This window comes from Sphingopyxis sp., assembly GCF_050725615.1.
Classification (GTDB): Bacteria; Pseudomonadota; Alphaproteobacteria; order Sphingomonadales; family Sphingomonadaceae; genus Sphingopyxis.
In genome coordinates this window covers 1-57276 of sequence record NZ_JBOHHU010000002.1, presented here as the reverse complement: position 1 = coordinate 57276, position 57276 = coordinate 1, and the positions used below count along the sequence as shown (strand labels likewise).

The following is a 57276-nucleotide window of genomic DNA, read 5'->3' as shown; positions in this document are numbered from 1 at the left end:
CTATCGCGGACGGCAGCGGCGATCCAGCATTTGTTGGCGATCGGACGTCAGCGCGTCTTCACCAACATCAGCGTCCCCATGTCGATCGCCGGCCGCCCGTCGAAGGTCACGCTGTTGCGTGTGTCGGTGATGAACATCAGCTTGCCCGACGCGTCGGTGATCCGCGCCGACACCGCATAGCTGTGGCGCGGGTCGAGCCGGCGCTCGTCGACGGTCAGCGAAAAGGCGAAGGGCACCTGCCGCCCGTCGGCGGTGAAGCTCTGCTGCGCGATCGTGCGCGACGGCGCATCGGCGAGGCTGACGTCGGCGAGCTGCACCTCCACCTGCGCGGTCGGGGGCAGCGCGATGCGTTCGCGATAGGTGATGCTGCCGCTGACGGTGACCGGCTTTTCGCCCGGCATCATCGTGGCGCAGCCGGTGAGCAGCGGCGCGGCGGCGAGGCCGAGGGTCAGGGCGCGGGCGAAACGGACCATGGGGGTTCTCCTCTTCGATGGTGGACGGCCTGCTAGCCCCGCCCATCTGAACCTGCGCTGTCCCGGCCGCATGTCGGCCGTCATCCCTCCAGCTCGACGTCCCAATAGAGCCAGTCGATCCAGCTCGTGTGCAGATAACCCGGCGGGAAGCAGCGGCCATTGTCCTGCAACTGCCATGACGTCGGGCGCCAGGGCTGGCGGTGGATCGGCATATGCGCCTGTTGCGGCGTGCGGCCGCCCTTCTTCAAATTGCACGGCGCGCAGGCGGTGGTGACATTCTCCCACGTCGTGCGCCCGCCCAGCCGGCGCGGCACGACATGGTCGAAGGTCAGATCCTTGCCCGACCCGCAATATTGGCACGAAAAGCGATCGCGCAGGAACAGGTTGAAACGTGTGAAGGCCGGATATTGCGACGGCTTCACATATTGCCGCAGCGCGATCACGCTCGGGATCGGCATCGTGCGCGTCGGCGAATGGATTTCGCGCTCGTAATTTTCGACGATGGTGACGCGGTCGAGGAACACCGCCTTGACCGCGGTCTGCCAAGGCCACAGGCTGAGCGGGTAATAGCTGAGCGGCGTATAGTCGGCGTTCAAAACCAGCGCGGGGCAACTATCGGGATGCCGGGCAAGATCGGGATGGAACATGGCTTGGTAACGCTGCCCCCTTTTCTGTCCGGGTTGGCGCGCCACTGCCTTCCCCAAGTGACACTGGCATTACATGACGCATCAGAATCTGACGTCAAGGGGGCATCTGCCGCAAGATATGGGAAGATTCGGCTTAAACGCCCACATGATATGGAATATCCCGCCGCGCCATGCTGACCCGTTTCGCTCCCAGCCCGACCGGCGAACTCCACCTCGGCCACGCCTATAGCGCGCTGCTTGGCTTTGACGCGGCGTGCGCGGTCGGCGGCGCTTTCCGCCTCCGCATCGACGATATCGACGGCAGCCGCTCGCGCGAAGCCTATGTCGCGGCCGCGCTCGCCGACCTTGCCTGGCTCGGGGTCGCATGGGACGGCGAACCGCTGCGCCAGTCCGAACGGCTCGCCGCCTATCAGGCCGCGCTCGACGATCTGCGCGCGCGCGATCTTGTCTACCCGTGTTTCTGCACCCGCGCCGATATCGCCGCCAGCCTCGCCGCGCCGCATGGCTCATCGGGTGCGCTCTATCCCGGCACCTGCCGCCATCTGGACGAGGCGACACGCGAACACCGCCTCGCCGCCGAACCGCATTGCTGGCGCCTCGACATGGAGAAAGCCGCAGATGTCGCGGGCGACCTTCCTTGGGAAGAGCAGGGGAAAGGAGTCCGGCTCGCCGATCCGCGCGCGCATGGCGATGTCGTGCTTGCGCGCAAGGACGCCCCCGCCAGCTATCATCTTGCCAGCACCGTCGATGACGCAGCCATGGGGGTCACCCATATCATCCGCGGTGCCGACCTGATCGCTTCGACCGACGTCCACCGCCTGCTCCAGGCCCTGCTCGGCCTGCGGACCCCGCTCTATCGTCACCACGCGCTCGTCTGCGGCGCGGACGGCAAAAGGCTGGCGAAGCGCGACGCCGCCGCGTCGCTCGCGGCGCTGCGCGACAGCGGCGTCGACGGGCGCGCGCTTGCCGCCGATCTGCTCGGCGGGCGGCTTCCCACTGGCTATTCGCTGCAAAAGGCCTAGAATAGGGGGCATGAACATCCTCCTCATCCTCGGCGTCGTCGTGGCGGCTGGTTTCGTCCTCTTCTCGCTCGCGCGCGGACTCTTCTATTTCTCGCAGGGGCACCGCGCCGCGATGGAGGGAACGGTGCATGAAAATCAGGTGATGCAGAACAAGATGATGATGGCGCGCGTGAAGTGGCAGGCGATCACCATCATCCTGCTCGTGCTGATCGGTTTCTTCGCCGCCGGAAGCTAATTCTTACGGCGCGGAAACCCGGATAATATGGTCAAGCTCAACAAAATCTACACGCGCACCGGCGACGACGGCACCACCGGGCTCGTCGATGGCTCGCGCATCGCCAAGTCCGACGCGCTGATGGCGGCGATCGGCGATGTCGACGAAGCGAACAGCGCGATCGGCGTCGCCGCAGCGGCGCTGGCGTCCGACAGCGACGCGGCGGCAATGCTGTCGCGGATCCAGAACGAAATGTTCGACCTCGGCGCCGATCTAGCCACCCCCGCCGATATCCAGTTCGGTTTCGGCCCGCACCAGATGGCACTGCGCATCGTGCCCACGCAAATCGCCCGGCTGGAGGATGAGATCGACGGCATGAACGACGGGCTCGACGCGCTCAAAAGCTTCATCCTGCCCGGCGGCACCGAGGCGGCGGCGCGGCTCCACCTTGCCCGCGCCATCGCGCGCCGCGCCGAACGCGCGGCTGTTGCGGCGGGCGCGACGCGCGACCTCAATCCGCTCGCGCTCACCTATCTCAACCGGCTGTCGGACCATCTTTTCGTGCTGACGCGCTACCTCAATGCGGCGGCGGGCGGCGACATCTTGTGGAAACCCGGCGCGACGCGCTGACGTCCCTTTTCACGCGGAGGCGCGGAGAAGAAGAAAGCGTGTTTCACGCAGAGACCACAGAGAAAGCAGAGCGCGCGGAGGCGTCGGGCAATGTTTGAAGGTCGTACGGACCATCGGGATTTTCCGGGCGGCTTTGCCGCCAATCATTCTTCTCTGCGGCCTCTGCTTCCTCTGCGTTCTCTGCGTGAAACATTCCTTCCTTTTTCGCCGCGTCTTCGCGTCCCCGCCCTTTTGTTCCCTAAATGTTCTAGGCATTTCGCCGCCGCGTAACCATAATCGGTGGCCCGACGAAACCGAATCACCACTCGGGGGATTGTCTCATCATGGCCAGCCGCACCGACATGTCACCCAAGCTAAGCGCTGAAGATTGCGCGGCAAATCTGGCGCAACGCTTCGCCGCGACCCGCCGCCTGTCGCTCGACCTCGTTGCGACGCTGTCCGACGCCGACGCCAGCGCGCAGTCGATGCCCGACGCCTCGCCCGCCAAATGGCATCTCGCGCATACCACCTGGTTCTTCGAAACCTTCGTGCTGCGCGACCATGTCCCGGGCTATCACCTGTTCGACGCGCGCTATCCCTTCCTCTTCAACAGCTATTATGACGCCGAAGGGCCGCGCCACGCCCGCCCGCAGCGCGGGTTGCTGACGCGGCCGTCGCTCGACGAGGTGCGTATCTGGCGCGCCCATGTCGATACGGCGGTGCAGAGCGCCTTGCCGGACCTGCCGCGCGCGGCGCTGGCGTTGGTCACCCTCGGCCTCCACCACGAGCAACAGCATCAGGAACTGCTGCTCACCGATTTGAAACATCTCTTCGCGCAAAATCCGCTCGGCCCGGCGGTGTGGGAAAAAAGTGCGATCCAGTGTGAAGTTGCGCCGTTTTCCGCGCCTTCGCCGTCCGCAGGCGAAGCGGGCGCGATCCGCTGGGCGAAAGGCGCCGAGGGCGTGGTCAGCGTCGGTCACGCCAGCCCGGATTTTGCATTTGACTGTGAACTTCCGCAGTTTTCGGCGCTTCTCACCCCGCACGCGCTGGCGAGCCGCCCGGTCACCAACGGCGAATGGCAGCAATTCATCGCCGACGGCGGCTATCACACCCCGTCGCTCTGGCTCAGCGACGGCTGGGCCTGGGTGCAGGGCGAGGATGTGAACGCCCCCGCCTATTGGCGCGAGGGGCGGCATTTCACCCTGTCGGGCTGGCAGGATATCGACCCGGCGGCCCCGGTGACGCATATCAGCTTTTTCGAGGCCGACGCCTTCGCCAGCTGGGCCGGCGCGCGGCTGCCGACCGAAATCGAGTGGGAGGCGGCGGCGGCCACGCTCGATCCGGCCTCGGGCGACCAGCTCGACGCCGCCGGACCCGTCCAGCCCGCCGCCGTGCCCGCCGACGGCGACACCGATTTGCAACAGATGTTCGGCAGCGTGTGGGAATGGACCGGCAGCGCCTATCGTCCCTATCCCGGCTTCCGCCCCGCGCCCGGCGCGGTCGGCGAATATAATGGCAAGTTTATGAGCGGGCAGTTCGTCCTGCGCGGCGGCAGCGTCGCGACCCCGCGCGGCCACTGCCGGGCCTCCTACCGCAATTTCTTCTACCCCCACCAGCGCTGGCAATTTACCGGCGTGCGCCTCGCCAAGGATCTTTGATATGGCCGTCGTTCGCAACCTGCGTCAGGTCGACGCCGACGATGCCGGGGTCGATATCGCCTTTCGCGCCGACGTCCATGCCGGACTGTCTCAGGCGCAAAAGGCGGTGCCCGCGCGCTGGTTCTATGACGCGACGGGGTCGGCGCTGTTCGAGGATATCACGGCGCTCCCCGAATATTATCCGACGCGCAGCGAAACCGACCTGCTCAAGCGCCACGCCGGCCAGATGGCGGCGGCGATCGGCCCGGGCCGCGCCGTGGTCGAGCTCGGATCGGGCAGCTCGACCAAGACCCCGCTGCTGCTCGATGCGATCGCGCCCGCCGCTTATGTGCCGGTCGATATTTCGGGCGATTTCCTCCGCGACAGCGCCGCCGCGCTCGCGGCGCGTTTTCCGGGTCTCGCCATCTATCCGGTCGAGGCCGATTTCACCCAGCGCGTCGCCCTGCCGCGCGAAATCTGCCCTTTGCCCAAGCTCGGTTTCTTTCCCGGCTCGACGATCGGCAACATGGTCGCACGCACCGCGATCGACCTGCTGCGCAATTGGCGCGAGGCGCTCGGCGATGGCTCGCTGCTGCTGATCGGCATCGACCGGATCAAGGATATCGCGGTGCTCGAACGCGCCTATGACGATCCGGCGGGGGTCACCGCGGCGTTCAACCTCAACCTGCTCACGCGCATCAACCGCGAGCTCGGCGGCACCATCCCCGTCGATAATTTCGAGCATCGCGCGGTGTGGGACGATGTCCATGCACGGATCGAAATGCATCTTGTCGCCGCCTGCGCCATGAGTTTCACCGTCGACGGCCGCACCTATCATATGGCGAAGGGGGAGACGATCCACAGCGAGAACAGCCATAAATATGGCCCGCGCGACGCGAATCTGCTGCTCCGCGCCAGCGGCTGGACCCCCGTTGCGACCTGGGACGATGCCGACCCCGCCTTCGCGCTGATCCTCGCCGAGGCGACCGCCTTCCGCTCGGCGCCCTGATGCGGGGCCGCGATGCGGCCCCTTGACGCGCGGGCCCGAAGCCGTAGGGGCACGGCATATTTTCAGCGAAAGGGACAGCAATGATCGTCGGCGTCATCGGGGCAGGGCAAATGGGCGCGGGCATCGCGCAGGTCTCGGCGGGCGCGGGCCATGACGTGCTGCTGTCCGACATCGACCTCGCGCGCGCCGAAGCGGGCAAGGCGGGCATCGCCAAGGGCCTCGCCCGCCTCGTGACCAAGGAAAAGATGACGCAGGGTGACGCCGACGCGCTGCTCGCCCGCATCACCCCCGTCGCCGACCACAGCGCCTTCGCCCCCGCCGACCTCGTCATCGAAGCCGCGACCGAGCGCGAGGAAATCAAGCGCGCGATCTTCGCCAGCGTCGGCCCGCATCTCTCGGCCACCGCGATCCTCGCCAGCAACACCAGCTCGATCCCGATCACCCGGCTGGCGCAGGCCGCGCCCGACCCGGCGCGCTTCATCGGGGTGCATTTCTTCAACCCCGTGCCGGTGATGGGCCTCATCGAACTGATCCGCGGCCTCGCGACCAGCGACGACACATTGGCGACCGTGGAGGCCTATGGCCGGGGCCTCGGCAAGGAAATCGTCCACGCCAACGACGCGCCGGGCTTCATCGTCAACCGCGTGCTGATGCCGCTGATCAATGAGGCGATCTTCGCCCTCGGCGAAGGCGTCGCGACGATGCAGGACATCGATGCCGGTTGCCGCCTCGGCCTCAACCATCCGATGGGCCCGATCACGCTCGCCGACTTCATCGGGCTCGACACCTGCCTCGAAATCATCCGCGTGCTGCAGTCGGGCACCGGCGATCCCAAATTCCGTCCCGCGCCTTTGCTTGTCCAATATGTCGAGGCGGGCTGGGTCGGCAAAAAGGCCGGGCGTGGTTTCTACGACTGGACCGGCGAGGCGCCGGTCCCGACGCGGTGACGGTGACGGGGGGCGTAGCGAACGGAAATAGCACGAGAAAAATCGGGATGGCGGGAGCATATTCGACGTCCGCGCGTTAACGAAGCAAAGCGCGATGTCCGCCACAAAGGGAGTTTCGATCATGGTTCGCCTTTGCTTGTCTTCGCTGACCGCTCTCGCGCTGGCCACGGCCGCCCCCGCCGCGCACGCCCAGAAAGGTGCGCCCGAGGAATCGACGATCAAGGACACCGCCAATTCGGTGACCGAACCCTTCGACGGCAAGGAAGTCCCCGCCAAATTGCTGGCGATCCAGGACGATCCCTATTCGCTTGCGGGCCTCGGCAAATGCGCCGCGATCATCCGCGAAATCACCGAACTCGACGCGGTGCTGGGGCCCGACGTGAACGCCCAGGCCGACAAGAGCCGCGGCAAGAAACGCGAGGAAACTGCGGGACGCGTCGCCGGGAACGTCGCGGGGTCGTTCATCCCCTTCGGCGGACTGATCGGCGAGGTCACCGGCGCCAATGCCGAACGCCGCCGCTATGCGATGGCGATCTATGCCGGGACGGTGCGACGCGGGTTCCTGAAAGGCGTCGGGCTCGAACGCGGCTGCAAGGCGCCCGCGCGGCCATAAATCACGGCGGACAAACAGGGGAACGGGACATCATGCAGGTTGGCACTATTCGCTCCTTCACCATCGACGTGCCGCAGACGGCGCTCGATGACCTCAAGGCGCGGCTCGCCGCGACGCGCTGGCCCGAAAAGGAAACGGTCGACGACTGGGATCAGGGGGTGCCGCTGGCCTATGCGCAGGACCTCGCGGCCTATTGGCGCGACCAGTATGACTGGCGCAAGATCGAGGCCCGGCTCAACGCCTGGCCCAATTATCTGGTCGAGATCGACGGGCTCGACATCCATTTCCTCCATATCCGCTCGCATAATCTCGCCGCGCGCCCCTTGGTGCTGACGCATGGCTGGCCGGGATCGGTGATCGAGTTCCTCGATGTCATCGAACCGCTGTCGGCCGACTATCATCTCGTGATCCCCTCGCTCCCGGGCTACGGCTTTTCGGGCAAGCCGACCGCCGCCAAATGGAGTGTCGAGCAGATCGCGGCGGCGTGGGACGCGCTGATGGTCGCGCTCGGCTACCCCCGCTATTTCGCGCAGGGCGGCGACTGGGGCAGCGCAGTGACCTGCGCGATCGGCGGCAACCACCCCGATCATTGCGCGGGCATCCACGTCAACATGATCGTCGGCCAGCCCGATCCCGACACGATGACCGACCTCACCGACGACGAGAAGGCCTATCTGGCGCGCTTCCAATGGTATCAGACCAAGGACAGCGGCTATTCGACCCAGCATGCGACGCGGCCGCAGACGCTGGGCTATGGCCTTGCCGATTCACCCGTCGGGCAAATGGCCTGGATCGTCGAGAAATGCCATGGCTGGACCGACTGCGGCCATGAGCCCGGCGGGCAGTCGATCGGCGGCCACCCCGAAAATGCGCTGTCGCGCGACGCGATGCTCGATACCGTCAGCCTCTATTGGCTGACCAACAGCGCCGCCTCGTCGGCGCGGCTCTATTGGCACAGTTTCCGCAGTTTCCTCAGCGGCGAGATCGGCGTGCCGACGGGGTGCAGCCTGTTTCCGCAGGAAATCATGCGCCTGTCGCGGCGGTGGGCCGAGGGGCGTTACAAGAATATCGTCTATTGGAACGCCCTCGATCGCGGTGGCCATTTCGCCGCATGGGAACAGTCCGAGCTGTTCGTTGCCGAGGTGCGTGCGGCGCTCGCTGAAATGACGCTCTGACCGCCGCTCCAGCCTCCGCCGCTGGCCATGGCTCGGCGATCAGGGTTGTTTGGCGGGAACGGCTGCCTTGTCTGCGGCGGTCGCCGGGGCGGTCGTGGCGGCCGGTGCGGCGACAGGCGCGGCGGGCTCAGGTTCGGGCGTCGTCAGCGGCGGGGTGACGCTCAGGATCAATCCGGCGAGCGCCGCCGACATCAGGTTCGACAGGCTGCCCGCGAGCAGCGCCTTCAGCCCCAGCTTGGCGATCATCGGTCGCTGGTTGGGGGCGAGGCTGCCGGTGACCGCCATCTGGATCGCGATCGAGCTGAAATTGGCGAAACCGCACAGGGCAAAGGTGCCGATCGCGATCGACGCCGGCGACAGCGCGCCCGCCTTCTGCATATTGCCGAGGTCGATGAAGGCGACAAATTCGTTGAGCACGATCTTGCTGCCGAACAGCGCGCCGACCGCGTCCGATTCGGCCCAGGGCACCCCCATCAGCCACATCACCGGCCGGAAAATCTGGCCGATGATCGACTGGAACGACAGGCCCTCGATATGGAACCAGCCGCCGATGCCGGCGAGCAGGCCGTTGGCGAGCGCGACCAGCGCGACGAAGGCCAGCACCATCGCGCCGACCGCGACCGCCAGCTTGACCCCGGTCTGCGCGCCCTGCGCCGCCGCCATGATGATATTGGCGGGCTTTTCCTCGTCGTGGCTTGCCTCGGGCATGACGATCGGTTCGATGCCGATATCCTTGGGATCGTCGGGCATGATGATCTTGGCCATCAATATGCCGCCCGGCGCCGACATGAAGCTCGCCGCGAGCAGATAGGGGAGCAGATGCTCGCCGATCATCCCGGCATAGGCGCCGAGGATGGTGCCCGCGACCCCCGCCATGCCGACGGTCATCACCGTGAACAGCTGTGACGGGGTCAGCCCTGCGAGATAGGGGCGGATGACGAGCGGGCTTTCGCTCTGCCCGACGAAGATATTCGCCGCCGCGCCCAGGCTCTCGACCTTGGTGACGCCGGTGATCTTCTGGATGCCGCCGCCGACCCATTTGATGATCTGCTGCATGACGCCGAGATAATAGAGGACCGAAATCAGCGACGCGAAAAAGACGATCACCGGCAGCGCGCCGATCGCGAACACGGCTTTGCCATAGGGGGGCTGCGTCAGCACCTCGCCGAACAGGAATTTCGTGCCCTCGTCAGCATAACCCAACAGGTTCGACACCCCGGTCGACATCGCCCCGATGATCGCGCGCCCCCAGGGCGTGCCGAGCACGAGGATCGCGAAACCGGCCTGCAGCAGGAAGGCGGGGACGACGACACGCGGGCGAATCCAGCGACGGTTCGACGAAAACAGCAGGGCAATCGCAAGCAGCGCGACAATGCCAAGCAGACCGATCAGGCGTTCCATATATTCGTGCGTCCCCCGCAAATCCAAGTCGCCCTGTCTAGCGGGCTGGACGATGGGAGCAAGGGGGTCGACCTCAAGCGTCGGCAAGGCGCGGGCGAACACCGGCTTGGCGGTGCCGGATTTCCTTTCTACATGTCGGCCTTGGAAGACGGGGATCGCATGGGCCGCTTGATTTTACTCGCCATTTTTCTGGCTTTTGTGCCGGCGGCGTCGGCCCAGACCGACAGCCCACCGCCCCCCGCCGCCGCGCCGCTCGCGCCGCTGCCGACCGAGAGTTTTGCGCGTCTGCCGTTCGTCGAAATGGCCAAATTGTCGCCCGACGGAAATCATGTCGCGGGCCTGTTCGCGGTCGGCGGCGAACAGCGGATCGTGATCATGCCGGTCGGCGAAGACCGCAGCAAGATCGTCGCGATCGCCGTACCTGACCAGACCCAGATCGCGTGGCTGCGCTGGGTCGGCGACGATAATATCATCGTCGGGCTCAGCGCGCTGCTGCCGGTCGAGGCTGACAATTGGTATATTTCGCGCATGATCGCCATCAACAGGCCGACGGGCAAGATCACCCGGCTGCTGTGGGATCTGCAGGGGCAGAACAGCGCCGACCTGCTGTGGGTGCCCGGCGACGGTGGCACCGAAATCCTGGTTGCCGGCCAGAACAGCATCTATGTGGGTGAGGATTTCTGGCCGGTGGTCTATCGCGTCGATGTGGTGACGGGACGCCGCAAGACCGAGCTGCGCGGCCGATCCGGTGTCATGGATTGGGGCGCCGACCATCTCGGCCGGGTGCGTTACGGCATCGGCTATAGCGACAACACCACGCGCGCGAGCCTCTATTACCGCGCCGACGGCGGCGGCAGTTTCCGCTCGATCGAACGCGCCTCGCTGCGCGACGAGGAAGCGCTGACGGTGCCCTTCCTGTTCGTCCCCGGCACCGACAATGGCTATGTCATCAAGGACGGATCGGGCGGGCGGTCGGTCGTCGCCGAGGTCAATCTCGCGAGCGGACAGGACGTACGGACCGTCTATGCCGCCGAGAATGCCGATGTCGAAGGCGTGGCGATGTCGGCCGACGGGGCGAAGCTGCTTGGCGTCTACACGTCGGAGAATGACGACGCGGTGCGCTGGATCGACCCGGTCATGGTCGCGCTTCAACAGAAGCTCGACGCCGCGTCGCCCAAATCGCGCGTACGCATCGCAAGCTACAGCCGCGACCTGACGCGCCTGCTCGTCACGGTCAGCACGCCTGACAATCCGGGGCTGCTCTTCTTCTATCACGCCCCCTCCGACACGCTGACCAAGGTCGCCTCGATGAACGAGGCGATGGGCAGCAAGCGTTTGTCGCGGTCGAAACTCGTTGCGTACAAGGCGCGCGACGGCATGGAAATCGAAGGCGTGCTGACGATGCCGCGTGGCCGTGCGACCCGGAATCTGCCCTTCATCGTCATGCCGCACGGTGGCCCTTGGGCGCATGACACACTCACCTACGATTATTGGGCCCAGTTTCTCGCCGAACGCGGCTATGCGGTGCTCCAGCCCAATTTCCGCGGATCGACGGGCTATGGCGAAAGCTTTCTGAAGGCGGGGCAGGGCCAGCTCGGTTTCGCGATGCAGGACGACGTCACCGATGGCGTGCGCTGGGCGGTCGCCGAGGGCATCGCCGATCCCCAGCGTGTGTGCATCGTCGGCGCCTCTTATGGCGGCTATGCCGCGATGTGGGGTATCGCCAAGGATCCCGACCAATATCGCTGCGCGGTGTCGATCGCCGGCGTTGCGAACTTGCGGCGCGACGTCAATGATTTCGGCAACAGTTTTCGCGCCAAGCTCTATCGTGGCCAGTGGCAGAAAATGACCCCCGATTTCGCGGCCGTGTCGCCGATCAACGCGATCGCGCGGATCAAGGCGCCGCTTCTGCTGATCCATGGCAAGAAGGACGTGACGGTCGATCATATCCAGTCGGTGAAGATGAACGCCGCGATGACCAAGGCGGGCAAGTCGGTCGAATTCGTCTCGGTCCCGCTCGCCGATCATTATTTTTCGCGCGAGGCCGACCGGCTGACCTTGCTGCGGTCGATCGAGGTCTTTCTCGCCAAGCATAATCCGCCCGACTGACCAGCATCTTTCCAGCGCCTGCAAAACCGACTATCGCGCGCCGATGGAACAATCCTCTTCGCGCGTGATCGCCCCTTCGCTGTTTCTTTTTGCCATCCTTTACGGCGGCATGGTTCCGCTGGGCGGCTTTCTGGGCGCGAAACAGGTCGCACTCGGCCCGCTCGCGGTCGAGGCGGGGATTTTCCCCTTCCTCACTCTGATCGCGATCTCCAGCGCCATCGCCGAACTCCATGGCCGCGTCGTCGCCGACCGGCTGGTGCGGTTCGGGTTCATTCCGCTGGTTCTCGCGATCATCCTGACGGTGTTCGTCCTCCAACTGCCGACCGACGCGGGCATGTACGAGCCCGCGAAGGAGGCCTTCCCGATCATCGTCGGACAAGGCTGGCGGATGATGGCGGCGGGCATCCTCGCTTATGGTGTGTCGGTCAGCCTCAACGTCTGGATCTTTTCGCGGATGACCGCGAACAATGGCCGCCTGCTCCCCGTCCGCGGTTTCATAGCTGCGGCGCTCAGTCAGATCGTCGACACACTGATCTTCATCACGATCAGTTTCTATGGCGTCCGCCCGATCGCCGACCTGATGCTGGGGCAGATGCTGGCCAAGATCGTGCTGTCGGCGGTGATGGTGCCGCTGATGGTGATGGCGGTGGTGGCCATCGGCCGTCGCCTCGACGGCACCGAAGGCACGGAAGCCGCCGCATGACCCACGATCCCGCCCACATGCCCGATCTGCTCGCCAAGGCCGAAACGCTCGTCGAAGCCTTGCCCTATCTGCAGCGCTATGCCGGTGAGACCTTCGTGATCAAATATGGCGGTCACGCGATGGGCGATGCCGAGGCGCAGCGCGATTTCGCCGAGGATGTCGTGCTCTTGAAAGCGGTCGGCATCAACCCGGTGGTCGTGCATGGCGGCGGACCGCAGATCGGCGCGATGCTCAAGCAACTCGGCATCGAATCGACCTTTGTCGGCGGCCTGCGCGTCACCGACGCCGCGACCGCCGAGGTCGCCGAAATGGTCCTCGCGGGCAAGATCAACAAGGAAATCGTCAGCTGGATCGCCGCGCTCGGCGGCCGCGCAGTCGGCATTTCGGGCAAGGACGCCAACCTCGTGCTCGCCGAGAAGGTCAAGCGCACCGAGCCCGATCCCAATTCGGGGATCGAGCGCCATGTCGACCTGGGTTTCGTCGGCGAACCCGTTGCCGTCGATCCGACGATCCTCCAGAATCTGACCAACGACAATTTCATCCCCATCGTCGCGCCGGTCGCACTCGGCGCCGATGGCGCGACCTATAATATCAACGCCGACACGATGGCGGGGGCGATCGCCGGGGCGCTGGGCGCGAAGCGCTTCTTCCTGCTCACCGATGTCGCCGGGGTGCTCGACAAGGAGAAGAATCTCCTGACCGATCTGGATCGTACCGCGATCGAGGCGCTTAAGGCCGACGACACGATCACCGGCGGCATGATCCCCAAGGTCGAGACCTGCGTTGCCGCGGTCGATGCCGGGGTCGAGGCGGCGGTCATCCTCGACGGCCGCGTGCCACACGCGATGCTGCTCGAAATTTTCACTGCACGGGGTGCGGGCACGCTCATTCATCGCTAAGTTGGCGTCCTCGACCTTCCGGCCGGAGCTTTTCATGTATTTGATGGTCCTTCAGATTCTATCGATTCTCCTCAATATCCTGTGGTGGATCATCATCGTGCAGGCGGTGATGTCGTGGCTGCTCGCCTTCAACGTCATCAACACCCACAATGAATTTGTCCGCCAATTGTGGCTGGTGCTCGAACGGATCACCGAGCCGCTCTATCGCCCGATCCGGCGGATCATGCCCGATTTCGGCGGCATCGACCTGACTCCGATGGTCGTGCTGATCCTGCTCATCATCATCCGCGGCCCGGTACTCGACTATCTCTACACCGTCGGTGCCAACGCCGGGCTGATATGACCGTGATGGAGCGGGCGACCGATCCGGCGCGGGTGATCGACGGCAAGGCCTTTGCCGCAGGACTGCGCGCGCGGATCGCCGATGCGGTGCCGGCGTTCGAGGCCGCGACGGGCCGCGCCCCAGGGCTCGCCGTGGTGCTGGTCGGCGACGATCCGGCGAGCGCGGTCTATGTCGGGTCGAAGGGCAAGGCGACCGTCGCCGCCGGCATGGCGAGCTTCGAACATCGCCTGCCCGCGAGTGCGACGCAGGCCGAGGTCGAAGCGCTGCTCGCGGCGCTCAACGGCGACGAAGCCGTCGACGGCATCCTGCTCCAATTGCCGCTGCCCGGCCATCTCGACGAACAGGCGGCGGTCGCGACGATCGATCCCGACAAGGATGTCGACGGGCTGACCCCGGTCAGCGCCGGGCGTCTCGCGCTCGGCATCCCCGGCATGGTGCCCTGCACGCCCTATGGCTGCCTGCTGCTGCTCCAGGACCGGCTCGGCGATCTCAGTGGCAAGGACGCGATCGTCGTCGGGCGCTCGATCCTCGTCGGCAAGCCGATGGCGCAATTGCTGCTCGGCGCGAATTGCACCGTGACCATGGCGCACAGCCGGACGCGCGATCTCGCCGATGCGGTGCGCCGCGCCGACATCGTCGTCGCCGCGGTCGGCCGCGCCGAAATGGTCAAGGGCGACTGGATCAAGCCCGGTGCGGTCGTCATCGACGTCGGCATCAACCGGCTCGCGCCTGCCGCAGGCGAAACCAAGGGCCGGCTGGTCGGTGACGTCGACTATGCGCAGGTTTCTGTGGTCGCCGACGCGATCACCCCTGTTCCCGGCGGGGTCGGACCGATGACCATCGCCTGCCTGCTCCGTAACACGCTCGTCGCCGCGCATCGCCGCGCGGGCCTTGCCGATCCTGAGGGTTTTTGATGCGCCGGCTGCTCGTTGGCGCCATGGCGCTCGCGATGATCGCGGGCGGCGTGGCGGCGGCGCGCGAGCGTGACCGCCCGCTCGCGGCGAACCCCAGCGGCTTCATTGCCGCCGAAATCGCCTTTGCGCGGCTCGCGCAGGAAAAGGGCCAGTGGACCGCGTTCCGCGAGACGTCGGCGCCCGAGGCGGTGATGTTCGTGCCGCAGCGCGTGAAGGCGCGCGACTGGCTGAAATCGCAGAAGGACCCCGCCGAGGCGGTGAAATGGCAGCCGCATGCGGTCTATGTCAGCTGCGACGGCAATGTCGGCGTCACCACCGGCGCCTGGCAGAAGGGGCCGGCCAACGGCTATTTCACCACCGTCTGGCTGCGCGATCCCAAAAAGGGCAAGATGGCGTGGATCCTCGACCATGGCGACGCGCTGGCAACCCCGCGTGAGGCCCCCGATTTCATCGCCTCGAAACAGGCGAAATGCGGCTCGCGGCCCGGCGTCGCGATCGAGGGCGGCACCGAGGGCGAGGATCGCGTGGTCGGCCTGTCGCCCGACCAGACGCTGAGCTGGACCTCGGTCGTTCAGCCCGATGGCGCACGCCGCGTCACCGTCCGCTTGTGGGACGGCACGGCGATGGAGCCGGTGATCGACGACCAGGTCGCCGCGCCGGTCGCCAAGAACTGATGCTCGATCTCTTCATCTCGGCCTTCGTCACCCTGTTCGTGGTGATCGATCCGCCCGGCTGCGCCCCGATCTATGCCAGCCTGACGACGGGCGCGAGCGCCGCGCAGCGCCGCTCGATGGCGATCCGCGCGACCTTTATCGCGGGCGGCATCCTCGTCTTTTTCGCGATGTTCGGCGAGGCTTTGCTAAGCTTCCTGCACATCGACCTCGACAGTTTCCGCATCGCCGGCGGGCTGATGCTGTTCATCATCGCGATCGACATGGTCTTCGAAAAGCGCACCGAACGCCGCGAACAGCGCGCCGAAAAGGTCAAGGCGACCCCCGAGGTCGAGGATGTCTCGGTGTTCCCGATGGCGATGCCGATGCTCGCCGGACCGGGGTCGATCGCCTCGGTGATGCTGCTCGTGTCGCAGAACAACGGGCTCGACCGCGCTTTCGTGATCTTTGGCGCGCTGCTGCTCGTGCTGTTGCTGACGCTCGCCGCGCTGCTCGCGGCGGGGCCGCTGATGCGGCTGATCGGCAACAAGGGCGAGGCGGTGATCACCCGCCTGCTCGGGGTGCTGCTCGCGGCGCTCGCCGCGCAGTTCGTCATCGACGGGATCAAGGCCAGCTTCAACCTCGGTTGACCGACGGAAAAGGGCGCCGCCTCGACGGCGACGCCCTCCTTCCATCCACTGGAATTCCTGTTATCCGGCGTTGTTCACGTCGTTCTGGGTGACCGGCGCGATGCGGATTTCGACGCGGCGGTTGCACTGATAATCGGCCTCGCTGCGTTCGGGCGAACATTTGAGCTGCGATTCGCCAAAGCCCGCCGTCGCCATGCGCGCGCGCTGGATGCCGCGACCGCCCAGATAGTCGGCGACCGACGCCGCGCGGCGTTCGGACAGGCCCTGGTTATAGCTGTCGCTGCCGGTCGAATCGGTGTGGCCATAGACGTCGATATAGGTCGACGGATATTCGGCGAGGGTCGAGGCGACGCTGTCGAGGGCGCTGCGGAACTGCGATTTCACCAGCGCGCTGTTGTAGTCGAAGGTCACGTCGCCGGGCATGTTGAGCACCAGTTGGTCGCCCTGGCGCTCGACGTCGATGCCGGTGCCGGCGGTGCGTTCGCGCAGCTTCTTTTCCTGCTGGTCCATATAGTAACCGACGCCCGCGCCGGCGACCGCGCCGATGCCCGCGCCGACGATTTCCTCGGTCCGGCTGTGCTTGCCGCCGATCAGGTCGCCGAGCAGATAACCGCCCAGAGCGCCGCCGACGCCGCCGATCGCGGCCTTCGAAATCTTCTTTTCGCCGGTCACCGGGTCGGTGACGCAGGCCGAGAGGCCGACGGCGGCGATGCCCGCCAGTGCGGCCAGTTTGATGGTCTTGATATTCATGTTGCGCTCCCTTTTTGCGCGGCCGGCCGATGGCCGACGTTGCTGTCGCTGTGCCGATAACATTCGGCCGCGCCTCTGGTTCCATTCATCGCCTGAATGCGATGTGAGCGAGCCGTTCGGCTGAGGTTCGGGCCGCCCATTGTGCAGCGCGGCACCTTTCGCCTATAGGGCGGACATGACCGAAGCTGACAGGGGCCAGGCGCAGCCGCGCCGGACACACAACAGATGACCCCTTTTCCCTGGGGCGACGTCGCGATCATCCTGGTCCTCGTCCTGCTCAACGGCGTTTTCGCCATGTCCGAACTGGCCATTGTCTCGGCCCGCGACCCGCGGTTGCAGGCGGCCGAAAAGCGCGGCAGTCGCGGCGCCAAGATCGCCCGCCAGCTCGCCTCCGACCCCGGACGCTTTCTGTCGACGGTGCAGGTCGGCATCACGCTGATCGGCGTGCTGACCGGCGCCTATTCGGGCGCGAGCCTGGGCCAGCCGGTCGCCGAACGCCTGCAACCGATCTTCGGCCTCGACGACGACACCGCGTTGACCGTCGCCTTTGCCGTGGTGATCGCGCTGACCACCTATGTCTCGCTGATCGCGGGCGAACTGGTGCCCAAGCAGTTCGCGCTGCGCGCGCCCGAGCGGATCGCGATCTTCATGGCGCCGATCATGTACTGGCTGTCGCGCATCGCGGCGCCGCTCGTCTGGCTGCTCAACAGCAGTTCGGGGCTGGTCTTCCGCCTGCTCGGCCTCAGCCGCGAATCGGAAGACCGGGTGACCGCCGAGGAGCTTCACCTGATCGTCGCCGAGGCGTCGAAATCGGGGGTGATCGAGGAAAGCGAACGCGCGATCATCTCGGGCGTCGTGCGCCTCGCCGACCGCCCGGTGCGCGAGGTGATGACCCCGCGCATCGACGTCGACTGGATCGACATCGCGTCGGACGCCGATGCGGTGCGCGCGAAGCTGCTCGAAAGCCCGCACACCCGCCTGCCGGTGGCGCGCGGGTCGGTCGACGACATCATCGGCGTGGTCCAGGCGCGCGACATCGCGGGCGCGCTGTTCCGCGGCGAAACGCTCGACCTCGAGCAACTGACGCGCCGCGCGACGGTGATTCACGACCAGATCGACGCGATGGACGCGCTGGAGAATCTGCGCGCCGCCGAGGTGCCGGTGCTGCTTGTCCATGATGAATATGGCCATTTCGAAGGGCTGGTGACCCCCGCCGACCTGCTCTCGGCGATCGCGGGCGAATTCGCGTCGGATCAGGATATCGGCAGCGAGCCCTTTGTGGTCGAGCGCGACGACGGCAGCCTGCTCATCGCGGGGTCGATGCCCGCCGACCAGATGGCCGAACGGCTGGGGATCGAACTGGGCGAAGACCGAGACTATGCGACCGCCGCCGGCCATGCGCTGGCGATATTGAAGCATCTGCCCAAGGAGGGCGAAGTCTTCAAGGACCGCGGCTGGCGCTTCGAGATCGTCGACATGGACGGGCGCAAGATCGACAAATTGCTGGTCAGCGAAATCGTCAAGCCGAAGGGCGAGGACGCGGAGTGACGCACGGCCGGCGCGCCTAAAGCGACAAAAGATACGGACACACGCGGTCAAAATGTCTCCTTTGTCGCTTTAGCGGCATGCGGCGGCACGGCTTCGTCGCGCAGCGCGGCGTGGATGACCGCCATGTCGGGGCCGCCGCTGACATCGATCGCGCCGCCCTTCAAAACGCGGATGGTCGTCACGCCGTTGATCGCGCGGTCGATCGCGATGCTATATTGAAGGGTGCGCCCCATCGCTATCGCGCGATCCCAGGCGGCCGCGAAAGACGCGCTGCCAGGCCGGTCGCGCAGGCGATAGGCCGAGGCGCGGCCGATACCGACGGCGCGCGCGGCCTTGCCCACCGATCCCATGGCCTCAAGCGCGTTGATGAAGCGCGCCTGCGTTTCGGGCGTCCAGCCGTCGGCGCGATGGCGCTGCTGCGGTACGGGCGCGAAGGCGAGACAGGTTTCGGCGAGCAACAGCGAGGGCGAGGGTTCCATCCACCAGTTTGGAGCATAGCGAAATAATGTAGGAAAGGATTATTTTCGGGGGCGGTAAAGGATCGGTTCTGGGGTGGAGAACGGACGCCTGTTTCATCGTCATCCCGGGCTTGACCCCGGACCCGCCTTCTTTCTTTCGCCGTCGGATCGAAGACAAGGCAGACCCCGGGTCAAGCCCGGGGTGACGGGAAACGGAGCGGCGGCGATCCGCCCGATACCGTCGTTAAAGCTCGCCGCCCAGCGCGCCATATTTGGCTTCGAAGCCGGCCTTGTCGCCGCGCGCCAGATAGGCCGCCTGGTCGACGAAATTGTCGCGCGCGATGCGGCCCTGGAAGGCGCCGAGCTGGGGGTCGATTATCGCGATGTCGGCGTCGGTCCAGTCGGCGATCTGCTGGAAGCCGGTGACGCCCAGGCCGTTCAGCAGGCCGGCGAGCTTGGGGCCGAGCCCCTTGATCAGCTGCAGATTGTCCACCTTCGCGGCAGCCGGAGCCTGAGCCGGAGCGGGTTCAGGCGCTGGAGCCGGGGCCGGTTCGGGTTCCGCTGCGGCGGCGGGCGGCGGGGGCGCCAGTTCCGCCGGGGCTGGCGGCGCTTCGGGCTCGGGCGCGGCTTCGACGACCGGTTCGGGCGCCGGGGGCGGGGGAGGCGGCGGGGCCGCGACCGGCGGCGGAGGAGGAGGCGGGGCTACGACGGGGGGCGTTACCGGCGGTACGGGCGCGGGCGCCGGTTCTTTGGGCTTGAAGCGCGCGGGTTCGGCGGCGACGATCTCGGGCTTCACCGCTTCGAGCGGTTTCTTCGGTTCGGCGGGCGGGGCGACCGTCGGCACGGCATCTTCGGCCTTTTTGCGGCCGAACAGGAACCAGAGCAGGACGACCGCGACGAGGAGCCCGACGACCGCGATGACATAATTTTCCTGAAGCCACGCCATGATAGTCTCCCTGTCTTTCCGTCAGCCTATGCGCGTGCGTCCGTGCCGTCCAGCGACGCTTACTCGGCCTCGCGCGCGACTTCGCGCCAGCCGATATCGCGGCGGCAAAAGCCGGTCGGGAAATCGAGCCGGTCGACCGCAGCATAGGCGCGCGCCTGCGCCTCGGTGACGCTGCGGCCGGTCGCGGTGACGTTGAGCACGCGGCCCCCAGCGGCGACGATCGTGTCGCCGTCGCGCGCGGTGCCGGCGTGGAAGACGCGGGCACCGCTCGCCTCAGCAGCGGCGATGCCATGGATCGCGCCGCCCTTTTCGGGGGTCGCGGGATAGCCGTTGGCGGCCATCACCACGGTCAGCGCATAGTCGGTCGCGAAGGCGGGCGGGTTCGCACTCGCGAGCGCACCGGTCGCGGCGGCGTGGAGCAGCGCGGCGAGGTCGCCGGTGTAGCGCATCATCAGCACCTGGCATTCGGGATCGCCGAAGCGGGCGTTATATTCGATCAGTTTCGGGCCTTGATCGGTCAGCATCAGCCCGGCGAACAGCACGCCGACATAGGGTGTGCCCTCGGCGGCGAGCGTCGCCACGGTCGGGCGGATGATGCGATCCATGACAGCCGCTTCGAGGTCGGCGGTGAGGACGGGGGCGGGGCTGTAGGCGCCCATGCCGCCGGTGTTCGGGCCGGTATCGCCGTCGCCGACGCGCTTGTGATCCTGCGCGCTGCCGAACGCCATGACGTTTTTTCCGTCGGAGAGCGCGAAGAAGCTCGCCTCCTCGCCGGTCATAAATTCCTCGATCACCACCTCGGCGCCGGCGCCGCCGAACGCGCCGTCGAACATGTCGTCGATCGCGGCGGCAGCGTCCGCCGCAGTCTCGGCAATGATGACACCCTTGCCCGCGGCGAGGCCGTCGGCCTTGATCACGACGGGGATGTCGAAGCCTTCGAGCACGGCGTGCGCCTCTTCGGCGCTGGTGCAGCGCGCATAGGCGGCGGTCGGGATCGATGCGCGCGCGCACAGGTCCTTGGTGAAGCCCTTGCTGCCTTCGAGCCGCGCCGCCGCAGCGCCGGGGCCGAAGGTCGCGATGCCGAGCGCGCGTAGCCGGTCGGCGAGGCCTGCGACAAGCGGCGCTTCGGGACCCACGACGACGAAGTCGATGCTGTGCGCGGTGCAGAAGGCGACGAGGCCGTCGATGTCGTCGACCGAAATCGCGACACATTCGGCGAACGCTTCGATCCCCGGGCTGCCCGGTGCGGCATAGAGCTTGGCGCAGGAGGGCGATTGTGCCAGTTGCCAGCTCAGCGCATGTTCGCGGCCACCCGAGCCGACCAGCAGGATTTGCATGAATACCCCTTTTCCCGACACCGACCATGATGGCGCCGCGCGGCTGTTAGCCGAGCAGACGCCCGGCGACAATGCGCCCGATATGACGGTCAGCCAATTGTCGGCGGCGATCAAGCGGACGGTCGAGGACGGCTTTTCGCGCGTCCGCGTGCGCGGCGAACTGTCGGGAACGAAGCGCGCGGCATCGGGGCATTTTTATGCGGCGCTGAAAGACGATAATGCGCTGATCGACATGGTGATGTGGAAGGGGCAGGCGGCGCGCCTTGCCTTCCGGCCCGAGGACGGGATCGAGGTGATCGCGACCGGCAAGCTCACCACCTATCCCGGGCGCTCGAAATATCAGCTCGTCGTCGAAAGCCTCGAGGTCGCGGGCGAGGGCGCTTTGATGCTCCTGTTCGAAAAGCTCAAGGCACGGCTCGGCGCCGAGGGGCTGTTTGACCAGGAGCGCAAGCAGGTGCTGCCCCGCCTGCCCAGGGTCATCGGGGTGGTGACCTCGCCCACCGGCGCGGTGATCCGCGACATCCTCCACCGCCTCGCCGACCGCTTTCCGATGCATGTGATCGTCTGGCCGGTGCTGGTGCAGGGCGACGGCGCGGCGGCGCAGGTCGCGAATGCGATCCGGGGCTTCGACGCGATTGCGCCCGGCGGGCCGGTGGCGCGCCCCGACCTCGTCATCGTCGCGCGGGGCGGCGGGTCGATCGAAGATCTGTGGGCGTTCAACGAGGAAATCGTCGTGCGCGCGATCGCCGACTGCCGCATCCCCACGATCAGCGCGGTCGGGCACGAAACCGACACGACGCTTGCCGACTATGCCGCTGACCGCCGCGCGCCGACCCCGACGGCGGCCGCCGAAATTGCCGTGCCGGTGCGTGCCGAGCTGCAGGAATTGCTGCTTCACCGCGCCGGCCGGATGATCGCGGCGGCGAACCGGCACCAGGCGTTGGCGGGCGAACGGCTGACGGCGCTGGCGCGGCACTTGCCGAAGCGCGAGGCGCTCTACGCGCCGCAGCGCCAGCGGCTCGACGATTCGGGCGACCGGCTCGATCGGGCGCAGCGCCACCGGCTGGCGATGACCGCCGAGCGGCTGGCGACGCGGTCGGGTGCGCTGCGGCCGGCGCTGCTCGCGCGGCGCTGGGACCGCGACCGCGCGCGGCTCGAAGGGCTCGGGCGATTGCTCGACAGCCTCGATCCGCGCGCCCTGCTGTCGCGTGGTTATGCGATGGTCCGCGACGCCGATGGAGCGATCGTGCCCGGCGCGGCCAAGGCGCGGGCAGCCGGCCACCTGCGCTTGCAGTTCGCCGACGGCGACGTTTCGGTCGCGGTGACGGGCGACGACGCGCTGCCGCTCGCCCCCAAACCCGCCCGCAAGGCGCCGCCCGCAGCGCCGAAACGGGGGCAGGGCGAGCTTTTCTGACGCCGGCGGGGGTGGCCGCGCGCCGCAAAACTGCTATGGTCGGGGCCATCATCTCTCTCCAAACGGACATTCCGCCATGTTGATCGCCAGCCGCAACCGCCTCGCCCGCCTGCAGTTCGGGCCCAATGGTTTTCGCGTGCTGTCGCCCGGTGACCATGTGCTGTGCGCGGTCACCGGCGTGCCGATCGGGCTCGATGAGCTGCGCTACTGGTCGGTCGCGCGGCAGGAGCCCTATGCGAGCGCGGCGATTTCGGTGCAGGCGGCGCTCGACCACCCGGCATGAAGCGCGCAAGGGCCCGGGCGCGCTATGGCGCCGCGCTGCCGCTGTTGATCATCGCCGGAAGCTGCGTCCCCGCCGCGAGCGAACCGGCCCCGCGTCCGTCCCCGGCTGCGGCCGCACCGGCGGCGCAACCCAGGCCGCCGGTCGCCAGCCCGAGCCCGCCGCAGCGCGCCGATTTCATCCTGCGCGGCGCCGCCGAGCAAGGCGCGGCGCTGGTCGGACAGGCGCCGAGCGGGGTCACGATGCTGACGCTCGATGGCCAGCCGATTCCGACCGACGACGACGGCACTTTCCTGATCGCCTTCGACCGCGACGCGGCGACCAGCGCGCAGCTCGTCGCGACCCTCGCCGACGGGCGGACGATCGAACGCGCGCTGACCGTCGCGCCCGGCAATTGGCGCATCGAATATATCAACGCGCCCTATCGCGGCGGCGCATCGAGCGACGCCGACTTCGAACGCCGCCGTCCCGCCGAACTGGCGCAGATCGCCGCCGCGCGCCGCACCGATCACGCATCGGACGGCTGGCGCCAGCGCTTCATCTGGCCGGTGACCGGGCGGCGGTCGGGCTTTTTCGGATCGCAGCGCGTCTATCAGGGCAAGCCGGGCAGCTATCACAGCGGCGCCGACATCGCGGTGCCCGCCGGCACGCCCTTTGTGGCGCCCGCCGACGGCGTCGTTGTGCTGGCGGCCGCGTCGCCCTTCACGCTCGAGGGCAATTTGCTGATCGTCGATCATGGCATGGGGCTCAACAGCGCCTTTCTCCACTGTCAGCGGCTCGATGTGAAGGTGGGCGACCGCGTCGTGCAGGGACAGGTGCTGGGCGCGGTCGGCCAGACCGGTCGCGCGACGGGTCCGCATATGCACTGGGGCATGAAATGGCGCGACGGGCGGCTCGATCCCGGCAAGCTGGCCGGGCCGATGACGAACGGAAGCGCGCGCCCGAATTCGTAACCGACGTAACTTTATGTCGCGTAACATGCTGCGTCGCACACAGAATTTCGCGCGCTCTCAAGGCTGTTGCAAATACGTCACAATGGCCGGTGAAACCACCGGAAGACCCGGGAATTTCCTTTACTCCACCTGAATGAGGGATCATCCCGCACGCTATCGGGGCATTCTGTGTGCTGGCGTTTCGCCTGCGCTATGGGGGTCCGGGTATCTTATCCATCAGTAGCAAGGGACTGCACTGTGAAGAAAACCCAATATTCGAAGCTGAAACTGGGCGCCGCACCGCTGGTGCTGAGCGTTGCGCTCGTTTCGGCCCCTGCCTTTGCGCAGGACGCAGAAGAAGGTGCGACGACCGAATCGGAAATCGTCGTCACCGGTACGCTGATCCGCAACCCCAACCTGGAACAGTCGACCCCGGTCAACGTCACCACGTCGGACACGATCGAACTGAAGCAGTCGAACACCGCTGAAGAAGTTCTGCGCGAACTGCCGGGCGTCGTCGCCAACATCGGTTCGGCCGTCAACAACGGCAACGGCGGCGCTTCCTACGTCGATCTTCGTGGCCTCGGCTCGATCCGCAACATCGTCCTGCTGAACGGCAACCGCGTTGCTCCGTCGGACGTCAACGGCCGCGTCGACCTTAACAACATCCCGCTGGCCCTGATCGAGCGCGTCGACGCGCTGACCGGCGCCGCCGTGACCACCTATGGCGCCGACGCCATCACCGGCGTTGTCAACTTCATCACCAAGCGCGATTTCGCCGGTTTCGAAATGACCGCTTCGGAACAGATCACCGAACAGGGCGACGGCAACGTCTTCCGCGTCGACGCCACCATCGGCGCGAACTTCGACGATGGCCGCGGCAACGCGGTGCTGAGCATCGGTTACCAGCAGGCCGACCCCGTCTATCAGGGGGCACGTCCCTTCTCGAACAATACGCTCGACAGCTATTCGAACACCTTCCTGGGTTCGGGCACCTCGGTTCCGTCGCGCTTCTCGGGCACCCGTCCGCTTGCCGGCAACGCGCCGAACACGATCGCGCAGTACACCCAGACCGGGACTGCTGCCGACGGCACGCCGATCCTGGCGCTGACCCCGGGCGGCGCAGCCAATGGCGGCGTGCGTCAGGTGAACGGCGCCGGCCAGGCGGTTGGCACCTTCGCGACCTACAACTTCAACCCGTTCAACATTTTCCAGACGCCGTTCGAACGCTTCAACATCTATGGCCAGGCCAATTATGAAGTGTCCGATGCGGTCGAGGTCTATACGCGCGGCATGTTCTCGAAGCAGACCGTTTCGACGATCATCGCGCCGTCGGGCTCGTTCGGCGGCACCGTTACGGTCAACCTGAACAACCCCAATCTTCCGGCCGCGATCCGCAACCAGTTCTGCGCCTTCAACACGGCGCCGGTGGTTAACGGTGTGAATGCCGCTGGCGCTGCGGTTTCGGGGCAGACGGCCTATACGCCGCGCTTTACCCCGGCGGAGTGCGCCGCAGCGGCGACCGCGACCGGCCGTGCCGACCCGAACTATCGCGAAGTCACGGTCACGCTGAACCGTCGTACCCCGGAAGTCGGGCCGCGTATCAGCGACTATCAGACCACCTTCTTTGACTATCGCGTTGGCGCCCGTGGCGGCATCACCGACTCGATCGACTGGAACATCGAAGGCGCCTATGGCGAATCGGAGAATATCCAGACGATCAAGGGCTACACGTTGCAGTCGCGCTTCCGCGAAGCGTCGCTGTCGAACGATGGCGTGACCTGCCAGAGCGGCAACGCGGATTGCGTTCCGGTCAACCTGTTCGGCCCCGAAGGCTCGATCACGCCGGCGGCGGCGTCCTACCTGTCGGCGAACAGCACGTCGACCAACCGGACCTCGCTGGCCCAGGCTCGCGCGATCATCTCGGGCGACCTCGGCTTCACGTCGCCGGGCGCTGTCCAGCCGATCGGTTTCGCGGTCGGTGGCGAATATCGCAAGTATCGCGCGCAGCAGGCGTCGGATCTTCTCGCCAAGACGCCGGGTGAACTCGGTGGCGCCGGCGGCGCGGCTCCGGACATCGACGGCCAGTATGACGTCTATGAAGCCTATGCCGAAATCGTCGCACCGCTGATCGAGGACAAGCCGTTCTTCGAAAGCCTGACCCTCGAAGCTGGCATCCGCTATTCGGATTACAGCGTCCAGGGCGGCAGCGGTTACAACACCACGACCTGGAAGGCCGGCGGCAGCTGGGAGCCGGGCGCGGGCGTGAAGTTCCGTGGTAACTACAGCCGCGCTGTTCGTGCGCCGAACATCGGTGAACTGTTCACCCCGCAGACGGTCGGCCTGACCAACCTCGGCACCGATCCCTGCGCCGGTAACAACCCGACGACCAACGCCAACCTGCGCGCCGTTTGTATCGCACAGGGCGCTCCGGCCGGAACGATCGGTTCGATCACCAACCCGACCGCAGCACAGGCCAACATCACCGTTGGCGGCAACCTGAACCTGCAGCCGGAAAAGGCCGACACCTGGACGCTCGGCGTCGTGTGGCAGCCCGAATTCCTGCCGCGCTTCAACCTGTCGCTCGACTATTACAACATCAAGATCAACGACGTGCTCGGCACGCCGCTGCCGGACGATATCATCGGGGCTTGCTTCGACAATCTCTCGGCTGCGAGCGCGACCAACCCGGCATGTCTTTCGATCCGTCGTAACCCGATCACCGGCGGCCTCGACGGCGATCCGGCGACGACCGGTGGCCTGTTCGGCACCACGAACAACCAGGGCCGCCTGTACACCGACGGTTTCGACCTGTTGATGAACTACAATGCCGATCTCGGCTTTGGCAGCCTCGACTGGTCGTTCGTCGGCAACTGGACGCGTCACTCGAAGTTCAAGGCGAATGCGGCCGATCCGAACGGTCTGAACCGCGAATGCGTCGGCTACTACAGCGTGAACTGCTCGTTCACGGGCTCGATCCAGCCCGAGTTCCAGTTCTCGAACCGCTTCACCCTCGGCCTCGACAAGGTTGACGTGTCGCTGCTGTGGCGCTGGATGGACGGCGTTCAGTTCGAACCCGAACAGCTCGCCAACGACATTGCGGCGGCGCAGGGTGCTCCGGCAGACTGTCCGAACCCGACCACGACCGACGATGGCGGTTGCGTCGTCGATCCGCAGTTCCGCAAGATCAAGGCTGCGCACTATTTCGACCTGACGACGCGTTTCAACGTCAGCGAGAATCTGGTGTTCACCCTGACCGTGCAGAACCTGCTCGACAAGAAGCCGCCGCTTCTTGGCAACACGATCGGTTCGACCACCTACAACAGCGGCAACACCTTCCCGTCGACCTACGACGCGCTGGGCCGCCGCTATGCGGTGTCGGCGAAGCTGAAGTTCTAGTCTTCTTCAGCCAAGCACGAGAATCGGGGGCGGACAGCAATGTCCGCCCCTTTTTCTTTGTCTGCGGTAAGGGGCGCGAAGTGGCGGTTGGGGGTGACGCTGGCGGCGTCAGGCGATCGTCAGCGCGCGGGGCAAGGTCAGCGGGATGGCGGCCTGCTCGGCCACGGCCGCGGCCCAGCCGGCGACCTGTTCGATCTCGTCGCCATAGGCCGCCTCCGCCGCGGCGAGGTCGCGCTGGCGCTCGCCCGGGGCGAATGCGGCGCCCGACTTGCTGTTGCGCGCGAGCGCCGGGTGAGCGGCAATATGCGCCGCGTCCGCCGCCAGTCCGAAATGACGGGCCGCTGCGAACACCGCTGCGGCGGGATCGGCGGTCAGCGTTTCGCTGTCGAGCGTCGCGATGCGATCGGGCGCCCACGCCGCGAGCGCCGCAAAAGCCTGTTGCTGCGCGAGCCAGCCGACCGCCGCGACCTGAAGATCCGACTGGCGGAAATAGTCGCGCGGTTCAAAGCCGAGCTGGACAAAGCCGTCGGCGAGATAGGATTCGAGCAGTTCGCGGCACCACAGCCGGCACCACATCCCCTTGCGCGCCACCGACAGCAGGAAGGGGCGGAGCGGCGCGTATAGCAAGATCGCGCGCGCGTCGGGGCGGAGCGTCAACGCTCCCCGCGCCAGCGGGTTGAAGATGTTCGACGGCTTCACCACCACCGCATCGCCGGGATCGAAACCGCGCCCGAGAAGCGCCAGCGCATCGTGCATCACCCGCCCATGCGCGCGCGGGTCGGCGCCGCGCCGGCGCCAGCCGACCATGTCGTTGAGCAGCACGGGTTCCGACAGGCTCGTCGCCACGCCGGGCCGGTCGAGCGCCTGGGCCAGCATCGTCGAGGCACAATAGGCCGAATGGAAGAGGAAATGCAGCGGCCGCGGTGCGGGCAGGGCCGCGACGCAATCCGCCCGGCGAACGATCATCGGGGTGCCGGGGCCGCCGAGATGCTCGTCGGTCAGAAAGGGAACCGCCGCGCGGACGTCGCGTCCGACGGCGCGCAGATGGAAGCTGTCGTGCCCCGGATCATAGCGATGCGCGAGCCATTCGGCGTCGCTCAACATTGTGCGAAGGGCGGCCGAAACGGTCATCGAACGACCTTGCCGATTGCGCCCGTCGATGGCAAGCATGGGCATGACCAATGGTGCCCCGCCTCCCGCCGCCGCCGAAGCCAACCGACAGGGACTCGCGGCGCTGCAAGCGGGAGATGCCGCGAACGCAGCGCGCCATTTCGCCGCCGCGACGACCCATGACCCCCGCTCGGGCGCGCTGCAGCGCAATCTGGCGTCGGCTTGGCGCGCGCTTGGCGACGATAGCGCCGAACTCGCGGCGCTCGACGCGGCGCTGGCGCTCGACCGCCGCGACCTGATGGCATGGATCCGCAAGGCCGAGCGCCATGAAGCGCGCGGTGAACAGGGCGCGGCGCTCGGCGCATGGAGCGCGGCGACCGCGCTCGGCGGACAGCTCGATCCGATGCCGCCGCCGCTCGCGCCGTTGCTCGCCCATGGACAGGCTTTCATCGCGGGCGCGACCGATACGCTATATGCTGCCGCGACGGCGGCGCTCGCGCCGATGCGCGGCGAACTGAACGAAACCGAGGCGCGGCGCGGCGACGCCTTTGTCGCCAACGCGCTGGGCCGGCGGCAAATCTATCGCAACGAATGCGCCGGGCTCTATTACCCCTTCCTGCCCGCCGACGAATTTTTCGACCGCCACCATTTTTCGTGGATGCCCGACATCGAGGCGCAAACCGACGCGATCCGCAGCGAGCTCCTGGCGTTGCTCGACGATCCCGGCGACGCGTTGCGCCCCTATGTCCGGATGGACGCCGGCACCCCGGCCTCGATCTGGTCGCCGCTCGACAACCGGCTCGATTGGGGCGCCTGTTTCCTGTGGGAATATGGCGAACCGAACCAGGCGGTGCTTGAACGTTGCCCGGCGACGGCGGCGGCGCTGGGCGCGGTGCCCGGCGCCCATATTCCGGGCCGGTCGCCGAGCGCCTTTTTCTCGCTGCTCAAACCGCACACCCGCATTCCCCCGCACACCGGGGTGACCAACACGCGCGCGATCGTCCACCTGCCGCTGATCGTGCCGCCGGGCTGCGGCTTTCGCGTCGGCGGCGAGACGCAGATGTGGGAGGAAGGCAAGGCCTTCGTCTTCGACGACACGATCGAGCATGAAGCGTGGAACGACAGCGATACCCTGCGCGCGGTGCTGATCTTCGACGTCTGGAACCCGCATCTCAGCCCGAATGAGCAAGCGCTGTTAACCCGCTATTTCGCCGCTGCGGACGCGACCGGCTTTGCGATCCCGCGCTGAGCGGCGCCGGGCGGCAGGTGTTTGTCCTTGCCCGAAATTCCGCTTGGCGAAGCGGCCCGCGCCGATTTATGATGCGCCATTGATGCCGCCGGCTGGCCCGGCGACAAGGAGGATTGTCATGCGTAAATATTGGACCGCGCTGGTCGCCGTATCGCTGGTCGCCGCGCCCGCCGCCTTTGCCGCCGAAGAGGCCGCCACCGACCGCGCGCCGCCGACCAAAAGGCCGTCGGAAATGACGCCGACCGAGATCAAGGCGTATAATGTCGGGCTGGCGCAGACCCATCCCTATTATATCAAATGCCGCAAGACGCTCGAGATCGGCTCGCTGGTGAAAAAGAACCGCGTTTGCTACACCAACGAACAATGGAAGGACGTGAACGCGAAGGGCAACCAAAATGCCCGCGACACGGCCGAAGCGATGACGAGCAAGGCGGCAGGCGGGTCGAACTGACGGATAGGGATCGGGGGAGGTGACGATGCGTGCTGTTTCTGCCATCCTGATGCTGGCCGTCGCCGGGGCGCCGCTGGCCGCCTCGGCCGACGAGGCCATGCCGCTGGCGCGCGCGCCGTCGGACATGACCGGCGCCGAAATCGATGCGCATAATCAGGGCCTCGCCTTTGCCGACCCCAATTATATCAAATGCCGCAAGATCGAAGAAGTCGGATCGTTGGTGAAGAAGATCCGCGTGTGCAACACCAATGCGCAGTGGCGGCAGATCACCGACAAGGGCAATCAGGATGCCCGCGATTCGATGGAAACGCTGGCGCGCGGCTGGACCAATTCGCGCGAGATCGCAGAAGATGTGGGCCCGCAGATCATCCGCCCGCAGTGAAAGCCGCGCCGCATTGAGGGAAAAGGGCCGTGACGATGTTGAAGATGATGTTCGCGCTGGCGCTCATGGGATCGACCGCGGCAGCGGCGTCCGACGCGGCGTCCGACGCGGCCGCCGATCGGGCGCCGCCGACACGGATGCCGTCGGAAATGACGCCGACCGAGATTAAGGCCTATAATGTGGGGCTGGCGCTGACCCATCCCTATTATATCAAGTGCCGCAAGACGCTCGAAATCGGCTCGCTGGTGAAGAAGAACCGTGTCTGCCATACCAATGAGCAGTGGAAGAAAGTGTGGGCGACCGAAAATCAGGACGCCCGCGACACCGCCGAAGCGATGACGCGCGCGCCGGTCAATCACAGCAATTAAAGGATCCGGCGGGAACGCGCCGCGCCTGACCGCCCGCTCGCGCCCGCCATCCGTCGATTCGTCGAAGCGCGACGCCATTTGGCCGGTCGCCGCTTGTCTCACCGTGCCGATCCTTCATCTTTGGTGGGCATCGGGCTTCGCTGAACTGACAGAAAATTAAGGATAATCCCGGTCGCGCACAGCGGGGTGGATCGTGCCGGACGACGCGCGCGCAGGCTTTGGCGCGCGGCCCTCGCCAACATGACTCCCCCCTATTTGATGTCAAATAAGGGAGCCCCGTCGATGAAAAACCTTGTGGTTTTGACCAGCCTGCGCCTTGGCGCGGCGCCGCTGGTCCTGGGGCTGGCGCTCTGCACCAATCCTGCTTTTGCGCAGGACGCGCCCGGCGAAGCGGTCGCGGCCGACGACACGGCGACCGGCGAGGGCGATGCGATTGTGGTCACGGGGTCACGCATCGCGCGCCCCGAGGCCGATTCGCCCAACCCGGTGACCTCGATCGGCAGCGAGACGATCCGGCAATCGGGGCTCACCAACCTCACCGACCTGCTCGTCCAGAATCCGGCGTTGCTCGGGTCGAGCACGACGGCCGACGCCGGCGGGTCGACCGCGCTGTTCGGCGGCGTCGGTGTGAACCTGCTCAACCTGCGCAACCTCGGCACCGAGCGCACGCTGGTGCTCGTCAACGGCCGCCGCCATATTTCGGGTATCACCGGCACCGCGTCGGTCGATATCAACACCATCCCCAATGCGCTGATCGAGCGCATCGATGTGCTGACCGGCGGCGTGTCGGCGGTGTACGGCGCCGACGGCGTCTCGGGCGTCGTCAACTTCGTGCTCAAGCGCGACTTTGAGGGCGTCGACGCGCGGTTCCAGAGCGGCCTCTCGTCGCGCGGCGATGCGAACAACATCTATGGCTCTTTGACCGTCGGGACCAATTTCGCCGAAGATCGCGGCAATATCGCGCTGTCCTACGAATATAACCGCGACGACCGCGTGCCCGCCGATGCGCGCAAGACGGGGCGCAACCTCGGGCTGTTCAGCTTTCGTCAGAATCTCGCGGACTATCCGGTCGACAATCCGGCCATCATCGACCGCATCCTCTATAATGATGTCCGCTATGCCGACAGCGCCCCGGGCGGCGCGGTCGATGTCGATATCGACTTCGCGCCGGACTTTACCGGCGCCGGCAAAGCCTATGATCGCGGCACCGCGCTTCCGGGCTCCGGCGGGGTGGTGCAGGGCGGCGACAGTACGCCGATCGCGGGCTATCAGGGCGACCTCCAGCCCCGGACCGAAAAGCATAATCTCAACCTGCTCGGCAGCTATGCGTTCAGCGACGCGCTGCGCCTCTTCGTCGAGGGCAAATATGTGAAGACGAAGAATTTCTCCTTCGCGCAGCCGTCGTTCGATTTCTTCACGACGATCCAGGCCGACAATCCGTTCATTCCGGCGAATATCGCGGCGCTGGTCGTGCCCAACGCCCTCAACAGCGAGATCGGGTTTCCCGATGGCTTCCTGCCCGACGGCGTGCTGGTGTCGCGCGACAATTTCGACATGGGGGTGCGCGGCCAATATGCCGAGCGCGACACCTGGCGCGGTGTGATAGGCTTCGACGGGCGGCTCACCGACAATCTCACCTATGAGCTGAGCTATGTCTATGGCCAGACCAGGACGGACTTCCTGAACAGCAACTACCGGCTGCGCGACCGCTATTTTGCCGCGATCGATGCGGTCGACCAGGGCGCGTTCACGACCGGGACGCCGAACGGCCATATCGTCTGCCGCTCGACGCTCGATCCGACCGCGCCGCTGCGCGATCCGAACGGCTTCATAATCGGCGCCAACACCACCCCGATCACCTTCACCCCGGGCGCAAACAGCGGCTGCGTGCCGCTCAACGTCTTTGGCGAGGGTTCGCCGAGCCAGGCCGCGCTCGAATGGGTGAACGTCGACCTCGCCAACCGCGTCAAAGTGCAGCAGCATGTCGTCAGCGCCTCGATCTCGGGCGACACCGGCGCGAACTTCGAGCTGCCCGGCGGTCCGATCGGTTTCGCGCTGGGCGCCGAATATCGCAAGGAAAAGTCGAACTTCGTCCCCGACGCCTTCCTCGTTCAGGACGCGCTCGCCGACCTCGCGCCGCAATTCCCCGAGACGGGCAGCTTCGACGTCAAGGAGGTGTTCGCCGAGCTCAACATCCCGGTGCTGCGCGGCGTACCCTTCGCCGACATCCTGCAATTCGGCGCGGCGATCCGCCTGTCGGACTATTCGACCGTCGGCGGCACGACGACGTGGAAGGTCGACGCCACCTGGGGGCCGGTGCGCGACATAAGGTTCCGCGGGACCTATTCGGAGGCGGTGCGCGCGCCGAACCTTACCGAATTGTTCGCGCCGCAGAACGGGACCTTCGCGTTCATCGACGACCCGTGCGATCCCACCAACCTCGCCGAGGGCACCTCGTTCCGCGTCGCCAATTGCAATGCGACGCTGACCGCGCTCGGCATCGATCCGGCGACCTTCCATCCGGTCAACAGTCCGCAGGCGACGGCGTCGCTGCCGGGGCGCACGATCGGTACGCCCTTCCTCGACGAGGAAATAGCGAAAACCTGGACGGCGGGAGTGGTGTTGCGGCCGCGCTTCGTTCCGGGGCTGGTCGCGACCTTCGACTGGTACGACATCAGAATCGCCAACGCGATCACCACCGCGACCGCGCAGGACCTGACCGACGCGTGCGTCGACCAGCCGACGCTCGACAACCAGTTCTGCGACCTGATCACCCGCGACCCGACCACCGGTTTCGTTTCGGACTATCTGCTGCGGCCGCTCAACGTGTCGCAGTTCACGACGTCGGGCGCCGACTTCACGATCAACTATGGCTTCCGGCCGAGCGACAGCCTTGGCCAGTTCAATGTGCGGCTCGCCGGCGGCTATCTCGACAGCCTGACCTTCATCTCGACCCCTAGGGCAGAGGTCGACAACGACCGGACCGAGGCGTTCGCGCCGAAGTGGAACGGCACGCTCGACATCACCTGGGTGAAGGACAATTGGTCGCTCAATTACGGCGTCAATTATTTCAGCAAGACGCGGCGCTTCACCACCGAGCAGATCGAGGCCAACCCCGATCTCGTCGATCCGAAGTACATCTTCTACCGCGAGAAATGGGAGCATGACGTCCAGCTCGGCTTCAAGACCGACGACGAGCGCTTCCAATTCTATGCCGGGGTGAACAACATCTTCGGGCGCGATCCCGACGTCGGCGAGCTCAACTATCCGTCGAGTTTCCGCGGGCGTTATGTCTATGCGGGGGTGAAGGTGAACCTCGCGAGCCTGGGCCTCTAGGGCCGGTCTCGGATCAAAAAAAGAAAAGGGCGGCATTTCTGCCGCCCTTTTTTGTTACGCTGCGGTCAGCTTGAGAGCGCCATCGCCCTCGTCGACCTTGATCGTCGAGCCGTCCTTGACCGCGCCTTTCAGGATCAGGTCGGCGAGCGGGTCCTGCAGATATTTCTGCACCGCACGCTTCAGCGGCCGCGCCCCATAGACGGGGTCATAGCCGACGCGGCCGAGCCAGGCGCGCGCGGCGTCGCTGAGGTCGAGCGTCACCTTGCGATCATTGAGCAGCTTCTGCACCCGCGCGACCTGGATATCGACGATGCCGCCCATATGCTGCTGCGCGAGACGGTTGAAGAGCACGATCTCGTCGAGCCGGTTCAGGAACTCGGGCCGGAAATGCGCGCGTACGACCTCCATGACGGCGGGCTCGGCCTGTTCGACCGGCGCGTCGTCGGGCAGCGCGGCGATCGCCTGGCTGCCGAGGTTCGAGGTCAGGATGATCAGCGTATTGGTGAAGTCGACCGTGCGGCCCTGCCCGTCGGTGAGCCGCCCGTCGTCGAGCACCTGGAGCAGGATGTTGAAGACGTCCGGGTGCGCCTTTTCGACCTCGTCGAACAGCACGACCTGATAGGGCCGGCGGCGCACCGCTTCGGTGAGCGTGCCGCCCTCCTCATAGCCGACATAGCCCGGGGGCGCGCCGACGAGCCGTGCGACGCTGTGCTTTTCCATGAATTCGGACATGTCGATGCGGACCATCGCATTGTCGTCGTCGAACAGGAAGCGCGCAAGCGCCTTGGTGAGCTCGGTCTTGCCGACGCCCGTGGGGCCGAGGAACAGGAAGCTGCCGAGCGGACGGTTCGGGTCCTGAAGCCCCGCACGCGCGCGGCGCACGGCGGTCGATACGGCGCGCACCGCATCGTCCTGGCCGATCACGCGCTTTTCGAGCGTCGATTCCATCGCGAGCAATTTCTCGCGCTCACCTTCCATCATCCGGTCGACGGGGATGCCGGTCCATTTGCTGACCACCGCCGCAATGTCGTCGGCGGTGACCTCTTCGCGTAGCATCGCATTGCCCGCCGCCGCCTGCGCCGCTTCGAGCTGCTTTTCGAGGCCGGGGATGGTGCCGTAGCTGAGCTCGCCCGCCTTCGCGAGGTCGCCCGCGCGCTGTGCCTGGTCGAGCGCCGAACGCGCTGCGTCGAGCTCTTCCTTGATCTTCGCCTCGGCGTGGATCTTGTCCTTCTCGGCGTGCCATTTTTGGGTGATCTCGGCCGACTGTTGCTCGAGATTGGCGAGTTCGCCCTGCAGCGTGGCGAGCCGGTCCTTCGACGCGGCGTCGCTTTCCTTGCCGAGCGCCGATTCCTCGATTTTCATCTGGATGATGCGGCGGTCGAGACTCTCGATCTCTTCGGGCTTCGATTCGACTTCCATGCGGATGCGGCTCGCGGCCTCGTCCATCAGGTCGATCGCCTTGTCGGGCAGGAAGCGATCGGAGATATAGCGGTTCGACAGCGTCGCGGCGGCGACGATCGCGCCGTCGGTGATCCGCACGCCATGGTGCAGCTCATATTTCTCCTTGATGCCGCGCAGGATCGAGATCGAATCCTCGACCGTCGGCTCGCCGACAAAGACGGGCTGGAAGCGCCGCTGGAGCGCGGGGTCCTTTTCGACATGCTTGCGATATTCGTCGAGCGTCGTTGCGCCGATGCAGTGCAGCTCGCCGCGCGCGAGCGCGGGCTTGAGCAGGTTCGAGGCGTCCATCGCGCCCTCGCCCTTGCCCGCACCGACCAGCGTGTGCATCTCGTCGATGAACAGGATGATCTCGCCCTCGGCGGCCTTGACGTCGTCGAGCACGCCCTTGAGGCGCTCCTCGAACTCGCCGCGATATTTGGCGCCCGCGATCAGCGCACCCATGTCGAGCGACAGGAGGCGGCGGTCCTTGAGGCTGTCGGGCACGTCGCCGTTGACGATGCGCAGCGCGAGGCCCTCGGCGATCGCGGTCTTGCCGACGCCGGCTTCGCCGATCAGCACCGGGTTGTTCTTGGTCCGGCGCGCGAGAATCTGGATCGTGCGGCGGATTTCCTCGTCGCGGCCGATCACCGGGTCGAGCTTGCCCTCGCGCGCGACTTCGGTGAGGTCGCGGGCATATTTCTTGAGCGCTTCATAGCGGTCTTCGCTGCTCGCGGTGTCGGCGGTGCGGCCGCCGCGCAGCTCGTTGATCGCGGCGTTGAGCGCGTCGGCCTTCACGCCGGCGTCGGCGAAGGCCTTGGCGACCGGCGTGCCCGCCGCCAGCACCATCGCGAGCAGCAGCCGCTCGACGGTGACGAAGCCGTCGCCCGCCTTGGTCGCCACTTGCTCTGCCTGGTCGAGCAGCCGCACCGCATCATTGTCGAGCCCCGGCGTCGCCTGCGCGCCCGAACCCGACACGGCGGGCACCTTGGCAAGCAGCGCGTCGATGCCCTGCACCGCGCGCGCGGCATCGCCGCCGCTCTTGGCGATCAGGCCGGCGGCCATGCCCTGACTGTCTTCGAGCAGCGCCTTGGCGATATGCTCGGGCGCGATCCGCTGATGGTTCATCCGGATCGCGATCGTCTGCGCCGCCTGCAAAAAGCCCTTGGCGCGGTCGGTGAATTTTTCGAGGTTCATTCAGAAAGCCCCTTTCTCTGGTCCAGAGATAGTGTTGCTTTTGGGCAACACAAGGGCGGGTCTTTCCCCCGCCCGATATTTGCGCCATGACGCAACGCAACCGGCCGACAGGGCCCGCAAGGACCAGCCATGATACGCAAATTTCTGATCGGCCTTTTGGTGATTCTGGCGCTGGTGGCAACCGGCCTCGCGGTGTGGGAACCGCTGACCGCCGAGGCACCCGCCGCGCCGAGCTTCAAGCCGACCGATGTGCGGATCGCGCGCGACAAGTTCGGCGTGCCGCATATCTTCGGCAAGACCGACGCCGACGTCGCCTATGGTGTCGCTTATGCCCATGCCGAGGATGATTTTGCGACACTGCAGGAAGTGCTCGCGATGACGCGCGGGCGCGCCGGGGCGATGCTCGGGCAGGATGGCGCGAAGATCGACTTCGCTGCGGCGCTGCTCGATGTGCGCAAGACCACCGCGCGCGACTGGCCGAACCTGCCCAAGGACGTGCAATTGCTGTTCACCGCCTATGCGGCGGGGCTCAACCGCTACGCCGACAAGCATCCGGACGAGGTGCGGCTGTCGGGGCTGTTCCCGGTGACCGGCGAGGATGTCGTTGCGGGCTTCGTGTTGCGCTCGCCCTTCTTCTTCGGGCTCGATTCGGTGCTGGGTTCGCTGGTCGAGGACAAGCCGATGGGGCGCGAGGGCGGCCCCGAGCTCGACGCGACGGGCAAGATCGTGCCGCGCAAGGACACCCCGCTCGGCAGCGATCCCGCCGCCAACGGGTCGAACGCGATGGCGGTGGCGCCGTCGCGTTCGACAGACGGCGCGACGCGGCTGGTTTCCAATTCGCACCAGCCATGGACTGGCGGGGTCGCCTGGTACGAGCTGGTCGTGCATAGCGAGGAAGGCTGGGACTTCGCCGGCGCGAACTTCCCCGGCTCGCCTTACCCCTTCCTCGGCCACAATAAATATCTCGGCTGGACCAACACGGTGAACCGGCCCGATTTGATCGACATCTACAAGCTGGTGCTCGACGACAGCGGCGAGAATTATCGCTTCGACGGCCAATGGCGCCCGCTCAAGACGAAGCGGATCTGGCTCAAGGTCAAATTCGGGCCGTTCGTCGTCCCGGTGCCGCGCACCATCTACCGCTCGGTTCACGGGCCGGTGATCAAGAACGCGAAGGGCGCCTTTGCGATCCGTTATGCCGGGATCGACCAGTCGGCGATGGTCACCCAATATTATCGGCTCAACAAGGCGAAGAATTTCGCCGAATGGCGCGCGGCGATGGCGGGGCAGGGCGTGCCGGCGACCAATTTCATCTATGCCGATGCGGCGGGCAATATCGGGATGTTCTACAACGCGATGTTCCCCGACCGGCCCGCCGGCTATAATTGGCGCGGCATCTTGCCCGGCGACACTTCGGCCGATTTGTGGACCAAGACGCTGCCGTTCGACCGCGATCCGGCGCTGGTCAATCCGGGGTCGGGTTATGTGATGAACGCCAACAACACGCCGTGGGTCGCGGCGGGACCGGGCGACGAGCTCGACGCCGCCGCCTTCTCTCCCTTGCTCGGGATCGAGGACGACATCACCAACCGGTCGACGCGGTTGATCGACCTGTTCGAGGCGTCGGGGCAGATCGACGAAGCGCGGTTGAAGGCGATCAAATATGACACCGCCTATGCGCGTTCGGGCTATGCCAAGGCGTGGATCGACCGGCTGCTCGCGCTCGACACCAAAGCCGATCCCGAGCTCGCCAAGGCGCAGGCATTGCTGCGCGCGTGGGACTGGAACCTCGACGGCAAGGGGCAAGGCGATGCGCTGGCGCTGATCGTGCTGCGCCCGGCCAACAAGCAGCATTATCAGCGCACGACCGACGGCCCCGACCCGCGCGCGACGCTGAAGGAAGCCGCCGACCATCTGCAGGAGCATTTCGGGACGCTCGATCCGAAACTCGGCACTTTGTTGCGGCTGCGCCATGGCGAGGGCGACCACCGCATCGACCTGCCGCTCGACGGCGGCAACGACACGGTGCGCGCCTCGACGCTGTGGGACGTCGAGCCCGACGGCCGCTTCAAGGTCCGCCACGGCGACAGTTTCATCATGTTCGTCACCTGGAGCAAGGATGGCAAGCTGACGTCGGAATCGATCCAGCCGTTCGGATCGGCGACGACGCGCCCCGACAGCCCGCATTATGACGATCAGGCCCCCTTGTTCGTGCAGCACCAGCTCAAGCCGGTGTTGTTCGATCCGGCGGCGCTGTGGGCGACGAAACCGCGCGTCTATCGCCCTTGAACCGGCGGGCGCGCTGTCCTAAACCTTTGATACAGTGCCGTCCGGCACCCGGTCGCATGCAGGCGGAACCCGTGCCTGCTCCTGATTTCAAGAGGATCTTCATGCCCCGTTTCCACCGCTTCGCCGTCGCCCTTGCCTTGTCGACCTCGCTCGTCGCTGCCGGCCCCGCCTTCGCCAAGGCGAAAGCCGCCGACCCCGCACCGATCGCCGATCTGGTGAAGGCGGTCGACATTCCCTATCAGGCGTTCACGCTCGACAATGGCCTGCGCGTCATCGTCCACGAAGACCGCAAGGCGCCGGTGATCGCGGTGTCGGTGTGGTACCGCGTCGGGTCCAAGCACGAGCCCAAGGGCAAGACGGGCTTTGCGCATCTCTTCGAACATCTGATGTTCAACGGCTCGGAAAATTCGCCGGGCGATTTTTTCGAACCGCTGCAGCAGGTCGGCGCGACCGACTTCAACGGCACGACCAACACCGACCGGACCAATTATTTCGAGACCGTGCCGACCGCTGCGCTCGACCGCGCGCTGTTCCTCGAAAGCGACCGCATGGGGCATTTGCTCGGCGCGGTGACGCAGGAAAAGCTCGATAACCAGCGCGGCGTCGTCCAGAACGAAAAACGCCAGGGCGACAACAATCCCTATGGCCTGTTGCGCTACGAGATTTTCGAAAACCTCTTCCCGGCCGGCCACCCCTATCACCACAGCACGATCGGCTCGATGGGCGACCTCAATTCGGCCAGCCTCGACGATGTGAAAAAGTGGTTCAGCGACAATTATGGCCCGAACAATGCGGTGCTGGTGCTGGCGGGCGATGTGGATGTCGCGACCGCCAAGGCCAAGGTGCAGGAGTGGTTCGGCGACATTCCCAAGGGCCCCGAAGTGAAGGCGCCCGTCACGTCGGTCCCGACGCTGCCCGCGCCGCTGGCGAAAGAGGTCAAGGACCTGATCCCGACGACGCGCATCTATCGCATGTGGGCGATCCCGGGGCTCAACGACAAAGACGCGATCCCGCTGCAAATGGCGATGTCGGTGCTCGGCGGACTGTCGTCGTCGCGGCTCGACAATGCGCTGGTGCGCAAGGATCCCGTTGCGGTCAGCGTCTCGGCCTTTGCCCAGCCGTTCGAGGATGCCGGCATCCTGCTCGTCCAGGCCGATGTGAAGCCGGGCGTCGAGCCCGCGCTCGTCGGCCAGCGTCTCGACGAGGAGGTCGCCAAATTCCTTGCGAGCGGCCCGACCGCTGACGAATTGCAGCGCGCCGCAGCCAGCTATCTGGGCGGTGCGATCTCGGGGCTGGAATCGGTCGGTGGTTTCGGCGGCAAGGCGGTCGCGCTCGCCGAGGGCGCGCTCTATTCGAACGATCCGGGCTATTATAAGGTCGAGCTTGAGCGCATGGCGGCGGCGACGCCCGAGCAGGTCAAGGCGGTCGCCAACAAATGGCTGTCGCGCCCGGCCTTCTCGCTGACCTACACCCCCGGCGAACGCACCGAAGGCGGCGAAAATCGCGGCGGTGCGGTGATCGGCGGCAAGGTCGTGGCGGCCGTCGAACCCGACCGCTATTGGAACCCGGCGCTTGGCGATGTCGGCCCGGACATGGGTTTCGGCACCGCGATCGCCGACCGGTCGCAGCTGCCGGCGGTCGCCGGGCTGACCGCGCTCGACTTCCCCGCCATCGAGCGGGCGAAGCTCAAAAACGGCATCGAGGTCGTGTTTGCGAAGCGCAGCGCGGTGCCGACGGTCAATGTCGCGGTGAGCTTCGACGCCGGCTATGCCGCCGATCCGCATGATGCGCTCGGCACCCAGTCGCTGATGCTCAGCCTGATGGACGAGGGCACAACGAGCCTCGATTCGATCGCCTTCGCCGAAGCGAAGGAGCGGCTCGGCACCCAGATCGACGGGTCGGCCAATGCCGACGAGACGGTGTTCGAGATGTTCGCGCTGAAGCCGAACCTGGCGCCGTCGCTGACTTTGCTCGCCGACTATATCCGCAACCCGGCGTTTAACGCGCAGGAGCTGGAGCGGGTGCGCGCGCAGCAGCTCAACCGGCTGAAGGCCGAGCTCAACAATCCCAACGCGATCGCCACGCGGGTGCTGATGCCGGTGCTGTACGGCGCCGACCATCCCTATGGTATTCCGCCCTCGGGCCTTGGCGATGCGAAAGCGGTCACCGCCGCGACGCGCGATCAGCTGGTCGCCTTCCATTCGACCTGGATCCGTCCGGACACGGCGCGCATCTTCGTCGTCGGCGACACGACGCTGAAGGAGGTAACCAAGCAGCTCGAAACCGCCTTCGGCAATTGGAAGGCGCCGAAGTCGGCGAAGCCGACCAAGCATTTCGATGTCGCCATCCCGGCGCCGCAGCCGCGCATCCTGCTGTTCGACCGCCCGAAATCGCCGCAGTCGGTGATCCTGGCGGGCAAGGTTCTGGACGCGAAGGGCACCGATCATCTGGAAGTGCTGCGGGCGGCCAATGATATTTTCGGGGGCGACTTCCTGTCGCGTTTCAACACCAATCTGCGCGAGACCAAGGGCTGGTCCTATGGCGTGCGGACGCGGGTCACCGGCGACAAGGACCGGATCGCGTGGATCGCCGCCGCGCCGGTCCAGGCCGATCGCACCGGCGATTCGGTCAAGGAATTGCTGATCGACCTCAAATCCTTCCTCGGCGACAAGGGCGTTACGCCCGAGGAGTTGGAGCGGACGGTCAACGGCAATGTCCGCGAACTGCCGGGCAGCTTCGAAACCTCGGGCGACGTGCTCGGCGGATTGCGTTCGATCGTCAAATATGATCGCGCCGACGATTATTACGAAAAACTGCCCGCGACCTATGAGTCGATGACGACCGCCGAAGTCGACGCGGCAGCGCGCAAGACGCTGAGCGCCGACGGCCTCGTCTATGTCATCGTCGGCGATGCGGCGACGGTCAAACCGCAGCTTGACGGATTGGGATTGCCGGTGGAAATGGTGTCGCCCGCTAATTAACATCAGTTTCAGTAGGAGAGGTTTCATGTCTCAAGTTGACGGCAATTATGATTGCGTAACCAAGTCGCCGATGGGCGATCAGAAGTCGGTGTTCAGCGTCGCCAGCGACGGCGCCAGCTTCACCGGCCAGAACGCCGGTGCGATGGGGTCGCTCGACGTCGAGAATGGCAAGGTCGATGGCAACAAGCTGACTTGGACCATGAACATGAAGGTGCCGATGCCGATGACGCTCGAATGCGAAGCGGTGATCGACGGCGACGCGCTGACCGGCACGATCAAGGCCGGCGCCTTTGGTTCGATGGCGATGACGGGCACCCGCCAGGGCTGATCGCCAGCGCTTTTTGACACAGGCGAAGGGCCGTTCCCACCCGACCGGGCGGGGGCGGCCCTTTTCTTTTGCATAGCTTTGCCTGCCCGCGAGGGGGTGGCCAAAGCGTGAGGGCAGGCGCATAGCGCCGCTGCAATGCACAATATTCCCTCTGTTCCCCCGCCCGAGGTCCAACGCCCCCTGCCCGGCCAGCGCGAGATGGTCGTGATGATGGCGATGGTGATGGCGCTCAACGCGCTCGCGATCGACTCGATGCTGCCCGCCCTGCCCGCGATCGGCGAAGGGCTGGGGGTGACCGTCGCCAACGACCGGCAATATGTGATCTCGACCTATTTGCTCGGCATCGGCTTCGGTTCGCTCCTCTATGGGCCGCTGTCGGACCGGTTCGGCCGCAAGGGCGTGCTGGTGCCGGCGCTTTTCGCTTATGTCGCCTTTTCGATCGGCTGCGGGCTTGCGACCAGTTTCCCGATGCTGCTCGCGCTGCGCTTCGGCCATGGCATCGTCAGCGCCGCGCTCGGGGTGATCGTCGTCGCGGTGATCCGCGACCTGTTCTCGGGCGATGCGATGGCGAAAAGGCTGTCGATGATCTTCCTCGTCTTTATGATCGTGCCCGCCATCGCGCCGACGATGGGCGCGGGGGTTGCGGCGATCGCGGGCTGGCGGTCGATCTTCATCGTCCTCGCGGCGATGGGCGTCGTGATGCTGTTCTGGCTGCGGCGCCTGCCCGAAACGCTCGACCCTGCCGACGTCCGGCCGCTCGATCTGCGGACGATGATCGCGGGCTGGGCGACGGTGACGCGGCATCGCCGCGCTGCGGGCTATATGTTCGCATCGGGCATGATGCAGGGATCGCTCTATGGCTATCTCAACAGCAGCGAACAGATCATCGCCGATGTGTTCCAGGCGCGGAACCTGTTCCCGCTGGTCTTTGCGTTCGTCGCGACGGGGATCGCCATCGCCAATTTCTCCAACGCGGCGATTGTCGAGCGGTTCGGGGCGCGGCGGGTTTCGCAAAGCGCGGTCTTCGCCTTCATGGCGACCGCGAGCGCGCAGATATTGGTGGCGCTCAGCGGCGGCGAGACGCTGTGGATGTTCACCGCGCTGATGATGGTCAATGTCGGGCTGATCGGCTTTATCGGCAGCAATTTCGGGTCGATCGCGATGGAGGATTTCGGCCATATGGCCGGCGTCGCCTCCTCCTACCAAAGCTTTGCCAAGACCCTGCTCGCCGCGACCGTCGGCGCGCTGATCGGTCAGCAATATGACGGAACGACGCTGCCGCTCGCTTATGCCTTCCTGATTTCGGGGGTGGTGGGCCTGGCGCTTGTCTATTGGGCCGAGCGCGGGAAATTGTTCACCCGGCCGGGCACCGCACCGAAGAATCCCTACTGACAAACAAAAGAAAGGGGGCCGAAGCCCCCTTTCCCCTTATCCGTTGAACGACGGTGCCGGCGGCACCGGCGGGGGCGGCGCATCGGCGTCATCCTCATGCACCTCGACGCGGCCCAAGCCGACGTGGCTGCGCGAACGGCTGTAGGCGAAATAGACGACCAGACCTATGGCGGCCCAGATCAGGAAGAGGTTGATGCTCTTCTGATCGAGATTGAAGAACAGATAGAGGCAGCCGACGATCGCGATCGGCGCCGTGACATAGATCAGCGGGGTCTTGAACGGACGCTTGCGGTCGGGATCCGTCTTGCGGATCACCATCACCGCGATCGAGACGGCGGCAAAAGCGAACAAGGTGCCCGAGTTCGAAATATTCGCCAGCTGCCCGACAGGGAAAAAGGCGGCGAACAGCGCCACGGCGATGCCGGTGATGATCGTGATCACATGCGGGGTGTTGAACTTCGGATGGATTTTCGAAAAGGCCTGCGGCAGCAGACCGTCACGGCTCATCACGAAGAAGATGCGGGTCTGACCGAACATCATCATCAAGATGACCGACGGAAGTGCGAGACCGGCGGCAAGGCCGATCAGGTTGCCGACCTGCGGCCAACCGATTTCGCGCATGGTCCACGCCAGCGCTTCCTTTGAGCAGACGACGGCCTGATCGCCGATCGCGCCGCAGGCGGCGGCGAGTTCGCGGCTGCCCGGTTCAAGCGCATGGCCGCTGAGGGCGTCGATGCCGACGGGCTGTGCGCCGACCGACCCGATGACGCCGGCGGCGACAAGAAGATAGAAGATGGTGCAGATGGCCAGGCTACCGATCAGGCCGATCGGCATGTTGCGCTGGGGATTTTTGGTTTCCTCCGCTGCGGTCGACACCGCGTCGAACCCGACATAAGCGAAGAAGATCGACGCTGCGGCCGCGCCGATGCCGCCGAAGCCAAGCGGAGCAAAGGGTTCAAAATTCTCCATGTTCATCACCGGAACCGCGAGGACGATGAACAATGTCAGCGCCGCGACCTTGATCACCACGAGGATGGCGTTGACCGTCGCCGATTCGCGTGTGCCGACAACGAGGAGCATGGTCACCAGCCCGGCGATGAACATCGCGGGCAGGTTGATCATGCCGCCATCGAACGGCCCGAGGACGAATTTGGCCGGTATGTCGATTCCGAAACTATGTTCGATCAACCCCACGACATAACCCGACCAGCCGACCGACACGGCACCCGCAGCGACCGCATATTCGAGGATCAGTGCCCAGCCGACCATCCAGGCGATCATTTCGCCCATGACGGCGTAGCTATAGGTGTAAGCCGAACCCGATACGGGGACCATCGAGGACATTTCGGCATAGCAGAGCGCGGCAAAGGCGCAGACGAAGCCGGCAATGACAAAGCTGATCATCATGCCCGGACCCGCTTTTTGCGCGGCCTCGGCAGTCAGCACGAAAATCCCGGTCCCAATGACGGCGCCAATCCCCAGCATCGTAAGCTGAAAGGCACCAAGCGTTCGGTGCAGCGACTTTTTCTCGGCGGTGGCCAAGATGGCGTCGAGCGGTTTGACGCGACCAAATATCATCCGAATATCCCCTTTGGGGCCCGGTGCGGACCCTCTCCTGGCGGGGCAGACTAAACGCTCCTCCCGTCAGCGCAACATAATTTCAGGGATGCGACAGGTGCTTCGTCGCTTATCGCACCGTGAAGCGGACGCGGTCGACCATGCGACCGCCGGGGTCGACCAGCGCGAGCATATGGCTGCCCGGGCGTGGCAGGATCTGCTGGCCCGCGTCGGCATCGCCGAGCGTTTGTTTGTCGAGGATCAGGCGATAGCCGGTGACTTCGCCGCTGACCGCGATGCCGAGCCGCTGGCGGTCCAGGGGAATATCGGGGTCGAGCGCATAGACGCTGCCGCTGACCGGGCTGGTGATGCGCGGGCGGCGCGACGCGGCGGGGGCGGCGGCCATTTCGGCCTGGCCGGTGCCGCGGATGAAATATTCGCGGCGCGGCGGCTCGCGGGTGCCGGGAAGCGCGATCTGGCGAGCCTCGACGCCTTCGGGCATCGCGGGCGCCTTGCCCGGACTGCCGGCGTGGAGCGCGAGCATCACGTCGCGCCACACCGGCGCGGCGCCCGAGGTGCCCGAGACCGCGCGCATCGAATCGCCCTCGAGATTGCCGACCCACACCGCGACGGTGAAGCGGTCGGACCAGCCGATGCACCAATTGTCGCGCATGCCCTTTGACGTGCCGGTCTTGGCGGCCGCCCAGAAGGGGAGGCGCAGCGCGCTGTCGGCGCCGAAGGCGTCGGTGCGGGCGGAGGCGTCGGCGAGGATGTCGCCGACGATGAAGGCGGCGGCGGGGGAGACGATGGCGCGCGGATGTTCGCGAAGGTGCCGCGTAGCGTCGTAGCGGACGGGGGACCACTTTCCCTGATTTGCGAATGTTCTGAAGGCGTTGGCCTGTTCGACCAGCGACACTTCGGCCGAGCCAAGTGCCAGGCTGAAGCCATAATATTCGCCGTCCTCGACGAGGCCGTGATAACCCAGGGCCCACAGGCGGTCGCGGAACTGCTGGACGTCGTCGATGACGAGGGTGCGGACGGCCGGCACATTGAGCGACGAGGCAAGCGCGTGGCGGACGCTGACCGGCCCCTGGAAGCTGTGATCGTAGTTTTTCGGAACGTACAGCCCCGAGGCGGTGTCGAGCTGGACCGGGCTGTCGTCGAGGATCGAGGCGGCGGTGAGCCAGCGATGCTCGATCACCTGCGCATAGAGATGCGGCTTCAAGGTCGAGCCCGCCTGCCGCCGCGCATTGGCGCCGTCGACCTGCGCGGCGGTCGATTTGAGACCGACCCCGCCGACATAGGCGAGCACGTCGCCGGTGGCGTTGTCGAGCACGACGACCGCGCCGTCGCGAACACGATCGGCGCCGAGCCCCGCGAGCTGGCGCTTGAGCGCGACGATCGCGGCCTCCTGGATGCGGCGGTCGATGGTGGTGGTGACGCGCTTGCCGGGCTTGTCGAGCAGGCGGACCGCGAGGTGCGGCGCGAGCGCGGGGTCGAGCTCGGCAATGCGCTCGCCCGAGACGAGCGTCGCGGCGGCGGCGCGGATCGGGCCGCAATCCTGCGTTGCCGCCACCCGGCACGCGCGGATGCCCAGCGTTTCGGCGCCCGCGCCGGGATTGGGGAGCAGCCCGGCGAAGAGCGCGGCGTCGGTGCGGTCCATATCGGCGGGCTTTTTGCCGAACAGCGCACGCGCGCCGGCGCCGATACCCTGCGTCTCGCCGCGCAGGGGAACGAGGTTGAAATAGGCCTCGAGCATCTGCTCGCGCGTCCAATGCGACGCCAATTCCTGCCCGGCGCGCATCTGGCGGATCTTGTTGAGCCAGCCGCGCTGGCCGGGGAGCGCGAGGTCGGGCGACAGGAAAGCCGCGAGCTGCATCGGCAAGGTCGAGGCGCCGCGCGAGCGGCCGCCGGTCCAGCGTGCCCGGGCGGCACTGGCCATCGCGAGCCAGTCGACCCCGCCGTGCGACCAGTATCGTTTGTCCTCGCTGGCGACGACGGCGTCGCGGACGGGCTTGGCGATGTCGTTCAGCGGCACCCAGGCCATGCGGCGGCGCTCGAAATCGACGCGCTCGCTGTCGAGCAGGCGGCCGTCGCGGTCGTAGAGCCAGGCTTCGCTGGGTTTCCACGCGGCGCGGACATCTTCGTAGGCAGGCATCGCGGGGGGCTTGGTGGCGAGATGCGCCGCGGTGGTGAGGATAAGGAGCGCGAGCGCAGCCCAAGCGAAGGCGTCGAACCAGCGCCTTTTGCGGGGTAGGCTAGCCCCTTCGTTCCCCATCTTCGTCATGCTGAACTCGTTTCAGCATCCATGGCCCGACATCCCGTCCTACGCGGCGCGGAAGGAAAGGGCAGGCCATGGACCCTGAAACAAGTTCAGGGTGACGAGGTGAGAAGGCTGACCGTCGCGTGCGACTGCGACGTGTCTCGACTTCACTCGACACGAACGGAGCAAGGGACGCGGATTCTCCATCAGTTCGCGCTGCTCGCCACCGTCACCGGCGCATTCGGCCACTGGCCGCGGATTGCGGGCGAGTACATCGCCTCGACGCGCGTCTGCGGCATGTTGAAGCGGCCCGAGCCGTTCAAGCGCACGACATATTCGACCGCGTGGGTGCCAGCGGGCATCCAGCCGAAATAGCCGCGCCAGCTGTCCTTGCCGCGTTCGACATAGCTCGGCCACACGCCCTCGCCCCCGGCCTGCGCCGCCAGCATCTGCGACTGGCCGCCGAGGTTGCCGACGATCGTCGCGCCCGGCGGGATCGGATCGTTGACGACGACCCAGGTGCGGCCGGCGGCGGCGATGACCTCGATCCGTACCTTGATCACGTCGCCGCGCACGAGGCGGTTCGGGTCGGCGGCCTTGACGATGCTCACCGTGCGCTTGATCCGGTAGCCGGCGTTGAGCGGTTCCTTGAGCGGCACTGCGGCCTTGACGCTGACCACCGCCCAGGGCGTACCGGCGCCCTGGTGTTGCAGCGCCATCTTGCCGGTCGTGAGCGGCACGCGCAGCGGGCTGACGGGATCGGGCAGCGGCCAGCTTTGCGCCGCGCTCGCGTCGGCGAGGCTGATCCTTGTGACGCCGGTGATCGCGGCGGCCGGATAAAGCTCGGCGAAGCGGCGGACGACGGTCGCGCCCCAGGCATTGGCGGGGGTGGTGTCCCAATGGCCCCGGCGCTGGCGCTGCGCGACGCCGACCATCAGCTTGCCGGTGTCATCCTCCCAGCCCTTGCGGCCCATCACCGCGTCGAGCGCCTTGATCGCCATTTCGTCGCCGCTGACCATCATCCACCAGGGCGCTTTGGCATCGTCGACGAGATCGACGCGGGTGCCTTCGTAGACGAGGCGTTTCCTGAGTTCATTCTCGGCAGCGGTGCGCAGCGCCGGGGCGTTGCGGACATTGGGCGTGCGTTCGATCGCGACCAGCCAGTCGGCGAGCGTGCCGGTGGCCATGTCGACCGGCGCCATGTCGATCGCCGCGACGAGCTTGGGGCTCGACGCATTGTTGCGCGCGAGCGCGGCGAGCGCGGCGACGCGGACCGGGCGGATGTCATAGGGGCCGTAACCCTTGCGGGTCAGGCGTCCTTCGACGACCGCCTGCAGCGCCTTGACCATCTTCGCCTTCGAATCCTCGGGGATCGCGAAGCCGTTCGCCGCCGTCACCGCGAGCACATAGGCGGTCAGCTCCGGCGACCCGTCGAGCCGGTCGTTGGGCCAATAGCGCAGCAGCCCGTCCTTATCGAGATAGGTGGGGATCGCCCCCGCCAGCGCCTGCCAGCGACCGAGATCGCCGAGCGCGACGGCGCGTGAGGTCGACTGTTCGAAGCAATTATAGGGGTAGACGCCCATATAGTCGCGCACCCCGGCGAGCGGCGGCGCGAGCGTGCCGGCGAGCGCAATATCGACATAGCCGCCGGTCAGCGCGCCTTCGGGAATGCCGATGGGCAGGCTGGTGTCGGGGCCGACGCGGAACAATGACGCCGCCCAGGTCTCGACCGGCACGGCGGGTTCGACGACCTGCTGGAAAACCAGCCGGTCGCGCGACTTGCCGCCCTTGGCGACCGCCTCGACCGTCCATTCGATCGGGCCGACGAGGTCGGGCGCGGTCATCGACCAGCTCACCGGAACCGCGCCGCCCGCCGGGATGGTGACGGTCAGCGGCGGCGCGGTCGCGACGGCGGGCGACAGCGTCGGGGTCGCGGTGACCTCCATCGCCTTGTCGGTGCCGTTGCGGAGCGTGAAGCGCGCGTCATAGGTGTCGCCGGTGCGGACCAGTTCGGGCAGCCCGGCGAAGACGCCGAGATCCTGCACGGTGCGGATGCTGGTTTCGCCGGTGCCGAAATATTGCGATCCGTCGGTCGCGATCGCGACGAGGCGGAAGCCCGAGAGATTGTCGCTGAGCGGCACGTCGACGGTGGCGCGGCCCTTGGCGTCGAGCGGCACATGACCTTTCCACAGCAGCACGGGACGGAAATCCTCGCGGGTCAGCCCCGACAGGTCGCCGCCGCCGCCGCCGCCCGGTTCGAGCGCCTTGCGGCCATAATGGCGTTTGCCGACGACCTGCATCTGCGCGGTCGAGGTGAGCACGTCGAGCGTGCGTTCGCCCATCATCGCGTCGATCAGTTTCCAGCTTTCGTTCGGGGCAAGCTGGAGCAAGGCTTCATCGACCGCGACGAAGGCGACGTCGGCGTTGGCGGGGGCCTTGCCGTTCGGACCCTTGACCTCGATGCTGGCCTTGGCGGTTTCGCGGACCGCATATTTCTCCTTGTCGGCCTTCACCTTGACGCCGAGCTGATGGCCTTCCCAGCCGACCTTGATGCGCGCGATGCCCATGCGGTAGCTGGGCTTGGCGAGGTCGACGAGCGCGGTCGCCGGGGCGCCCTCGCTATTCTCGATCTTGAAGCCTGCCGCGCGTTTGAGCTTGCGGAACCAGCTTTCGTTGCCGGTGACGCGGCCGCGCACCGCCATGACCGAGACATAGACGTCGGGGGCGTAAGTGGCGGGCAGCGGCACCTTGACCACCGGGTTGGTGCCCTTGAGCGGCACGACGAAGCTCGACAGCACGCCTTCGCGCTCGACGGTGACCAGCGCGGTCGCTTCGCGGAAGGGCATACGCACCTGGAAGTTCGCGGTGTCGCCGGCGGCATAGCGCGGCTTTTCGGCGATCACGTCCATGCGGTCGCCATTGTCGCCGCCGAACCACCAATCGTCGTCGCCGGCGAGCCAGACCGAGCGCACCGCGCGCGCCTCGTTACCGTCGGCGTCGACCGTGGTCGCAACGACGGTGACCTCGCCCGAGATGCCGGGCGCCATCGCGCAGCGCGCACGGCCCAGCTTGTCGGTGGTGGCGCTGCAGGTCGCATCGAGGCGCTTGGTGCGCATCTGGTTGTCATAGGCGTAGAAGCCGCCGATCAGACGCCGCCGCGCGGTGATGATCTCGCGGCTGTAGAGCGCGACCGAGACGCGCTGGCCCGAGCGCGGCTGGCCGTCGAGGTCGAGCGCGACGAAATTGAGCCTGAGGTCGTTGTCGCGCATCAGCCAGCCGTCGGTCTTGAGCCCGAGGCGGACGGCGGAGGGGAAGAGGGTGATGCGGCGGCTGGAGGTCAGGGTTTCGCCGTTGGCGTCCTCATAATCCATTTCGACCGCCATCTGGGTCGGTTCGGTGATCGGCTGGTCGACCATGACATTGGTCGTCGCGCTGCCATTGGCGTCGAGGACCAGCGGCACCGAGCGCGCGAGCGGCATGTCGGCCTCGGGCTCCTGGCCGTCGTCGTCGAGCTGGACCGTGCCTTCCTTGACCGGCTGGCCGTCGAAATCCCAATCGCTATAATCCTCGGGCGGCGACCAGCGCGGCGAGAAGCTGGTGCGCATTTCGACCGGCAGATTGGGGGCGGGGCCGCCCGACAGATAACCGACGAACAGCGACAGCGGCACCTGTGTCGGGCGTACCGGGGGCAGTTTCGGGCCGGTGACGGTCGCCTTCATCGTCGGCAGGCGATATTCGTCGACTTTGACCGATTGGCTCGACCAGATCGTCTTGTCCTCACCATCCTTGTCCTTCGTGACGAAGACGAGGTCATAGTCGCCCATCGGCGCCGAAGCGGGGACGTTCCAGACATTTTCGCCGGTTCCCGAGGCGTCGATGCTGAATGGCATTTCGAATTCGGTGTCCGAGCCGCGATGGATGAGGCGGAGCTTGCCGGCGATCGGCTTGGGCACCGCGAATCCGGCGCCGACCGGGCGGCGGAGGACATGCTTCATGTTGACGCTCTCGCCCGCCTTGACCAGCGCGCGGTCGAAGATGGTGTGGAAGATGTCGTCGCGTTCGGACCAGCCATAGGGCAGGTCGAAGTCATAGGGGCGGATGCCGTCGCCCCAGTCGGTGAGGGTGAAGCTGAAATCGTCGCCGCTGCGCGCGCTGACCATCAGGGCATGGCCCTCGCTGTTCGCGGGGTCGGGTTCCTCTTCGCAGCTGGCATAGGTTTCGGGCTCGGGCAGCCCGCTCGGGAAGGCGAGGCGGCCCTGTTTGTCGGCGATGCCGCGCGCGAGCTGACGCCCGGTGCAGCTGTCGGTGACGCGAATCTCGGCGCCCGCGACAGGGAGGCCGGTGTCGAGCGCGGTCACCCAGGCGAGCGAATTTTCGCGGCCCCATTTGAAATGCACCGCCATATTGGTGACGAGCGCGGCGGTCGCGACATAGCGCGTCGCCTTGCGGCCGAGCAGCGCGGCGCCGAGCTCGGGGCTGGCGATCTCGACGACATGAAAGCCCTTTTCGGCGAGCGGGATGCCGACGACTTCGAATTCCTTGCCGCCCGCGGCGGGGGAGAGCTGCATGTCGCGGCGTTCGCCGCCCGCCGGGGCGCCGTCGAACACCGACTTGGAGCCGGTATAGTTGACGGTGACCTCCTCGCCGGTCGCATCCTTTTCTTCGCGATAGTCGCTGTCGTCGGCGCTATCGACGCGCTTCAGCCAGCGTGCGATCGCGGCATCGTCGTCGCCGACGCGGAGCAGCGTCGCGGGCATTTTGAGATTGGCCTGCGCGAGCGAGGCTTCGACCCCGCGCACGGTGACGGGCAATATGCCGCCCTCGCTTGCTTCGAGGATGCCGAATTCGGCGGCGAATTTGACCAAGGGCGGGGCGCGGTCGATGTGGAATTTGAGCGGGAAGTTCGACTGGTTGAGCAGTTTGCGGCCGCTCTGGTCGGTGACGTCGGCGGGCAGGACGAGCGTCGCATCGACATTTTGCGGCAACGGGCCCTTGAAGCGCACGTAAGTGACGAAGGCGTCATTCTTGTCGTCGTCATCGACCTTCGGCGTCAGGCGCTTGCCGTCGGCGGTGCTGAGCGTCGCGGCGAGCGCGGTGTCGCGTGCGACCGGCGAGGCGAAGCTCAAGGTGATGTCCTTGACCGGGTTGCAGCCCGCCTGCGGATTGACGCGGGCGCACGACATTTTCGCGGTGAAGGCGGGCCGCACGTCATAGTCGAAACGCTGATCGCGGCCGGCGGTGCGGTTGGGTGCGCCGGCCTGCTGGATGCGCGCGTCCCAGACCAGCGCCATCTCGCGGCCGGGGGGCAGCGGGCGGCGGCATTTGACGGGAACGATGCGGTCGAGCGCGGCGGCGCGGTCGGCGCCCTTGGCGAGGCGCAGCGGGAGGCCGCCGTTATAGGCGAATTCCTGGCGGTCCCAGCTGTTGTCGCCGAGCCCGTCGAGGATCTCGCTCGCGGTGTCGTTGCCGAGGACGTCGACCGGGATCTTCTCACCGATGCCGTCGACCGCGCAATAGGCATAGCGACCGACCGAGGCGCGGTCGGCGGCGACATTGGTCGCGACGAGGAAGATCTGGTCCTCTTCGACGCCATCATAAGTGCCGCCGACGAGGACGGCGCGCGCCGAGGGGCCGCCCGAGTCGATTTCGAAGCGGCTGTTGCCGCCGACCGCGACGCCGCTTGTCGTCTTGAGGTTGGGGCGCAGTTCGACGGTGCAGGTCACGCCGCCGGGCAGCGACTTGTCGAATTCGAGCACCCAGGTGCGCGTATCGACCCAGCGGGCTGACGATGGCGTCTTGCAGTCGTTGGTCGCGGGGGCTTTGGCGCGGGGATCGCCCAGGGGCACGATGTCTTCGGAAAAGCGCAGGGTGAAGCGGCTGATCGTGCCGTCGCCATTGCCCGCGCTGCCGGGGGTGGCGAGGATGACCTGCGGGATGGTGTCGCCGCTCGCGGCGGCGACCGCCAGGGCGAGGGGAAGCATCAGCGCGAGCCGCGCCTTCGCCGCGAATCGCACCCCGAGTCCTTGCCAAAAACGCGCCATCGCTGCCTCCCAAAGACCCGTCTTCTTATGTGCCGAATCGCGGGCGAATAGTCAACGGTTCACCGACGATATGCCACGGTTCACCGCAGATTTTCCGCAACGAAGCGTTGGGCCGAATCAGCGCACCAGCATTGGCCCCAATTTTTGTCCTGCAAAAATATGGACATGCAGGTGCGGGACCTCCTGATGGCTGTCGAGGCCGACATTGGCGAGCAGGCGATAACCCGGCGCGACGAGGCCGAGGTCGCGCGCGACCTGTCCCACCGCGCGCACGAAGCCCGCGATCTCGGCGTCGCTGCCGCGCGCCGAAAAATCGTCCCAGCTGACATAGGGGCCCTTGGGGATCACCAATATGTGGAGCGGCGCCTGCGGATTGATGTCGTGGAAGGCGAGGCTGAATTCATCCTCATGGACCTTCGTGCACGGCAGCTCGCCGCGCAGGATGCGCGCGAAGATGTTGCTATCGTCATAGGGGAGGGTGGCGTCGATCGGCATGGGAGCTCCTGTAGCGTTAGGATTTGGGCCGCGCGGCCTTTTCGGCGTGGCCCGAGGTGCCGTGGCGGCGGTCGAGCTCGGTCGCGATGTCGGTCCATGACAGGCCGCGCTCGGCGAGCAGCACCGACAGGTGGAAAAGGAGGTCGCTCGCCTCGCCGACCAGCGCGGCGTCGTCTTCGCTGACTGCGGCGATGACGGTTTCGACCGCTTCCTCGCCCAGCTTTTGCGCGATCTTGGCGCGGCCCTTGGCGGCGAGGCTGGCGACATAGCTGCTTTCGGCGTCGCCGGCTGCGAGCCGTGCCTTCACCACCGCTTCGAGCTGGTCCAATGCTGCGCCGATCGCCATCGAAATCATCCCCTGTCTGCGCGCCGTGCCTAGCGATGGAATAGCCGCTGGACAAGGCGCGCCGGCTCCGGTCAAAGGCCGCATGGCCGAGGTCAAGCTTCATCCCGACTGGCTCGCCCGCATCGGCGGCGAGTTCGATTTGCCCTATATGGGCGAATTGAAGGCGTATCTCGCCGCCGAGCGCGCGAAGGGCAAGACCATCTATCCCAAACCGCGCGACTGGTTCGCGGCATTGGACGCGACGCCGCCGCAGGATGTCCGCGTCGTGATATTGGGGCAAGACCCCTATCATGGACCCGACCAGGCGCATGGCCTGTGCTTTTCGGTCCAGCCGGGGGTGCGGACGCCGCCGAGCCTGGTCAATATCTACAAGGAAATGCGCGACGACCTGGGCATTCCCCCGGCGCGGCACGGCTATCTGGGGAGCTGGGCGGAACAGGGCGTGCTGCTGCTCAACGCTGTGCTGACGGTCGAGGCGGGGCAGGCGGCGTCGCACCAGAAACGCGGGTGGGAGCGCTTCACCGATGCTGCGGTCGCCGCAGTCGCCGCCGATCCGGCACCCAAGGTGTTCATCCTGTGGGGCAGCCATGCGCAGAAGAAGGCGGCGAATGTCGCGGGGCTCGGCGCGGGTGGCCCGCACCTGATCCTGCGCGCGCCGCACCCCTCGCCGCTGTCGGCGCATAATGGGTTTTTCGGATCGAAGCCGTTCAGCCAGGCCAATGGTTTTCTGGCCGCGCAAGGGCGCGGGACGATCGACTGGCAATTGCCCGAAACGCCGGACGCTGGCGCCGCATGAGCATGCGTTGGTGAGCATTTTGTCCGACCCGGTGACGCTGGCGATATTGATCGTCGCGGTGATCCTGCTCGGCATGGCCAAGGGCGGGCTCGCGGGGGTCGGTGCGCTGGCGACCCCGCTCGCGGCGCTGGTGCTGCCGCCGGCGACTGCCGCCGCGCTGCTGCTGCCGATCCTGATCGTGCAGGACGTCGTCAGCGTCTGGGCGTTTCGCAAGACCTGGGACGGGTGGATCATCGGCTGGATGCTGCCCGGCGCGGCGGTCGGCGTCGCGGCGGGCTGGTATTATGCCGAGCGCGTCGACGAGGCGCAGCTGATGGCGGCGCTCGGCGCGATCACGCTGGCCTTCGGCCTCTATCGCCTGTGGGTCGAGCGCGGCGGACGCATCGTCGCGGCGTCGCAGTCGCCGGGCTGGGTCGGCACGCTGTTCGGGACGGCGATGGGCTTTGTCAGCCAGATTGCCCATGCCGGCGGCCCGCCGTTCCAGATGTGGGTGACCCCGCGCAAGCTGCCGCACCTGACCTTCATCGGCACCAGCGCGATCCTGTTCGCGATCGTCAACTGGATGAAGGTGCCCGCCTATCTGGCCTTGGGCGCCTTTCCGCACGAGGTGGTGGTCGCGGCGCTGCTGTTGATGCCGCTCGCGATCGTCAGCACGCTGGTCACGGTGCGCTGGCTCAAAAGGATGGACCCGGCGCGCTTCTATGTGATCATCTATCTGCTGATGGTGCTGCTCGGCGCGAAATTGCTGTGGGACGGGGTGTCGGCATGAGCGCGGGCGCCGGAAACAGGCGACGCAACGCGGCATTGCGCCTAGGGTCGGCGGCGACGGGCACGCACGTCCGCCGCCTGCAAGGTATTGATCATGGCCAAGGGCCAGAAGAAATCGACCCGCGAAACGCGCAAGCCCAAGGCCGAAAAGCCGAAAAAGCCCAATGCGAGCAACCCGTCGACCAAGACCGGCGTGGTCGCCGGGCTCGACAATATGAAGAAATAATGCCGTTGCGTGGGCGGGCGGGGGCGCCGCGATGACGATGACGATCCTCGTCGATGCCGACGCCTGCCCGGTGAAGGACGAAATCTACAAGGTCGCCTGGCGGCACGACGTCGCGGTCAAGGTGGTGAGCAACAGTCGCTTGCGCGTCCCCGACCATCCGCTGATCGAGCGCATCGTCGTCTCGGACGGCTTCGATGCCGCCGACGACTGGATCGCCGAGGCGGCGACGCCGCGCAGCATCGTCGTGACGTCCGACATATTGCTCGCCGACCGGGCGCTGAAGGCGGGGGCGATGGTGCTCGCGCCGACGGGCAAGCCCTTCACCCTCGCCTCGATCGGGCCGGCGATCGCGACGCGCGCGATCATGGCCGACCTGCGGGCGGGCATGGGTGACGGCATGGGCGGCCCGCCGCCCTTTTCCAAAAGCGACCGGTCGGCCTTTCTGCAGGCGCTCGACACCGCGCTGGTGAAGCTCAAGCGCGGCTGATTCGCCGGGGCGGTTGGCCGGCGACGAAAATTTGAAGATTTTTTGTCCTTAGCCCCAATGGCTTGTGATTTTTTTTCGCGGCCAGTGACGCCGATCACGCGCGGCTGCGATGATCGCCGCCATAAGCCGGTCATCGGGAAAATCCCGAGCCAGTTTGGAAACGACCGCCATCGTTCGACCCCTTTGAAAGGAAGTTCGTGATGACCAAGAAGCTGATCCTGACCCCCGTCCTCGCCCTCACCGTCGCGCTCTCGGCGACCCCCGCCATGGCGCAGTCGGCGCAGCCGTCGAACGGCATGATCATCGCGGTCAATCCGGTGCAGGTGCTGATCGGCCTGTTGCTCCCCGCCGTGCAGAAGGTCCGCGAAGCCGCCGCGCGCTGACGAAACACCCCCAGCGCCCGGCCGGCAATCGGGCCGGCCGGGCGGTCAGCGATCGGGCGCACCGGCGCGCAATGGTTGAAGATTTTTCGTCCCCGGTTCCGGTCCTCCGTCCGGTCCGGGTCCCAGGAAGCCCTCCCGCCGACGCGACCCCGGCGGGAGGGCTTTTTGCGGTCGGCGGCGGCGACGACAGGCACCACGGCAACGGTGAATGTCGGCGCGTCGTTCCAACCGGCAACGGCCTATTGCCGGCCTAGATATTGGTTTGATCCGCCGGGACGCCCGCCGGCAGCGTCGTGCTTCCCGCAGCTTCCTCGC

General features: G+C 66.4%; 48 protein-coding genes. 34 read left to right on the top strand and 14 right to left on the bottom strand.

Annotated elements, in window-relative coordinates; genetic code table 11:
• Nucleotides 1–47: 47 nt before the first annotated feature.
• Nucleotides 48–473: a YbaY family lipoprotein gene (locus ACREB7_RS00845; protein WP_431590408.1), complete on the bottom strand. Its 426-nt coding sequence runs from the start codon at nt 471–473 to the stop codon at nt 48–50.
• 80 nt (nt 474–553) lie between these two features.
• Nucleotides 554–1120, bottom strand: coding sequence for an HNH endonuclease (locus tag ACREB7_RS00840; RefSeq protein WP_077148485.1), 567 nt, complete (start codon nt 1118–1120; stop codon nt 554–556).
• 170 nt (nt 1121–1290) lie between these two features.
• Here ACREB7_RS00840 and gluQRS point away from each other — a divergent pair, with 170 nt between their 5' ends.
• From gluQRS to ACREB7_RS00800, 8 genes are all read left to right on the top strand, one after another.
• Nucleotides 1291–2142: a tRNA glutamyl-Q(34) synthetase GluQRS gene (gene gluQRS, locus ACREB7_RS00835; protein WP_431590407.1), complete on the top strand. Its 852-nt coding sequence runs from the start codon at nt 1291–1293 to the stop codon at nt 2140–2142.
• Nucleotides 2143–2152: 10 nt separating this feature from the next.
• On the top strand, nt 2153–2377 hold the full coding sequence (locus ACREB7_RS00830; protein WP_431590406.1) for an HIG1 domain-containing protein: 225 nt from the start codon (nt 2153–2155) through the stop codon (nt 2375–2377).
• 27 nt (nt 2378–2404) lie between these two features.
• The gene (locus ACREB7_RS00825; RefSeq protein WP_431590405.1) at nt 2405–2986 is read left to right on the top strand and encodes a cob(I)yrinic acid a,c-diamide adenosyltransferase; all 582 of its coding nucleotides are present in this window, start codon (nt 2405–2407) and stop codon (nt 2984–2986) included.
• Nucleotides 2987–3309: 323 nt separating this feature from the next.
• Nucleotides 3310–4623: an ergothioneine biosynthesis protein EgtB gene (gene egtB, locus ACREB7_RS00820; protein ID WP_431590404.1), complete on the top strand. Its 1314-nt coding sequence runs from the start codon at nt 3310–3312 to the stop codon at nt 4621–4623.
• Nucleotide 4624: 1 nt separating this feature from the next.
• A complete protein-coding gene (gene egtD, locus ACREB7_RS00815; protein ID WP_431590403.1) occupies nt 4625–5611 on the top strand; it encodes an L-histidine N(alpha)-methyltransferase in 987 nt (328 codons plus the stop codon).
• A gap of 80 nt (nt 5612–5691) precedes the next feature.
• The gene (locus tag ACREB7_RS00810; RefSeq protein ID WP_431590402.1) at nt 5692–6558 is read left to right on the top strand and encodes a 3-hydroxyacyl-CoA dehydrogenase NAD-binding domain-containing protein; all 867 of its coding nucleotides are present in this window, start codon (nt 5692–5694) and stop codon (nt 6556–6558) included.
• 121 nt (nt 6559–6679) lie between these two features.
• The gene (locus ACREB7_RS00805; RefSeq protein ID WP_431590401.1) at nt 6680–7171 is read left to right on the top strand and encodes a hypothetical protein; all 492 of its coding nucleotides are present in this window, start codon (nt 6680–6682) and stop codon (nt 7169–7171) included.
• A gap of 32 nt (nt 7172–7203) precedes the next feature.
• Nucleotides 7204–8346 carry an epoxide hydrolase family protein gene (locus ACREB7_RS00800; RefSeq protein ID WP_431590400.1) on the top strand — a complete coding sequence of 381 codons (1143 nt, stop codon included), beginning with the start codon at nt 7204–7206 and terminating at the stop codon, nt 8344–8346.
• Between the two features lie 39 nt (nt 8347–8385).
• Here the strand turns inward: ACREB7_RS00800 and ACREB7_RS00795 are convergent, their stop codons facing one another.
• On the bottom strand, nt 8386–9747 hold the full coding sequence (locus tag ACREB7_RS00795; RefSeq protein ID WP_431590399.1) for a NupC/NupG family nucleoside CNT transporter: 1362 nt from the start codon (nt 9745–9747) through the stop codon (nt 8386–8388).
• Nucleotides 9748–9906: 159 nt separating this feature from the next.
• Here ACREB7_RS00795 and ACREB7_RS00790 point away from each other — a divergent pair, with 159 nt between their 5' ends.
• The 7 genes from ACREB7_RS00790 to ACREB7_RS00760 are packed head-to-tail and all read left to right on the top strand — an operon-like array spanning nt 9907 to nt 16015.
• On the top strand, nt 9907–11856 hold the full coding sequence (locus ACREB7_RS00790) for an alpha/beta hydrolase family protein (protein WP_431590398.1): 1950 nt from the start codon (nt 9907–9909) through the stop codon (nt 11854–11856).
• A 43-nt stretch (nt 11857–11899) separates the two neighbouring features.
• The gene (locus ACREB7_RS00785; RefSeq protein ID WP_431590397.1) at nt 11900–12559 is read left to right on the top strand and encodes a queuosine precursor transporter; all 660 of its coding nucleotides are present in this window, start codon (nt 11900–11902) and stop codon (nt 12557–12559) included.
• Nucleotides 12556–13458, top strand: coding sequence for an acetylglutamate kinase (gene argB, locus ACREB7_RS00780; RefSeq protein WP_431590396.1), 903 nt, complete (start codon nt 12556–12558; stop codon nt 13456–13458). The genes ACREB7_RS00785 and argB overlap by 4 nt, the downstream gene beginning before the upstream one ends.
• Before the next feature lie 34 nt (nt 13459–13492).
• Nucleotides 13493–13801, top strand: a complete 309-nt coding sequence (locus ACREB7_RS00775) for a YggT family protein (RefSeq protein WP_431590395.1) — start codon at nt 13493–13495, stop codon at nt 13799–13801.
• A gap of 5 nt (nt 13802–13806) precedes the next feature.
• Nucleotides 13807–14715: a bifunctional methylenetetrahydrofolate dehydrogenase/methenyltetrahydrofolate cyclohydrolase FolD gene (gene folD / locus ACREB7_RS00770; RefSeq protein ID WP_431590452.1), complete on the top strand. Its 909-nt coding sequence runs from the start codon at nt 13807–13809 to the stop codon at nt 14713–14715.
• The gene (locus ACREB7_RS00765) at nt 14715–15389 is read left to right on the top strand and encodes a hypothetical protein (RefSeq protein ID WP_431590394.1); all 675 of its coding nucleotides are present in this window, start codon (nt 14715–14717) and stop codon (nt 15387–15389) included. Before folD ends, ACREB7_RS00765 begins: the two co-directional genes overlap by 1 nt.
• On the top strand, nt 15389–16015 hold the full coding sequence (locus ACREB7_RS00760; RefSeq protein WP_431590393.1) for a MarC family protein: 627 nt from the start codon (nt 15389–15391) through the stop codon (nt 16013–16015). Before ACREB7_RS00765 ends, ACREB7_RS00760 begins: the two co-directional genes overlap by 1 nt.
• A 60-nt stretch (nt 16016–16075) precedes the next feature.
• Here the strand turns inward: ACREB7_RS00760 and ACREB7_RS00755 are convergent, their stop codons facing one another.
• Nucleotides 16076–16765: an OmpA family protein gene (locus ACREB7_RS00755; RefSeq protein WP_431590392.1), complete on the bottom strand. Its 690-nt coding sequence runs from the start codon at nt 16763–16765 to the stop codon at nt 16076–16078.
• A 225-nt stretch (nt 16766–16990) separates the two neighbouring features.
• Here ACREB7_RS00755 and ACREB7_RS00750 point away from each other — a divergent pair, with 225 nt between their 5' ends.
• Nucleotides 16991–18313, top strand: coding sequence for a hemolysin family protein (locus ACREB7_RS00750; protein ID WP_431590391.1), 1323 nt, complete (start codon nt 16991–16993; stop codon nt 18311–18313).
• Nucleotides 18314–18360: 47 nt separating this feature from the next.
• On the opposite strand, the gene ACREB7_RS00745 is transcribed toward ACREB7_RS00750, so the two are convergent.
• The 3 genes from ACREB7_RS00745 to purD form a co-directional block, all read right to left on the bottom strand.
• Nucleotides 18361–18792: a hypothetical protein gene (locus ACREB7_RS00745; protein ID WP_431590390.1), complete on the bottom strand. Its 432-nt coding sequence runs from the start codon at nt 18790–18792 to the stop codon at nt 18361–18363.
• 223 nt (nt 18793–19015) lie between these two features.
• A complete protein-coding gene (locus ACREB7_RS00740; protein ID WP_431590389.1) occupies nt 19016–19717 on the bottom strand; it encodes a hypothetical protein in 702 nt (233 codons plus the stop codon).
• A 59-nt stretch (nt 19718–19776) separates the two neighbouring features.
• Nucleotides 19777–21054 carry a phosphoribosylamine--glycine ligase gene (gene purD, locus ACREB7_RS00735; RefSeq protein ID WP_431590388.1) on the bottom strand — a complete coding sequence of 426 codons (1278 nt, stop codon included), beginning with the start codon at nt 21052–21054 and terminating at the stop codon, nt 19777–19779.
• Between purD and xseA the strand changes: the two genes are divergently transcribed.
• The 4 genes from xseA (at nt 21053) to ACREB7_RS00715 (ending at nt 27079) form a co-directional block, all read left to right on the top strand.
• Nucleotides 21053–22468: an exodeoxyribonuclease VII large subunit gene (gene xseA, locus ACREB7_RS00730; RefSeq protein ID WP_431590387.1), complete on the top strand. Its 1416-nt coding sequence runs from the start codon at nt 21053–21055 to the stop codon at nt 22466–22468. The genes purD and xseA overlap by 2 nt on opposite strands.
• Before the next feature lie 76 nt (nt 22469–22544).
• Nucleotides 22545–22751 (top strand): DUF2093 domain-containing protein, encoded by a 207-nt coding sequence (locus ACREB7_RS00725; protein ID WP_431590386.1) that lies wholly within the window; start codon nt 22545–22547, stop codon nt 22749–22751.
• On the top strand, nt 22748–23701 hold the full coding sequence (locus ACREB7_RS00720) for a M23 family metallopeptidase (protein ID WP_431590385.1): 954 nt from the start codon (nt 22748–22750) through the stop codon (nt 23699–23701). Before ACREB7_RS00725 ends, ACREB7_RS00720 begins: the two co-directional genes overlap by 4 nt.
• A 237-nt stretch (nt 23702–23938) precedes the next feature.
• Entirely contained in the window at nt 23939–27079 is a 3141-nt protein-coding gene (locus ACREB7_RS00715) for a TonB-dependent receptor domain-containing protein (RefSeq protein ID WP_431590384.1), read from the top strand.
• Nucleotides 27080–27187: 108 nt separating this feature from the next.
• Here ACREB7_RS00715 and ACREB7_RS00710 read toward each other — a convergent pair whose 3' ends face one another.
• Nucleotides 27188–28210 (bottom strand): hypothetical protein, encoded by a 1023-nt coding sequence (locus ACREB7_RS00710; RefSeq protein ID WP_431590383.1) that lies wholly within the window; start codon nt 28208–28210, stop codon nt 27188–27190.
• 43 nt (nt 28211–28253) lie between these two features.
• Here ACREB7_RS00710 and ACREB7_RS00705 point away from each other — a divergent pair, with 43 nt between their 5' ends.
• From ACREB7_RS00705 to ACREB7_RS00685, 5 genes are all read left to right on the top strand, one after another.
• The gene (locus ACREB7_RS00705) at nt 28254–29438 is read left to right on the top strand and encodes an aspartyl/asparaginyl beta-hydroxylase domain-containing protein (protein ID WP_431590382.1); all 1185 of its coding nucleotides are present in this window, start codon (nt 28254–28256) and stop codon (nt 29436–29438) included.
• 118 nt (nt 29439–29556) lie between these two features.
• Complete coding sequence (locus ACREB7_RS00700; RefSeq protein ID WP_431590381.1) at nt 29557–29889, top strand: hypothetical protein; 333 nt, start codon at nt 29557–29559, stop codon at nt 29887–29889.
• Nucleotides 29890–29914: 25 nt separating this feature from the next.
• Nucleotides 29915–30271, top strand: coding sequence for a hypothetical protein (locus ACREB7_RS00695; protein ID WP_431590380.1), 357 nt, complete (start codon nt 29915–29917; stop codon nt 30269–30271).
• A gap of 35 nt (nt 30272–30306) precedes the next feature.
• Nucleotides 30307–30639 carry a hypothetical protein gene (locus ACREB7_RS00690; RefSeq protein ID WP_431590451.1) on the top strand — a complete coding sequence of 111 codons (333 nt, stop codon included), beginning with the start codon at nt 30307–30309 and terminating at the stop codon, nt 30637–30639.
• Nucleotides 30640–30921: 282 nt separating this feature from the next.
• Complete coding sequence (locus tag ACREB7_RS00685) at nt 30922–33975, top strand: TonB-dependent receptor plug domain-containing protein (RefSeq protein ID WP_431590379.1); 3054 nt, start codon at nt 30922–30924, stop codon at nt 33973–33975.
• Nucleotides 33976–34029: 54 nt separating this feature from the next.
• Here the strand turns inward: ACREB7_RS00685 and clpB are convergent, their stop codons facing one another.
• A complete protein-coding gene (gene clpB / locus ACREB7_RS00680; protein ID WP_431590378.1) occupies nt 34030–36609 on the bottom strand; it encodes an ATP-dependent chaperone ClpB in 2580 nt (859 codons plus the stop codon).
• Nucleotides 36610–36738: 129 nt separating this feature from the next.
• Here clpB and ACREB7_RS00675 point away from each other — a divergent pair, with 129 nt between their 5' ends.
• The 4 genes from ACREB7_RS00675 to ACREB7_RS00660 all read left to right on the top strand — a co-directional run bounded on the left by ACREB7_RS00675 (nt 36739) and on the right by ACREB7_RS00660 (nt 43599).
• Nucleotides 36739–38898, top strand: coding sequence for an acylase (locus ACREB7_RS00675; protein WP_431590377.1), 2160 nt, complete (start codon nt 36739–36741; stop codon nt 38896–38898).
• A gap of 101 nt (nt 38899–38999) precedes the next feature.
• A complete protein-coding gene (locus ACREB7_RS00670) occupies nt 39000–41879 on the top strand; it encodes a M16 family metallopeptidase (protein WP_431590376.1) in 2880 nt (959 codons plus the stop codon).
• 25 nt (nt 41880–41904) lie between these two features.
• Nucleotides 41905–42207, top strand: a complete 303-nt coding sequence (locus ACREB7_RS00665; protein WP_431590375.1) for a hypothetical protein — start codon at nt 41905–41907, stop codon at nt 42205–42207.
• 135 nt (nt 42208–42342) lie between these two features.
• Nucleotides 42343–43599: a multidrug effflux MFS transporter gene (locus ACREB7_RS00660; RefSeq protein ID WP_431590374.1), complete on the top strand. Its 1257-nt coding sequence runs from the start codon at nt 42343–42345 to the stop codon at nt 43597–43599.
• Nucleotides 43600–43635: 36 nt separating this feature from the next.
• On the opposite strand, the gene ACREB7_RS00655 is transcribed toward ACREB7_RS00660, so the two are convergent.
• From ACREB7_RS00655 to ACREB7_RS00635, 5 genes are all read right to left on the bottom strand, one after another.
• Nucleotides 43636–45177 (bottom strand): amino acid permease, encoded by a 1542-nt coding sequence (locus ACREB7_RS00655; RefSeq protein ID WP_431590373.1) that lies wholly within the window; start codon nt 45175–45177, stop codon nt 43636–43638.
• Nucleotides 45178–45286: 109 nt separating this feature from the next.
• Complete coding sequence (gene pbpC / locus ACREB7_RS00650; protein WP_431590450.1) at nt 45287–47434, bottom strand: penicillin-binding protein 1C; 2148 nt, start codon at nt 47432–47434, stop codon at nt 45287–45289.
• 191 nt (nt 47435–47625) lie between these two features.
• Nucleotides 47626–53460 (bottom strand): alpha-2-macroglobulin family protein, encoded by a 5835-nt coding sequence (locus ACREB7_RS00645; protein WP_431590372.1) that lies wholly within the window; start codon nt 53458–53460, stop codon nt 47626–47628.
• 117 nt (nt 53461–53577) lie between these two features.
• Nucleotides 53578–53955, bottom strand: coding sequence for a histidine triad nucleotide-binding protein (locus ACREB7_RS00640; RefSeq protein WP_431590371.1), 378 nt, complete (start codon nt 53953–53955; stop codon nt 53578–53580).
• 16 nt (nt 53956–53971) lie between these two features.
• Nucleotides 53972–54295 carry a phosphoribosyl-ATP diphosphatase gene (locus tag ACREB7_RS00635; RefSeq protein WP_431590449.1) on the bottom strand — a complete coding sequence of 108 codons (324 nt, stop codon included), beginning with the start codon at nt 54293–54295 and terminating at the stop codon, nt 53972–53974.
• A gap of 88 nt (nt 54296–54383) precedes the next feature.
• Here ACREB7_RS00635 and ung point away from each other — a divergent pair, with 88 nt between their 5' ends.
• The 5 genes from ung (at nt 54384) to ACREB7_RS00610 (ending at nt 56961) form a co-directional block, all read left to right on the top strand.
• Nucleotides 54384–55097, top strand: a complete 714-nt coding sequence (gene ung / locus ACREB7_RS00630) for a uracil-DNA glycosylase (RefSeq protein WP_431590370.1) — start codon at nt 54384–54386, stop codon at nt 55095–55097.
• Between the two features lie 10 nt (nt 55098–55107).
• Complete coding sequence (locus tag ACREB7_RS00625; RefSeq protein WP_431590369.1) at nt 55108–55866, top strand: sulfite exporter TauE/SafE family protein; 759 nt, start codon at nt 55108–55110, stop codon at nt 55864–55866.
• Nucleotides 55867–55959: 93 nt separating this feature from the next.
• The gene (locus ACREB7_RS00620) at nt 55960–56091 is read left to right on the top strand and encodes a hypothetical protein (RefSeq protein WP_431590368.1); all 132 of its coding nucleotides are present in this window, start codon (nt 55960–55962) and stop codon (nt 56089–56091) included.
• Nucleotides 56092–56128: 37 nt separating this feature from the next.
• Entirely contained in the window at nt 56129–56578 is a 450-nt protein-coding gene (locus ACREB7_RS00615; protein ID WP_431590448.1) for a YaiI/YqxD family protein, read from the top strand.
• A 200-nt stretch (nt 56579–56778) separates the two neighbouring features.
• Entirely contained in the window at nt 56779–56961 is a 183-nt protein-coding gene (locus ACREB7_RS00610; RefSeq protein WP_431590367.1) for a hypothetical protein, read from the top strand.
• Nucleotides 56962–57276: the final 315 nt, after the last annotated feature.

Bases quoted from the DNA above. Each gene is read 5' to 3' on its own strand.
- ACREB7_RS00640 (WP_431590371.1), bottom strand. From the start codon at position 53,955: ATGCCGATCGACGCCACCCTCCCCTATGACGATAGCAACATCTTCGCG.
- ACREB7_RS00620 (WP_431590368.1), top strand. From the start codon at position 55,960: ATGGCCAAGGGCCAGAAGAAATCGACCCGCGAAACGCGCAAGCCCAAG.
- purD (WP_431590388.1), bottom strand. From the start codon at position 21,054: ATGCAAATCCTGCTGGTCGGCTCGGGTGGCCGCGAACATGCGCTGAGC.
- ACREB7_RS00685 (WP_431590379.1), top strand. From the start codon at position 30,922: ATGAAAAACCTTGTGGTTTTGACCAGCCTGCGCCTTGGCGCGGCGCCG.
- ACREB7_RS00790 (WP_431590398.1), top strand. From the start codon at position 9,907: ATGGGCCGCTTGATTTTACTCGCCATTTTTCTGGCTTTTGTGCCGGCG.
- ACREB7_RS00720 (WP_431590385.1), top strand. From the start codon at position 22,748: ATGAAGCGCGCAAGGGCCCGGGCGCGCTATGGCGCCGCGCTGCCGCTG.
- pbpC (WP_431590450.1), bottom strand. From the start codon at position 47,434: ATGGGGAACGAAGGGGCTAGCCTACCCCGCAAAAGGCGCTGGTTCGAC.
- ACREB7_RS00840 (WP_077148485.1), bottom strand. From the start codon at position 1,120: ATGTTCCATCCCGATCTTGCCCGGCATCCCGATAGTTGCCCCGCGCTG.
- ACREB7_RS00750 (WP_431590391.1), top strand. From the start codon at position 16,991: ATGACCCCTTTTCCCTGGGGCGACGTCGCGATCATCCTGGTCCTCGTC.
- ACREB7_RS00755 (WP_431590392.1), bottom strand. From the start codon at position 16,765: ATGAATATCAAGACCATCAAACTGGCCGCACTGGCGGGCATCGCCGCC.
- ACREB7_RS00665 (WP_431590375.1), top strand. From the start codon at position 41,905: ATGTCTCAAGTTGACGGCAATTATGATTGCGTAACCAAGTCGCCGATG.
- ung (WP_431590370.1), top strand. From the start codon at position 54,384: ATGGCCGAGGTCAAGCTTCATCCCGACTGGCTCGCCCGCATCGGCGGC.
- ACREB7_RS00810 (WP_431590402.1), top strand. From the start codon at position 5,692: ATGATCGTCGGCGTCATCGGGGCAGGGCAAATGGGCGCGGGCATCGCG.
- ACREB7_RS00645 (WP_431590372.1), bottom strand. From the start codon at position 53,460: ATGGCGCGTTTTTGGCAAGGACTCGGGGTGCGATTCGCGGCGAAGGCG.
- ACREB7_RS00785 (WP_431590397.1), top strand. From the start codon at position 11,900: ATGGAACAATCCTCTTCGCGCGTGATCGCCCCTTCGCTGTTTCTTTTT.
- egtB (WP_431590404.1), top strand. From the start codon at position 3,310: ATGGCCAGCCGCACCGACATGTCACCCAAGCTAAGCGCTGAAGATTGC.
- ACREB7_RS00760 (WP_431590393.1), top strand. From the start codon at position 15,389: ATGCTCGATCTCTTCATCTCGGCCTTCGTCACCCTGTTCGTGGTGATC.
- ACREB7_RS00775 (WP_431590395.1), top strand. From the start codon at position 13,493: ATGTATTTGATGGTCCTTCAGATTCTATCGATTCTCCTCAATATCCTG.
- clpB (WP_431590378.1), bottom strand. From the start codon at position 36,609: ATGAACCTCGAAAAATTCACCGACCGCGCCAAGGGCTTTTTGCAGGCG.
- ACREB7_RS00690 (WP_431590451.1), top strand. From the start codon at position 30,307: ATGTTGAAGATGATGTTCGCGCTGGCGCTCATGGGATCGACCGCGGCA.
- ACREB7_RS00615 (WP_431590448.1), top strand. From the start codon at position 56,129: ATGACGATCCTCGTCGATGCCGACGCCTGCCCGGTGAAGGACGAAATC.
- ACREB7_RS00745 (WP_431590390.1), bottom strand. From the start codon at position 18,792: ATGGAACCCTCGCCCTCGCTGTTGCTCGCCGAAACCTGTCTCGCCTTC.
- ACREB7_RS00740 (WP_431590389.1), bottom strand. From the start codon at position 19,717: ATGGCGTGGCTTCAGGAAAATTATGTCATCGCGGTCGTCGGGCTCCTC.
- gluQRS (WP_431590407.1), top strand. From the start codon at position 1,291: ATGCTGACCCGTTTCGCTCCCAGCCCGACCGGCGAACTCCACCTCGGC.
- ACREB7_RS00695 (WP_431590380.1), top strand. From the start codon at position 29,915: ATGCGTGCTGTTTCTGCCATCCTGATGCTGGCCGTCGCCGGGGCGCCG.
- ACREB7_RS00670 (WP_431590376.1), top strand. From the start codon at position 39,000: ATGCCCCGTTTCCACCGCTTCGCCGTCGCCCTTGCCTTGTCGACCTCG.
- ACREB7_RS00705 (WP_431590382.1), top strand. From the start codon at position 28,254: ATGACCAATGGTGCCCCGCCTCCCGCCGCCGCCGAAGCCAACCGACAG.
- ACREB7_RS00675 (WP_431590377.1), top strand. From the start codon at position 36,739: ATGATACGCAAATTTCTGATCGGCCTTTTGGTGATTCTGGCGCTGGTG.
- ACREB7_RS00710 (WP_431590383.1), bottom strand. From the start codon at position 28,210: ATGACCGTTTCGGCCGCCCTTCGCACAATGTTGAGCGACGCCGAATGG.
- xseA (WP_431590387.1), top strand. From the start codon at position 21,053: ATGAATACCCCTTTTCCCGACACCGACCATGATGGCGCCGCGCGGCTG.
- ACREB7_RS00795 (WP_431590399.1), bottom strand. From the start codon at position 9,747: ATGGAACGCCTGATCGGTCTGCTTGGCATTGTCGCGCTGCTTGCGATT.
- egtD (WP_431590403.1), top strand. From the start codon at position 4,625: ATGGCCGTCGTTCGCAACCTGCGTCAGGTCGACGCCGACGATGCCGGG.
- ACREB7_RS00765 (WP_431590394.1), top strand. From the start codon at position 14,715: ATGCGCCGGCTGCTCGTTGGCGCCATGGCGCTCGCGATGATCGCGGGC.
- ACREB7_RS00800 (WP_431590400.1), top strand. From the start codon at position 7,204: ATGCAGGTTGGCACTATTCGCTCCTTCACCATCGACGTGCCGCAGACG.
- ACREB7_RS00725 (WP_431590386.1), top strand. From the start codon at position 22,545: ATGTTGATCGCCAGCCGCAACCGCCTCGCCCGCCTGCAGTTCGGGCCC.
- ACREB7_RS00700 (WP_431590381.1), top strand. From the start codon at position 29,557: ATGCGTAAATATTGGACCGCGCTGGTCGCCGTATCGCTGGTCGCCGCG.
- argB (WP_431590396.1), top strand. From the start codon at position 12,556: ATGACCCACGATCCCGCCCACATGCCCGATCTGCTCGCCAAGGCCGAA.
- ACREB7_RS00830 (WP_431590406.1), top strand. From the start codon at position 2,153: ATGAACATCCTCCTCATCCTCGGCGTCGTCGTGGCGGCTGGTTTCGTC.
- ACREB7_RS00660 (WP_431590374.1), top strand. From the start codon at position 42,343: ATGCACAATATTCCCTCTGTTCCCCCGCCCGAGGTCCAACGCCCCCTG.
- ACREB7_RS00610 (WP_431590367.1), top strand. From the start codon at position 56,779: ATGACCAAGAAGCTGATCCTGACCCCCGTCCTCGCCCTCACCGTCGCG.
- folD (WP_431590452.1), top strand. From the start codon at position 13,807: ATGGAGCGGGCGACCGATCCGGCGCGGGTGATCGACGGCAAGGCCTTT.
- ACREB7_RS00845 (WP_431590408.1), bottom strand. From the start codon at position 473: ATGGTCCGTTTCGCCCGCGCCCTGACCCTCGGCCTCGCCGCCGCGCCG.
- ACREB7_RS00805 (WP_431590401.1), top strand. From the start codon at position 6,680: ATGGTTCGCCTTTGCTTGTCTTCGCTGACCGCTCTCGCGCTGGCCACG.
- ACREB7_RS00655 (WP_431590373.1), bottom strand. From the start codon at position 45,177: ATGATATTTGGTCGCGTCAAACCGCTCGACGCCATCTTGGCCACCGCC.
- ACREB7_RS00825 (WP_431590405.1), top strand. From the start codon at position 2,405: ATGGTCAAGCTCAACAAAATCTACACGCGCACCGGCGACGACGGCACC.